Origin of the sequence: Algoriphagus zhangzhouensis, from assembly GCF_900148515.1 — a bacterium.
GTDB lineage: Bacteria > Bacteroidota > Bacteroidia > Cytophagales > Cyclobacteriaceae > Algoriphagus > Algoriphagus zhangzhouensis.
Map to the genome: position 1 here is coordinate 115,343 of NZ_FRXN01000004.1, position 55,842 is coordinate 171,184.

Annotated in this window: 62 protein-coding genes and 2 tRNA genes (2 of these 64 only partly in view); 27 read left to right on the forward strand and 37 right to left on the reverse strand. The window is 40.9% G+C overall.

All coding sequences use genetic code 11. From position 1 onward, the window contains the following. The 5 genes from BUF13_RS14660 to BUF13_RS14680 form a co-directional block, all read right to left on the reverse strand. On the reverse strand, positions 1 to 221 hold the 5' portion of the coding sequence (locus BUF13_RS14660; protein ID WP_073572579.1) for a hypothetical protein. 70 nt of this gene lie to the left of the window's left edge; 221 of the gene's 291 nt are visible here — the first part of the coding sequence; it begins with the start codon at positions 219 to 221; the stop codon falls past the left edge of the window. A gap of 196 nt (positions 222 to 417) precedes the next feature. Next, positions 418 to 783: a 50S ribosomal protein L19 gene (gene rplS, locus BUF13_RS14665; protein ID WP_073572580.1), complete on the reverse strand. Its 366-nt coding sequence runs from the start codon at positions 781 to 783 to the stop codon at positions 418 to 420. A 51-nt stretch (positions 784 to 834) separates the two neighbouring features. After that, on the reverse strand, positions 835 to 1,551 hold the full coding sequence (trmD, locus tag BUF13_RS14670) for a tRNA (guanosine(37)-N1)-methyltransferase TrmD (RefSeq protein ID WP_073572581.1): 717 nt from the start codon (positions 1,549 to 1,551) through the stop codon (positions 835 to 837). A gap of 2 nt (positions 1,552 to 1,553) precedes the next feature. Further along, positions 1,554 to 2,084, reverse strand: a complete 531-nt coding sequence (rimM, locus tag BUF13_RS14675) for a ribosome maturation factor RimM (protein ID WP_073572582.1) — start codon at positions 2,082 to 2,084, stop codon at positions 1,554 to 1,556. A 15-nt stretch (positions 2,085 to 2,099) separates the two neighbouring features. Then, complete coding sequence (locus tag BUF13_RS14680) at positions 2,100 to 2,663, reverse strand: 30S ribosomal protein S16 (RefSeq protein WP_073572583.1); 564 nt, start codon at positions 2,661 to 2,663, stop codon at positions 2,100 to 2,102. Positions 2,664 to 2,854: 191 nt separating this feature from the next. Here BUF13_RS14680 and BUF13_RS14685 point away from each other — a divergent pair. After that, a tRNA-Arg gene (locus BUF13_RS14685) sits at positions 2,855 to 2,926 on the forward strand. Between the two features lie 32 nt (positions 2,927 to 2,958). On the opposite strand, the gene BUF13_RS14690 is transcribed toward BUF13_RS14685, so the two are convergent. From BUF13_RS14690 to BUF13_RS14730, 9 genes are all read right to left on the reverse strand, one after another. After that, the gene (locus BUF13_RS14690) at positions 2,959 to 4,827 is read right to left on the reverse strand and encodes a heparinase II/III domain-containing protein (RefSeq protein ID WP_073572584.1); all 1,869 of its coding nucleotides are present in this window, start codon (positions 4,825 to 4,827) and stop codon (positions 2,959 to 2,961) included. A 45-nt stretch (positions 4,828 to 4,872) separates the two neighbouring features. Further along, positions 4,873 to 6,417 carry a sulfatase family protein gene (locus tag BUF13_RS14695; protein WP_073572585.1) on the reverse strand — a complete coding sequence of 515 codons (1,545 nt, stop codon included), beginning with the start codon at positions 6,415 to 6,417 and terminating at the stop codon, positions 4,873 to 4,875. A gap of 91 nt (positions 6,418 to 6,508) precedes the next feature. After that, on the reverse strand, positions 6,509 to 7,009 hold the full coding sequence (locus tag BUF13_RS14700) for a rhodanese-like domain-containing protein (protein ID WP_073572586.1): 501 nt from the start codon (positions 7,007 to 7,009) through the stop codon (positions 6,509 to 6,511). Positions 7,010 to 7,088: 79 nt separating this feature from the next. Then, positions 7,089 to 7,643: a DUF998 domain-containing protein gene (locus tag BUF13_RS14705; protein ID WP_073572587.1), complete on the reverse strand. Its 555-nt coding sequence runs from the start codon at positions 7,641 to 7,643 to the stop codon at positions 7,089 to 7,091. Positions 7,644 to 7,726: 83 nt separating this feature from the next. Continuing rightward, a complete protein-coding gene (locus BUF13_RS14710; protein ID WP_073572588.1) occupies positions 7,727 to 8,608 on the reverse strand; it encodes an SMP-30/gluconolactonase/LRE family protein in 882 nt (293 codons plus the stop codon). A 104-nt stretch (positions 8,609 to 8,712) separates the two neighbouring features. After that, complete coding sequence (locus BUF13_RS14715; protein WP_073572589.1) at positions 8,713 to 9,600, reverse strand: sugar phosphate isomerase/epimerase family protein; 888 nt, start codon at positions 9,598 to 9,600, stop codon at positions 8,713 to 8,715. A 5-nt stretch (positions 9,601 to 9,605) separates the two neighbouring features. Further along, positions 9,606 to 10,397, reverse strand: a complete 792-nt coding sequence (locus tag BUF13_RS14720; protein WP_073572590.1) for an SDR family oxidoreductase — start codon at positions 10,395 to 10,397, stop codon at positions 9,606 to 9,608. A 2-nt stretch (positions 10,398 to 10,399) separates the two neighbouring features. Then, positions 10,400 to 11,437: a zinc-binding dehydrogenase gene (locus tag BUF13_RS14725; protein WP_073572591.1), complete on the reverse strand. Its 1,038-nt coding sequence runs from the start codon at positions 11,435 to 11,437 to the stop codon at positions 10,400 to 10,402. A gap of 3 nt (positions 11,438 to 11,440) precedes the next feature. After that, positions 11,441 to 12,148: an orotidine 5'-phosphate decarboxylase / HUMPS family protein gene (locus BUF13_RS14730; protein WP_073572592.1), complete on the reverse strand. Its 708-nt coding sequence runs from the start codon at positions 12,146 to 12,148 to the stop codon at positions 11,441 to 11,443. Positions 12,149 to 12,318: 170 nt separating this feature from the next. Between BUF13_RS14730 and BUF13_RS14735 the strand changes: the two genes are divergently transcribed. Beyond that, positions 12,319 to 14,241: a glycoside hydrolase family 127 protein gene (locus BUF13_RS14735; RefSeq protein ID WP_073572593.1), complete on the forward strand. Its 1,923-nt coding sequence runs from the start codon at positions 12,319 to 12,321 to the stop codon at positions 14,239 to 14,241. Positions 14,242 to 14,295: 54 nt separating this feature from the next. Here the strand turns inward: BUF13_RS14735 and BUF13_RS14740 are convergent, their stop codons facing one another. From BUF13_RS14740 to BUF13_RS14770, 7 genes are all read right to left on the reverse strand, one after another. After that, positions 14,296 to 15,627 carry a PEGA domain-containing protein gene (locus BUF13_RS14740; RefSeq protein ID WP_073572594.1) on the reverse strand — a complete coding sequence of 444 codons (1,332 nt, stop codon included), beginning with the start codon at positions 15,625 to 15,627 and terminating at the stop codon, positions 14,296 to 14,298. Positions 15,628 to 15,720: 93 nt separating this feature from the next. Further along, a complete protein-coding gene (locus BUF13_RS14745; RefSeq protein WP_073572595.1) occupies positions 15,721 to 16,791 on the reverse strand; it encodes a dipeptidase in 1,071 nt (356 codons plus the stop codon). A gap of 2 nt (positions 16,792 to 16,793) precedes the next feature. Beyond that, positions 16,794 to 17,504 (reverse strand): SAM-dependent methyltransferase, encoded by a 711-nt coding sequence (locus tag BUF13_RS14750; RefSeq protein WP_073572857.1) that lies wholly within the window; start codon positions 17,502 to 17,504, stop codon positions 16,794 to 16,796. A 22-nt stretch (positions 17,505 to 17,526) separates the two neighbouring features. Then, a complete protein-coding gene (locus tag BUF13_RS14755) occupies positions 17,527 to 17,970 on the reverse strand; it encodes a DinB family protein (protein ID WP_073572596.1) in 444 nt (147 codons plus the stop codon). Positions 17,971 to 17,985: 15 nt separating this feature from the next. Further along, positions 17,986 to 18,744: an alpha/beta fold hydrolase gene (locus BUF13_RS14760; RefSeq protein ID WP_073572597.1), complete on the reverse strand. Its 759-nt coding sequence runs from the start codon at positions 18,742 to 18,744 to the stop codon at positions 17,986 to 17,988. Between the two features lie 62 nt (positions 18,745 to 18,806). Continuing rightward, the gene (locus BUF13_RS14765; RefSeq protein WP_073572598.1) at positions 18,807 to 19,157 is read right to left on the reverse strand and encodes a four helix bundle protein; all 351 of its coding nucleotides are present in this window, start codon (positions 19,155 to 19,157) and stop codon (positions 18,807 to 18,809) included. 63 nt (positions 19,158 to 19,220) lie between these two features. Continuing rightward, the gene (locus BUF13_RS14770; protein ID WP_073572599.1) at positions 19,221 to 19,937 is read right to left on the reverse strand and encodes a pyridoxine 5'-phosphate synthase; all 717 of its coding nucleotides are present in this window, start codon (positions 19,935 to 19,937) and stop codon (positions 19,221 to 19,223) included. A 60-nt stretch (positions 19,938 to 19,997) separates the two neighbouring features. Here BUF13_RS14770 and BUF13_RS14775 point away from each other — a divergent pair, with 60 nt between their 5' ends. Genes BUF13_RS14775 through BUF13_RS14785 form a run of 3 tightly spaced genes read left to right on the forward strand, consistent with a single transcriptional unit; the run spans position 19,998 to position 21,556 of the window. Continuing rightward, positions 19,998 to 20,450 (forward strand): GatB/YqeY domain-containing protein, encoded by a 453-nt coding sequence (locus BUF13_RS14775; RefSeq protein ID WP_073572600.1) that lies wholly within the window; start codon positions 19,998 to 20,000, stop codon positions 20,448 to 20,450. Position 20,451: 1 nt separating this feature from the next. After that, a complete protein-coding gene (locus BUF13_RS14780; RefSeq protein WP_073572601.1) occupies positions 20,452 to 21,009 on the forward strand; it encodes a CvpA family protein in 558 nt (185 codons plus the stop codon). Continuing rightward, entirely contained in the window at positions 20,990 to 21,556 is a 567-nt protein-coding gene (locus BUF13_RS14785; RefSeq protein WP_073572602.1) for an anthranilate synthase component II, read from the forward strand. The genes BUF13_RS14780 and BUF13_RS14785 overlap by 20 nt, the downstream gene beginning before the upstream one ends. Before the next feature lie 57 nt (positions 21,557 to 21,613). Here the strand turns inward: BUF13_RS14785 and lolA1 are convergent, their stop codons facing one another. The 8 genes from lolA1 to ubiE form a co-directional block, all read right to left on the reverse strand. Beyond that, entirely contained in the window at positions 21,614 to 22,267 is a 654-nt protein-coding gene (gene lolA1, locus BUF13_RS14790) for an outer membrane lipoprotein periplasmic chaperone LolA1 (RefSeq protein ID WP_073572603.1), read from the reverse strand. A 33-nt stretch (positions 22,268 to 22,300) separates the two neighbouring features. After that, positions 22,301 to 24,796 (reverse strand): FtsK/SpoIIIE family DNA translocase, encoded by a 2,496-nt coding sequence (locus BUF13_RS14795; RefSeq protein ID WP_073572604.1) that lies wholly within the window; start codon positions 24,794 to 24,796, stop codon positions 22,301 to 22,303. A 53-nt stretch (positions 24,797 to 24,849) separates the two neighbouring features. Further along, complete coding sequence (locus BUF13_RS14800; protein ID WP_073572605.1) at positions 24,850 to 25,890, reverse strand: quinone-dependent dihydroorotate dehydrogenase; 1,041 nt, start codon at positions 25,888 to 25,890, stop codon at positions 24,850 to 24,852. A gap of 91 nt (positions 25,891 to 25,981) precedes the next feature. Further along, on the reverse strand, positions 25,982 to 26,191 hold the full coding sequence (locus BUF13_RS14805; protein ID WP_073572606.1) for a hypothetical protein: 210 nt from the start codon (positions 26,189 to 26,191) through the stop codon (positions 25,982 to 25,984). Next, positions 26,191 to 26,934 carry a M15 family metallopeptidase gene (locus tag BUF13_RS14810; RefSeq protein WP_073572607.1) on the reverse strand — a complete coding sequence of 248 codons (744 nt, stop codon included), beginning with the start codon at positions 26,932 to 26,934 and terminating at the stop codon, positions 26,191 to 26,193. The genes BUF13_RS14805 and BUF13_RS14810 overlap by 1 nt, the downstream gene beginning before the upstream one ends. A 3-nt stretch (positions 26,935 to 26,937) precedes the next feature. Next, positions 26,938 to 27,696 carry an SDR family NAD(P)-dependent oxidoreductase gene (locus BUF13_RS14815; RefSeq protein ID WP_073572608.1) on the reverse strand — a complete coding sequence of 253 codons (759 nt, stop codon included), beginning with the start codon at positions 27,694 to 27,696 and terminating at the stop codon, positions 26,938 to 26,940. A 52-nt stretch (positions 27,697 to 27,748) separates the two neighbouring features. Next, positions 27,749 to 28,555 carry a type IX secretion/gliding motility protein PorT/SprT gene (gene porT / locus BUF13_RS14820; RefSeq protein ID WP_073572609.1) on the reverse strand — a complete coding sequence of 269 codons (807 nt, stop codon included), beginning with the start codon at positions 28,553 to 28,555 and terminating at the stop codon, positions 27,749 to 27,751. After that, entirely contained in the window at positions 28,504 to 29,226 is a 723-nt protein-coding gene (gene ubiE / locus BUF13_RS14825; RefSeq protein ID WP_026955149.1) for a bifunctional demethylmenaquinone methyltransferase/2-methoxy-6-polyprenyl-1,4-benzoquinol methylase UbiE, read from the reverse strand. The genes porT and ubiE overlap by 52 nt, the downstream gene beginning before the upstream one ends. A 123-nt stretch (positions 29,227 to 29,349) precedes the next feature. Here ubiE and yihA point away from each other — a divergent pair, with 123 nt between their 5' ends. From yihA to BUF13_RS14840, 3 genes are read left to right on the forward strand one after another with little or no spacing between them, the layout of a single operon-like run. Then, positions 29,350 to 29,961, forward strand: coding sequence for a ribosome biogenesis GTP-binding protein YihA/YsxC (gene yihA, locus BUF13_RS14830; protein ID WP_073572610.1), 612 nt, complete (start codon positions 29,350 to 29,352; stop codon positions 29,959 to 29,961). 38 nt (positions 29,962 to 29,999) lie between these two features. Next, positions 30,000 to 30,437: a DUF5606 family protein gene (locus BUF13_RS14835; RefSeq protein ID WP_073572611.1), complete on the forward strand. Its 438-nt coding sequence runs from the start codon at positions 30,000 to 30,002 to the stop codon at positions 30,435 to 30,437. Positions 30,438 to 30,475: 38 nt separating this feature from the next. Beyond that, complete coding sequence (locus BUF13_RS14840) at positions 30,476 to 30,790, forward strand: hypothetical protein (protein ID WP_073572612.1); 315 nt, start codon at positions 30,476 to 30,478, stop codon at positions 30,788 to 30,790. 147 nt (positions 30,791 to 30,937) lie between these two features. On the opposite strand, the gene BUF13_RS14845 is transcribed toward BUF13_RS14840, so the two are convergent. The 4 genes from BUF13_RS14845 to BUF13_RS14860 all read right to left on the reverse strand — a co-directional run bounded on the left by BUF13_RS14845 (position 30,938) and on the right by BUF13_RS14860 (position 35,700). Beyond that, complete coding sequence (locus BUF13_RS14845) at positions 30,938 to 32,869, reverse strand: CHU_0125 family OmpA-like outer membrane integrity protein (protein ID WP_073572613.1); 1,932 nt, start codon at positions 32,867 to 32,869, stop codon at positions 30,938 to 30,940. A 36-nt stretch (positions 32,870 to 32,905) separates the two neighbouring features. After that, positions 32,906 to 33,394 (reverse strand): hypothetical protein, encoded by a 489-nt coding sequence (locus tag BUF13_RS14850; RefSeq protein WP_073572614.1) that lies wholly within the window; start codon positions 33,392 to 33,394, stop codon positions 32,906 to 32,908. A 75-nt stretch (positions 33,395 to 33,469) separates the two neighbouring features. Next, the gene (locus tag BUF13_RS14855; protein ID WP_073572615.1) at positions 33,470 to 34,261 is read right to left on the reverse strand and encodes a (Fe-S)-binding protein; all 792 of its coding nucleotides are present in this window, start codon (positions 34,259 to 34,261) and stop codon (positions 33,470 to 33,472) included. Between the two features lie 104 nt (positions 34,262 to 34,365). Further along, positions 34,366 to 35,700, reverse strand: a complete 1,335-nt coding sequence (locus tag BUF13_RS14860; RefSeq protein WP_073572616.1) for a 4Fe-4S dicluster domain-containing protein — start codon at positions 35,698 to 35,700, stop codon at positions 34,366 to 34,368. A gap of 103 nt (positions 35,701 to 35,803) precedes the next feature. Here BUF13_RS14860 and BUF13_RS14865 point away from each other — a divergent pair. The 6 genes from BUF13_RS14865 to BUF13_RS14890 all read left to right on the forward strand — a co-directional run bounded on the left by BUF13_RS14865 (position 35,804) and on the right by BUF13_RS14890 (position 39,129). Then, positions 35,804 to 35,876, forward strand: a tRNA-Phe gene (locus BUF13_RS14865). Positions 35,877 to 36,133: 257 nt separating this feature from the next. Then, positions 36,134 to 36,622 (forward strand): RNA polymerase sigma factor, encoded by a 489-nt coding sequence (locus tag BUF13_RS14870; protein ID WP_073572617.1) that lies wholly within the window; start codon positions 36,134 to 36,136, stop codon positions 36,620 to 36,622. Continuing rightward, a complete protein-coding gene (locus BUF13_RS14875; protein WP_073572618.1) occupies positions 36,619 to 37,041 on the forward strand; it encodes a hypothetical protein in 423 nt (140 codons plus the stop codon). Before BUF13_RS14870 ends, BUF13_RS14875 begins: the two co-directional genes overlap by 4 nt. 5 nt (positions 37,042 to 37,046) lie before the next feature. Further along, positions 37,047 to 37,580 (forward strand): DUF4252 domain-containing protein, encoded by a 534-nt coding sequence (locus tag BUF13_RS14880; RefSeq protein WP_073572619.1) that lies wholly within the window; start codon positions 37,047 to 37,049, stop codon positions 37,578 to 37,580. A 30-nt stretch (positions 37,581 to 37,610) separates the two neighbouring features. After that, positions 37,611 to 38,090: a DUF4252 domain-containing protein gene (locus BUF13_RS14885; protein ID WP_073572620.1), complete on the forward strand. Its 480-nt coding sequence runs from the start codon at positions 37,611 to 37,613 to the stop codon at positions 38,088 to 38,090. Between the two features lie 475 nt (positions 38,091 to 38,565). Further along, positions 38,566 to 39,129, forward strand: a complete 564-nt coding sequence (locus BUF13_RS14890; protein ID WP_073572621.1) for a hypothetical protein — start codon at positions 38,566 to 38,568, stop codon at positions 39,127 to 39,129. Between the two features lie 79 nt (positions 39,130 to 39,208). Here BUF13_RS14890 and BUF13_RS14895 read toward each other — a convergent pair whose 3' ends face one another. From BUF13_RS14895 to BUF13_RS14905, 3 genes are all read right to left on the reverse strand, one after another. Further along, the gene (locus BUF13_RS14895) at positions 39,209 to 39,778 is read right to left on the reverse strand and encodes a flavodoxin family protein (RefSeq protein ID WP_073572622.1); all 570 of its coding nucleotides are present in this window, start codon (positions 39,776 to 39,778) and stop codon (positions 39,209 to 39,211) included. A 102-nt stretch (positions 39,779 to 39,880) separates the two neighbouring features. Beyond that, the gene (locus BUF13_RS14900) at positions 39,881 to 41,623 is read right to left on the reverse strand and encodes a M14 family metallopeptidase (protein ID WP_073572623.1); all 1,743 of its coding nucleotides are present in this window, start codon (positions 41,621 to 41,623) and stop codon (positions 39,881 to 39,883) included. Between the two features lie 3 nt (positions 41,624 to 41,626). After that, positions 41,627 to 43,219: a M14 family metallopeptidase gene (locus BUF13_RS14905; protein WP_073572624.1), complete on the reverse strand. Its 1,593-nt coding sequence runs from the start codon at positions 43,217 to 43,219 to the stop codon at positions 41,627 to 41,629. A 212-nt stretch (positions 43,220 to 43,431) separates the two neighbouring features. Between BUF13_RS14905 and BUF13_RS14910 the strand changes: the two genes are divergently transcribed. From BUF13_RS14910 to BUF13_RS14940, 7 genes are all read left to right on the forward strand, one after another. Next, positions 43,432 to 44,262: a universal stress protein gene (locus BUF13_RS14910; protein ID WP_073572625.1), complete on the forward strand. Its 831-nt coding sequence runs from the start codon at positions 43,432 to 43,434 to the stop codon at positions 44,260 to 44,262. Positions 44,263 to 44,268: 6 nt separating this feature from the next. Continuing rightward, positions 44,269 to 45,504, forward strand: coding sequence for a cation:proton antiporter (locus tag BUF13_RS14915; protein ID WP_073572626.1), 1,236 nt, complete (start codon positions 44,269 to 44,271; stop codon positions 45,502 to 45,504). 101 nt (positions 45,505 to 45,605) lie between these two features. Continuing rightward, a complete protein-coding gene (gene hemH / locus BUF13_RS14920; protein ID WP_073572627.1) occupies positions 45,606 to 46,634 on the forward strand; it encodes a ferrochelatase in 1,029 nt (342 codons plus the stop codon). 132 nt (positions 46,635 to 46,766) lie between these two features. After that, entirely contained in the window at positions 46,767 to 47,885 is a 1,119-nt protein-coding gene (locus tag BUF13_RS14925; protein ID WP_073572858.1) for a CynX/NimT family MFS transporter, read from the forward strand. A gap of 73 nt (positions 47,886 to 47,958) precedes the next feature. Further along, complete coding sequence (locus BUF13_RS14930; protein ID WP_073572628.1) at positions 47,959 to 48,561, forward strand: DUF2179 domain-containing protein; 603 nt, start codon at positions 47,959 to 47,961, stop codon at positions 48,559 to 48,561. Next, positions 48,561 to 49,268, forward strand: coding sequence for a tRNA1(Val) (adenine(37)-N6)-methyltransferase (locus BUF13_RS14935; RefSeq protein WP_073572629.1), 708 nt, complete (start codon positions 48,561 to 48,563; stop codon positions 49,266 to 49,268). The genes BUF13_RS14930 and BUF13_RS14935 overlap by 1 nt, the downstream gene beginning before the upstream one ends. Before the next feature lie 144 nt (positions 49,269 to 49,412). Then, positions 49,413 to 50,465, forward strand: coding sequence for a DUF4249 domain-containing protein (locus tag BUF13_RS14940; protein WP_073572630.1), 1,053 nt, complete (start codon positions 49,413 to 49,415; stop codon positions 50,463 to 50,465). Between the two features lie 5 nt (positions 50,466 to 50,470). Here the strand turns inward: BUF13_RS14940 and BUF13_RS14945 are convergent, their stop codons facing one another. Continuing rightward, on the reverse strand, positions 50,471 to 51,805 hold the full coding sequence (locus BUF13_RS14945) for a saccharopine dehydrogenase C-terminal domain-containing protein (protein ID WP_073572631.1): 1,335 nt from the start codon (positions 51,803 to 51,805) through the stop codon (positions 50,471 to 50,473). Positions 51,806 to 51,921: 116 nt separating this feature from the next. Between BUF13_RS14945 and BUF13_RS14950 the strand changes: the two genes are divergently transcribed. From BUF13_RS14950 to BUF13_RS14975, 6 genes are all read left to right on the forward strand, one after another. Further along, the gene (locus BUF13_RS14950; protein ID WP_073572632.1) at positions 51,922 to 52,401 is read left to right on the forward strand and encodes a cytidine deaminase; all 480 of its coding nucleotides are present in this window, start codon (positions 51,922 to 51,924) and stop codon (positions 52,399 to 52,401) included. A 3-nt stretch (positions 52,402 to 52,404) separates the two neighbouring features. Beyond that, a complete protein-coding gene (locus tag BUF13_RS14955) occupies positions 52,405 to 53,043 on the forward strand; it encodes an alpha/beta hydrolase (protein WP_073572633.1) in 639 nt (212 codons plus the stop codon). 99 nt (positions 53,044 to 53,142) lie between these two features. Further along, entirely contained in the window at positions 53,143 to 53,580 is a 438-nt protein-coding gene (locus BUF13_RS14960; protein WP_073572634.1) for a UPF0158 family protein, read from the forward strand. A gap of 77 nt (positions 53,581 to 53,657) precedes the next feature. Beyond that, positions 53,658 to 54,155, forward strand: coding sequence for a GNAT family N-acetyltransferase (locus BUF13_RS14965; RefSeq protein WP_073572635.1), 498 nt, complete (start codon positions 53,658 to 53,660; stop codon positions 54,153 to 54,155). Between the two features lie 22 nt (positions 54,156 to 54,177). Further along, complete coding sequence (locus BUF13_RS14970; protein WP_073572636.1) at positions 54,178 to 55,755, forward strand: M1 family metallopeptidase; 1,578 nt, start codon at positions 54,178 to 54,180, stop codon at positions 55,753 to 55,755. Between the two features lie 2 nt (positions 55,756 to 55,757). Continuing rightward, positions 55,758 to 55,842, forward strand: partial view of a hypothetical protein gene (locus tag BUF13_RS14975; RefSeq protein WP_073572637.1) — the start only. 221 nt of this gene lie beyond the right edge of the window; the window shows 85 of its 306 coding nt (coding positions 1-85); its start codon is at positions 55,758 to 55,760; its stop codon lies beyond the right edge, outside the window.

Sequence of the window (55,842 nt, forward strand, 5' to 3'; positions counted from 1 at the left end):
AGTGACAAAATGAGCATTTTCAGAAATTTTTCATTTTCCTCAGGTGTGAAATGGAAGAAGGAAAATTCCACGGATATCCTCCAGTCAGTCATCAGGTCCAAGTAGGAGAGGTAGATGAAATAAATAGAAAGACAGATAAGAAGTACTGCCAATACCTGGAAAATACTGATTACAACTGTCGCCAAATTTTTGGCCGGATCAATTAAGCTGGGAGAATTCATTGTGAAAAAAGATTGATTAAATATAAAATTTAACTCTCAGGGAATCAATGAACTGCGTGTTAAAATTGGCTAATGTGTTGGTAATGAAGATAACGAAAAGTGTTAAGGCTTTATTTTAATCAAATGCTCAATGGTCTAAAAATCAAAAAAAGGAACCCATTGCTGAGTTCCTTTTTGATGAGAAGAGTATGCACTCTTAGTGCTTCACTCTGATTTTTTCCTTGATACGAGCAGCTTTACCTTGACGTCCTCTCAAGTAGAACAATCTAGCTCTTCTTACTCTACCTTGTCTCAATACGTCGATTTGCTCGATAGCTGGAGAAAGGATTGGGAAGATACGCTCAACACCGATTCCGTTGGAGATTTTTCTTACTGTGAAAGTCTCACCGTTGGAGTTAGGGTTTTTACGTTGGATCACAGTTCCTTGGAACTGCTGAACTCTTTCCTTGTTGCCTTCTTTAATACGTACGTGTACGTTGATTGTATCACCAGCTTTGAAAGAAGGGAATTTGGCTCTAGCCTCTTGGTATTCCGCTTCTACAATTTTCAATAGTTCGCTCATAGCTTTTATATTTTATGCTTTCGCTGTTTGGCCAACGCGTGGCTTTTTGAATTACTTCTTGTTCGATTTTTTATCGCTTTCTCCCAAACCTGACTTGGCGAATAAATCCGGCCTACGTTCTCGGGTTCGGCGAACCGATGCTTCAAATCTCCATTCATTTATTTTGGCTTCATGACCTGAAAGCAAAACCTCTGGAACTTCCATTCCTTGCCATTCGGCTGGTCTGGTATATACAGGAGGTGCTAGCAGATAATCTTGGAAGCTATCTGTTAAAGCTGAGGTCTCGTCATTGAGTACTCCGGGAATCAGGCGAATGATTGCATCAGCCACTACAGCTGCTGCCAATTCTCCTCCGGAAAGCACAAAGTCTCCGATACTGATCTCTTTGGTGATATACCGCTGTCTGATTCGTTCATCCACTCCTTTATAATGACCACAAAGGATCAGGAGATTTTGATTCATCGAAAGCGCATTGGCCATTGGCTGGTCGAAGGTCTCACCATCAGGAGTCATATAGATGATTTCATCATATGTTCTTTCCTTCTGAAGAGTTTCGATGCAAAGTGAAATCGGCTCGATCATCATGACCATTCCGGCTCCACCTCCATAGGCATAATCATCCACTTGCTTCTGCTTGCCTGTGGCATAATCGCGTAAGTTGTGTACTCTGACTGTGGCAAGACCTTTCTCTTCGGCTCTTTTGAGAATCGAATGGGAAAAGGGACCTTCCAATAATCCGGGTACTACGCTGATAATGTCAATATGCATGCTTAGTCTTCCAAATAAATGTCAAGTAAGCCGTCGGGTAACTGGCAGTAAACTTTTTTAGCTGCCTTATCCACTTTGGTAATGATTCCATCCTGAATAGGGATAAGAATTTCTTTGCCTTGGTGTTTTACTCCGAGGAGATCTTGGGTTTCCATATCATAGATGACTTCTACTGGGCCTAAAAGGCCTTTGGATTCATCTTCTACTTCAAACCCAATTAGTTCGTGGTAGTAATATTGGTCCTCATTGAGTTCGGGAAGTGCAGTCAAGGGAAGATAAACTTCCGATCCTACCAATCCTTCTACTTGCTCGAGAGAATCCAACTCTTCAAATTTTGCCAGTACTTTATTTCCCGGCTGAAGTACGAAGTGTTCCAAAAAGAAAGGAACCATTCGGCCTTTTTGATCTAAGAAGAGATGCTCTAAGTCTTCGTATTCTTCTGGATAATCTACATCCAGGACGATGACTACTTCACCACGAAGTCCATGAACCTTGGCTACATAGCCCAATTGAAAGCACTGCTCCTTGTTCATGGGGAGAATTGATTATTAAGCTTGTGCTTCGTCGCCTTCTGCGGAAGCTTCAGGAGCAGCCTCTTCTGGTGCATTTTCAGCAGCAGCTTCAGCTTCAGCGGCTGCAGCAGCAGCTTTCGCTTCATCTTCTCTTGCTTTGATAGCGTCCAAACGAGCCTGGTTTTTAGCGGTTTCAGCATCCAAAGCTTTCTGACGAGCAGCTTCTTTAGCTTTACCGATAGATTCTACTTTACCAGCAATCTTAGTTTCTTTCTCTTGTAGCCATGCTTCAAACTTAGCATCAGCTTGTTCTTGAGTGATTGCACCTTTAACCACACCAATTTGAAGGTGTTTTTTCAGCATAACACCTCTGTAAGAAAGCATAGCTTTCACAGTGTCAGTAGGCTGAGCTCCGTTCAACAACCACTGTAGAGCACGCTCATTGTTGATGTTGATGGAAGCAGGGTTAGTGTTCGGATTGTAAGTTCCGATTTTCTCGATGAAGCGTCCATCTCGTGGAGCTCGTGCATCTGCGATAACCACGTCATAGATAGCCATTTTCTTTCTACCTCTACGTGCTAATCTGATTTTAACTGCCATAATTTATCTGTGTTTGTTAAGTGGATGGAACCCGTCCATCCTAAATTTGGAGTGCAAAGATAGCTTAATTCCCTGTAATGCCATAAGTTGGCTGGAAATTATTTGCAGGAAAATGAGTATTTCCTTATTCTTGAGACCCTGATTTGATACAAATTTAAAGAAACTTGATTTTCTCGTGATTTTCAGGTTCTGGCCCCGTAGTTCAATGGATAGAATAGAAGTTTCCTAAACTTTAGATCCAAGTTCGATTCTTGGCGGGGCTATTTTTAATTTTGATTCGGAGGAGAATAATATTCTACTCCCCAACCAGCCTCACTTTAATTTTTGTTTGGTCTCCTTCGATGGTCCAAGCTGGGATTCGGATCTCGATTCTCTTAAGCCCTTCGATTTGTCTATCCAAATTAAGTGGGGCCGGATCAAGAGATACTACGGAAACAGTAAGGTTTGGATGAGAGAGATTTTCAAGGTGAAGGGTTTTGCCATCCTTTCTTAAAACTGCTCCTCCATCCGTGATTTCAACTTCGGCCGTTGTCATCATCTGCCATGTGATGAGTTTGGTGCTTTCTGAAAGTGTAATTTCATCCTCAATCGTGATCGAAGCAGGGCTGTCTTTGGTGAATTTTCTGGAGGCGGATTTGACTTGGCCTTCCAATGTTTTACTCAAATCAAAAGTAGCTTCTGGCTTTTCTCCCTCTTTGAAAGAAAGAAGTTCGGATTGTCCTTCGGTTCTATGAAGGGAATCATTGACAGTCAAAGTACTGTGACCATAATTGTTTTTGGTTAATAAAGTCCATCGCTCGCAGGATTGGCATCTTCCCCAGAGGTCAAATCCTGTTTGTTCCAGTTCATTGTAGCTCTGATTGCCCGGGTCAACAGACCAACGGACTCCATCCAATTCAAAAATGAAAGATCCGGCATCCATGTTACCGTGATTGACCATACCACGACCGCCTTTTCCACCGAAATAATAGTCTCTTGGGTCATTTTCTCCACCAGTAAAGAATACAACTGGATTTGAGCCTTCGCCTTTCCATGCTGTTGGTACACCTTCACCTCCTTTTTCTTCATATTGAGAAATCCAGGCCATAGAAGCTCCTGCCAATCGATATAGCTTTCCAGTTTCTTCAGCAGGAATTAAAAATCTTTCTCTTTCGAAAAATTGAGGGTTCCCTGATTTTGATGCAAACCATGCCAATGTAATATCTCCGGCTGCGCTTCTTTTATCGCCACAGTCTGCGAAATTGTAATACCAGCCTGATGGTGCATTGGCCAAGGTTCTAAATACGGCACTTTCCTTAAATGCCGGGAATTCCCAATGTCCAAAATCACTTCCAAATGCACTTTCCAGCATGGCTGCAGTAGTTACCGAAAAGCTAGTTCCGTAGGCCCAATAGGTAGATCCCTCAGGGTAAACCCCATCTGGTCCATATTCTACCAATGAATGTGGAAGGCCTTCCAAAGCACGACTGATAGTTTTGGATGCCAATTCAGGATCATCCTCTGCTATAGCAATGGAGGCAGCGATCATCCCGCCATTACAGACCTGATTCCAATTATTGGTGCCATAGGCCCACCAAGGGGTTTCTCCATTTTCCGGCCAACTAGGAAGTATGGCTTTTTCGATCAGAGATTTTTTGGCTAGTTCTTGAGTGGATTGAGGTAAGTCACCGGCTGTCCAGTCTAAAGCAAAAGACACAGCCAAAGCCATCTCCGCTACATCCAGAAAGTGGCTCGGATTCCAATCCGAAAAATTACATACAGCAATCACCTCTTCATTTATTCTGGCTAGGACCTCAGGATCTTTTTCCATCAGATAAACAAAGCCGAGCATGTTGATCCGATAGAGCATTTCTCGAGAAACACTCAGCAACCGTCTGCCTTCCATGATTCGTTCCAAAAGGGGCTGCTCATTTATAGACTCAGAACTTTGCTTTATGACAGCATACATGTTCTGCAAGACCAGATCGGATTTCATATTCCTTTTCAAATCCTTCAAAATAGGCTTGTCAAAAACCAATCTTGGAGAGGATTTCCGAAGGTTTTTCTGAAGATAAGCCACCGACATCGGGTTGTCGAGATGAGGAATTTCAGTCTCTTGGGCTTGAGTTGAAAAAGTGGTGAATGCAAAAAGTACAATAAAAAATAGGCTTAGCTTCAATTTCATGATGATGGTTTTTTGTTAAAAATCAGGCCTGAAACAACAAGATAACTATTTAGTCCTATTAGCTGTAGACTCACTTTCTCTATAATCTTCCAATAGAGCACTTAATTCGGTTATCTTCTCTGGAAATTTTTCAAACAAATTATCTCTTTGCTCTGGATCTTCTTTCATATTGAAGAGAAGGCCAGGGGTGTGAAAATCAGTATATCCAGTCAATTCTTTAAAAGATTCAGGCATTGGTCTGAGTCCTCCAGTAGAATCATTGATGTAAAGCCAATCACCTTTTCTAATCCCCCAGATTTTTGCATTGGTATTGTGGATGGTAGCTTCCCTAAGGGGTGAATGATAGTCCTTTCCTGTAAATACGGCCGTAAAATCATAGCTATCTGGAGCTGCTTTTTCTGGCATTTCTATCCCGATGATATTGGCAATGGTAGCCATCACATCAATTTGAGAAATCAATTCATTAGAAACGGATTCTTCTTGAATGTGTCCTGGCCATTTGACGATGAATGGTACATGATGTCCTCCTTCCCAAACGTCCCTTTTTAAACCTCGAAAATCACCCATGCTGAAGTGATCAAATTTTTCTGCTCTTTCCCAGGCATAGTGCTCTGGGCCATTATCCGCACTGAAGATCACGATGGTGTTTTCTTCCAGTCCATTTTCTTTGAGTGCAGCCAATACTTCTCCAATCACCCAGTCTGTTTGGACCATAAAGTCTCCATAGGGACCTGCTTGTGACTTTCCGTCAAATTCATCATTCGGAATAATTGGTGCATGCGGCGAAGGTAAAGCGAAGTATAAAAAGAAGGGCTTGTTCTTATCTTGGGCTTTGATCCATTCTTCGGTCTTCTTTGCCAAAGTTGGTAGTACCTCATAGGGATTCCAGTCTTTAACTTTTGGGCCTGGACGGAATTCCCAACTTCCTTCTTTCACTTCAAAACCGATATTATTTATGTCCATAGTTTCAGATGGTGCTTGGATAATCCGGTCGTTTTCTACCCATGCATAGGGAGGGAAATTGATGGTTCCATCTCCGAAATAATAGTCAAAACCTCTGTCCAAAGGTCCTCCAGATACAGGCTGGTTCCAATCAATATCTTCAGGGAGATAATACTTGGTCATTTTTCCCCATTGCTCGACTTCGGCGGTTGGTTGGTTTTGGAATTCCCAGTTCCAGCCTAAATGCCATTTGCCAATGCAAGCAGTCGAATACCCTTCAGCCTGTAATAGCTGGGGTAAAGTGATGTCGGTTTCTGCGAAAAAGGGTTTCCCAAAAGCCCCGACAATTCCGAATTGCCTCCTCCAGTGATAGGTTCCTGTCAATAAGGCATAGCGACTCGGGGAGCATATTCCTGAAGAACTATGGGCATCTGTGAACCGCATTCCCTCTTTGGCCAACTTGTCAAGATTTGGGGTAGGGATTTTTGAGTTTGGATTTTGAATAGCCAAATCTCCATAACCCATGTCATCGGCATAAATGATAACGATATTGGGTGGATTGGACGATTCTTTTGAACAGGCAGAAATTGCAAGAAGTATGGAAAGAAATGCAAAGATGCTTGACTTGGGAAACGAAAGGGCTTGCATGTTTTATGATTTTTGGAATCGAGTCTTGCAATTAGTCCAATTACCCTAAAAATTCAAATCATTAGTTTACAAACGGACTTTATTCATTTGCTTATTGCCGATTTTTATTCCACGGCAATCGGGCAATTCCCATTCTCATGAAGCATCGGTCAATAATGGAGGTGAAGATTAACCCCACACAAAGAATGATCGGAATTACCAATGCATTATTGATTCCGAAGGAATATAGAATCAGGAAAATTGCTAACAAAAGGCCGAGTGTCATCCTAAACTGGCGGTCTATTGACCATCCTTTGATTTGCACAGGCTGCTGGATACTATCCATGTGATTTTCCAAAATCTTTACTTTGGAAAAACCATCTGCAATCAATTGAGATCCTACTCCTGTAGCACGATTTCCACTTTGACAGACTAAGTAAATATTTATATTTTCAAAAGAGGAGAAAAATGACTTTTGATAATTGCTTGAAGGGATATTCAGTGCACCTGGAATGTGATATTCTATAAATTCTCCGGGCTCTCTGACATCAATAATTACTGCCGTTTTATTGATCAATTGAGATTGAGCTTCATGATTACTTATCCGATCCATAATTTAAAATCCAACTATAAAATTTATTCACTATAAAATAAGTAAATATAGTTTCGGATAAAAATTTAGGTCATGATTATCAAGGTTTAAATAGCTTGACAAGCCAGATAAAGCTGGTAAAGTATAAGAGTCTTTGGGCTAACCCTTGATGATTTTTGAATAAGCCGAAGGAGATTGAAAATCCCAGTACCAAGATAAGAAAGATGAGATTGATCCATTTTTCTTTTTGACTGGGAGAAAAATATAGCTGAAACAGGATTCCTATTGTAAATGCAACCCCTGCGACTTGAGCTAAAAATGAATGAATTTTTGATTCGGAAAGTGAATAGTGATCACTTGGGAAAAATGGACGTGTGGAAAAGACTCCAGTAAGTGCAACCCCTATAGCATATATCAAAATTGGAAACTTTGGCCATGTCAAGCCAGAACTTATAATTCCAAAAGCGAGGGTAAATCCAAAGGTTAAAAAACCAATTTGCATGATTAACCTATAGGGATAGCCTTGCGAACCTAAATCACTGATGGTATTTCTGGTCCAATTGTAATTGCATGTGGAAAAAATATCTGCTACTACAATGGCCAAAATGAAAAATTCCACTGCAAAGAGATTGTAGTGATTCTTGAAAAACTCCATAATCCTCGAAATATCAACTCTCTCAAAATTTAAAAAACAGTGAGAATGTAATGTTTCGGTTAAATTAAGGATTAGTTGTGGTTTTAGCCTATTGCAGTGGAATTTGATTCAAAGCCACCCACATCCACTTTGACTAAAAACACATTTCCACTTTGAGGGAATTGTTTTAGTTGATCGGGGCTAAGATTTTCCTGAGCAGTTGTGATTAGAAGTTGATCCAGATTTGGGCCACCAAAAGCACATGAAGTCACATGAGGTACAGGGAGCTCAATTTTATCCAGAAGTTCTCCGGATTTAGGATTCCAACGGTAGACTCCAGAACCTCCATATTGGGCAATCCAAAGCATTCCTTCCTGATCAATACACATGCCGTCAGGACTTCCTAGCTCTTTGGGTACCTGAATGACAATTCTATTGAAAGTGATAGCACCTGTTTCCGAATCGAAATCAAATTCTTGTACTTGCTGGGTCGGAGTATCAATAAAATAGAAAGTCCATTGATCCTCAGTCCAAGCCATTCCGTTGGAAATGGTCAGGTTGCCGAGCTTCTTTTCTACACTTAGGTCTTCAGAAATACAATACAAAGAACCAGCCCCTTCTGTAAACAAAGTGCTTAAGGTTCCAATCCAGATTCTTCCCTTCGGATCTACTTTTCCATCATTGAATCGGTGTAGAGGGAATTCCTGTTCCAATTCCAGCAATTTTTCCTGCTTTCCAGTTTCCAGATCAAATCGAATCAAGCTTCGGTCTAATCCCAAAATCAATTCATTTCCCTTTCCCTCCAATGCAACCGCCAATCTCCCGGGGAATTTGAAAGTTTTCACCTCTTGGGAAGGAAATGTCATTTGAAATAATTTCCCATTTTCAATGTCTACCCAGAAAAAGGATTGATGCTTGGCAATCCAAATGGGGCCTTCCCCAAGGAAGCATTGAGATGGGAAAGTTGTAAGGTTATAAGGTTGCAAAGCGGAATGGTTTATAATTTTTTTTTGTAAGAAATTCGTAGATGAACCTTCGAGGTTTCAAAAACTACTAGTATAGACGTATTTCGTATTTCTCATTTCATAAATCATTGATGCCAATATTGGCCAATCTTTTTCTTTAGAAAAGCAACGCTTCGTTCTAATTGATCCATCCCATCTACCCCGTCTTCAATACTGATCCATGAGTCAAAACCGACTCTTTTGAGCTCCGTGAAAATCGCATCATAATCATTCATCCCTTTTCCGATTTCGCCATGACTAAGTCGCTTTGCATATCCTTGTGCACCTCCTTCTTCTTTGCGAAGGTCTTCGATGGTTCCATATTTCAAAAACCTGTCGCTAGCATGCATGGTGACTACTCTTTCAGACACATCATACAACAAGTCCAAAGGGTCTTCTCCTGCCAAAAAGGTATTGCTGGGATCATAGTTTACCCCAAAATTCGGATGATGGATGCTATTAACTAACTGAGTGAAAATGGCTCTTTTCTGAGCAAATTCAGGGTATTCCCAAAAGTCATCTTTGTAATGATTTTCGATGATCAAAGTGATCCCAAGCGATTGGGCATAGGGAAGGCAAGCCTCAATGCATTCTTTAGCTAATTGAATCCCCTCCTCTACCGAAAGTTCAGGTCTGTACTGACCGGAAAGAACCCGGCAATAGGAGCCTCCCAAAACATCGGTCATTTCGATCCATCGCTTCTGTTTTTCGATTTCTTTTTCCCTGAATTTTTTGTCACGATGCGTGAAATCAGGAGAACAGCACATCATGGGAATGACCATGCCTTCATCTTCTACCATTCGGCGAAAAAGAGGCCAGTTCTTTTCGTCTTCCATTTCTAAAAATCCGGCGTACCACTCCAATCCTTCGATTTCAAGAGGGGCTGCGAGTTTGATCCATTCGGAAATTTTCATACTTCCGTCTTTGCAGAGTGCCTGCATAAATGCTTTGGGAAAAGCTGCGAGTTTCGGCATTGTTTTTAGTTTATGGTACTAGTGTCTTTAGGGGCATTTCTGCCAATCATAGGGTGCTGCTCGAGATCTACGACTTGACCGCTGATAGGGCCACTTTCATCTGAAAGCCAATATACCGCTGCAGCGGCAATCTCTTCTGGCCAAAGAATTCTCCCAGATGGAGCATACATGGCCGGGAGTTTTTCATACCAGGTTTCGGAAAGTCCATGTAGTTTTTTTCTTTCTCTTTCCCGCTCAGTCAAAACCCAGCCTGGATTGATCTGATTGACGCGGACTCCATAGTCTCGCATCAAAGCATCACCCAGATTTCGAGTCATGGTCATCAATCCACCTTTGGAAATGCTATATCCAAGCAAATTAGGTTCTCCGCTATAGGCGTTGACAGAGCCAATATTGAGTACACATCCTCTTGATTTTTGCAATTCTTCCAATCCAGCTTGGATCAAAAGGAAAGGTGCAATTGTGTTGACGTCTATTACCTTTTGGAGTAAGTATTTATCTGTAGTTTGAATGTCCGAAGAAACTACCCAAGCGGCATTGTTGACGATTGCGTCTAATTTTCCAAAGCTTTTTTTGGCAAGAGAAACCAATCTGTCAGCACAACCATCAGCAGAAATATCCTCGGCATGGAAAACAGCATTTGCATCTCCAATTTCTGCCAAAACTTCCTTGCCCAGATTTTCTTCCAATCCGGTTAAAACGACTTTGGCTCCTTCGCGAACGCATCGCTTGGCAATGGCCTTTCCAATCCCTGTTGTGCTCCCGGTGACGATGATGACTTTATCTTCGAGTCTCATCTTTAGACAGGTTTCAAAACTGATTTCACTACATCTCCATGATGCATTTTTTCAAATGCTTCTTTCCATTCCGTAATGGGCCACACGCCACCAATAATAGGTTTGACATTCAAAGCTCCAGAGGTCAGAAGAGCCAATACTCTTTCCCAAATCGGCCAATTGTGGCTAAAGCTCCCCTGAAGTCTTACATTTTTTTGGACGATTGGGTCTATAGAAAAATTCAAAGGTTTTGGTCCCCAGCCTACCTTGGTGATTTGACCATTTGGTCGAACCAGTTTCATGGCCATTTGGAGGGTGGCGCTAACTCCGGCAGCATCAATAATCAGGTCTGCGCCCATACCGTCCCGTTTTCTAGCCCAGGTTTCTGCGGCAGCTTCTCCGACGAGTGGATCACAGCCATAGGCTTGTTGGGCTATTCCCAATCTGCCCTTATCTGCTTCAAGACCAACTATTCCGACTTCGGCTCCACAGATTTTTGCCACTGCTGCACAAAGGATTCCAATTGTTCCAGGGCCTATTACAATTACGCGGTCACCGGGTTTGATGGAGGAATTTCCGACCACTGCATTGTAGGCAACACAGCAAGGTTCTGTCAGGCAAGCTTCCTCAAATGACAAAGTCTCAGGAACACTGTGTAGACATCTTGCTGGAACACGCACAAATCGTGTCATGGCGCCATTTACTCCATAGCCGAATCCTTTTCGGGTTGGATCCAGGTTATAAAGCCCCACTTTGCTCATGGGGTTCATCGGATCAATGATGGCGGCGGTTTCACTCACCACTCTGTCGCCTACTTTCCAAGAGGAAACATTGGAGCCCAAGGAGGCAATTTTACCACCAAATTCATGTCCCAAAACCACTGGATAATTGACAGGCCAGCTATGGTCAGAGGTCCATTGGTGGAGATCCGATCCGCAGACACCTACATTTTCTACTTCCAATAAAATATCATCGGGACCAATTTCCGGAACCGAGATTTCGCGTATTTCTACAGAATATTTTTCCTCTGAAAAATTTACAACTGCTGCTGATTTAGACATGAATTAGGATTTGGATGGGATTACTGTTTCTTGGCTGTGAATCGCTTCACAAATCATGCGGAGGGAACTTTCCAGATCTCCGCTTGCGGTCTTGAAAGAATCTGCATCAATGGTAAGTGGAGCTCCCAAAACCACCAAAGGAGCTCCATATTGTGGGCATTGAATAGCCTGCTCAAGGGATAGTCCGCCTACCGCCTGAACTGGAATGTCAACAGCCGCAACAACATCTCTTAATTGATCAAGAGGGCTTGGCATTCTGTGACCTGCAGCCGCAATTCCTCTTCTTTCATCGTATCCGATGTGGTGGATGACATAGTCACATCCTAGATCTTCTAAAAATTTTGCGCCAGCGACCATGTCTGGACAGACCATATTGTCACCCATTACTTTGGCGCCGAAGTCTTTTCCAGCCTGGACTACACATTTGATGGTCTCAGCATGTGCTCTGGCCATCACCACGACATGAGTCGCTCCGGCTTTTGCCATCATTTCGGCTTCTAGGTAGCCCCCATCCATGGTTTTTAGATCAGCTACGATTGGAACACCTGGAAAGGCCTCCCTTAATTTTCGGACTCCATGGAGGCCTTCTGCAAGAATTAATGGGGTTCCCGCCTCTAGCCAATCCACTCCGGCCCGCATTGCCATTGCGGCAGTTTCGAGTGCCTCGTCAATATTGGTAAGGTCAAGGGATATTTGTACAATAGGTTTCATCTTTGGGTTAAATTTTAAAAGTAATACCTTGAAATACAGGTTTTGGACTAAGCTTTTTAAGATAAGGATTTTCAGATTGTGAACTTTCAGGCACTTTCTGTTTCCCGTAATTTTTTACTTGAATCCGCTTTAAAAAATCACTAATCTGTAGTTTGTTAAACCCCTTCCTCATGCGAAATCTCCTCTATTTGGCAGTAGCTGTTCTCTTTTTTCAATGTCAACAAGAAACTGAATCCCCTGAGGCTTCTACTTTGGAAGCTCAGAGTTTTTCTGATATAAAAATTACAGATTCTTTTTGGCGACCCAAATTGGAAAAGGTGGCTAATTCTGCCCTTCCGGCTTCCGTTTTTCAAACTGAAGAAAACACGGGGCGGATTCGAAATTTTGAAAAGGCAGCTCGAAAAGCAGGAGAGGAGCATGAAGGGATTTATTATGATGACAGTGATGTCTACAAAGCTTTGGAAGCCATCGCTTATTCATTGCAAAACATTCCAAATGCAGAGCTTGAGGCCAAGGCCGATGAATGGATTTCAAAAATCGCCGCCGCCCAGGAGCCGGATGGTTATATCAATACCTACTATTCATTGAAAGGTCTGGATGGACGCTGGAAGGATATGGAAAAGCATGAAGCTTATTGCGCAGGCCATTTGATGGAGGCTGGAGTTGCTTATTATCAAGCAACAGGAAAGGAGACACTTTTGAATGTAGCTACCAAAATGGCAGATCATATTGATCAGGAGTTTCGTCAAGCCAATAAACCTTGGGTTTCTGGTCATGAAGAGATTGAGTTGGCTTTGGTGAAGTTCTACAAGGTGACTGGGGAGCAGAAGTATTTGGATTTGGCGGATTGGTTTTTGGATCAGCGGGGTAGAGGTTATGGAAAAGGTGCGATTTGGGATAAGGAGGAATGGGGGCCTGCTTATGCGCAGGATGCAGTGCCAGTAAAAGAGCAAAAAGAAATTACTGGGCATGCTGTGAGAGCCATGTATCTGTATACCGGAGCGGCTGATGTGGCTGTAGCAAAAAAGGATACAGGATACATGCAGGCCATGAAAACGGTCTGGGAGGATGTGGTCTATAGAAATATGTATGTGACTGGTGGTATAGGCTCTTCAGGGAGTAATGAAGGATTTTCAGTCGATTATGAACTTCCAAACGAACATGCTTACAGTGAAACGTGTGCTTCTGTGGGCATGGTTTTTTGGAACCAGCGAATGAACCTCATCGAGGGACAAGCCCAATACATTGATGTGTTGGAAAGGAGCTTGTACAATGCTGCTTTAGATGGATTGAGTTTGACTGGAGATCATTTTTTCTACGGAAATCCACTGGCTTCGAGTGGTCAGCATAGCCGAAGAGAATGGTTCGGAACAGCTTGTTGTCCTTCCAATATTTCAAGATTGGTAGCCTCAGTGGGAGATTATATTTATGCAAAAAATAATACCGGGATTTGGGTCAATCTATTTATCGGAAATCAAACTTCATTCAATTTGGGAGGAGTAAATATCCCTGTGGAAATGAAAACTAATTTCCCTTGGGAGGGAGAAGTTTCGATTGAGCTTTCTCCCGAAAAAACCAAAGAGTTTGGTGTGCATTTGAGGATTCCGGGTTGGTTGAGAGAAGAACCAGTTCCTGGAGAGCTTTACTCTTTTGTCTCTAATGAAGAAGATCAGTTTTCTATTTTGGTAAATGGTGAAAAAGCGATTTACACCATAGAAAATGGCTACGCTTTGATTCAAAGAGAATGGAAAAAGGGAGATAAAATCACCTATTCCATGCCTTTGGAAGTGCGAGAATTGAAATCCAGGCCTGAGGTCTTGGCCAATACCAACAGGGTAGCCATCCAAAGAGGTCCATTGGTTTATTGCGTGGAAGGTGCGGATAATGATGGTAAAGTATTAGATATGGAAATAGTTACCAACGCTGGATTCGAAGTGAAGGATTATGAGGTGTTGGATGAGAATGTGAAAGCAATCGAGTTTTCAGCTTTTGAAAATGGAAGTGAAAAGAAGGCCTTGGCTATTCCATATTACACTTGGGCAAACCGAGGTCAGAATGAAATGGAAGTTTGGATCAAAAAGGCTGAAAAGTAAAAAACCTCAAAGCAATGCCTTGAGGTTTCGGGGTTGGTTGTTAGGTGGTTGTTTTTACTGCAATCTGGCCTGAATCTCTTGAATCAAACCTTCATATTTCTTTAGGATTCTTGACCAATCCTGGAATTTCTCATCGTCCTTGACAGTAACCTGATTTCTACCGTCCAAATAGGCTTCTTGGCTGATCAATTTTACTGCATAAGCTAATTGATCTGAATTTCCACCGCTACTCACTATCACTCGGGTACGAATAATACTGGAAGCAAAGTTTTCTACTTGCCAAGAAGTAGTTAGATAACCTGTATTGTAATCTACAGTCTCTAATATATCAAAATATCTTGTAACGATCGAAGAAAGGATTCTCCAAGCTTCTTCAGAAGTATGAGCGGAGTTTACTGGAACAGTAATTCTAACATTCGCCAAATCTGAAGATACAGAGGAAGTATAGGCCTCATCAACTGCCATTTCTATGAAGTCAGTTGTCGGCGGTTCCTGCATATTCGCTTGGTTGTAATAGTTCTTGGTATATCGAACAAAACCATCTTTCATCACACGAACTTCAACACTTCCATTGGATGGGACCTTCAAGTCATAGTTTCCGGTTCCTACAGTTTTACCACCGATTTCGATGATGGCATCACTAGGGTTGGTGGTGATTTTGACCAATCTATCAGAAAGGACTGCTTGCTCTCTTACAGGAGGCTCTGGATCGGTATCAGGCTTGTTACAAAATACTTTGGTGTATTCCACATAACCGTCTTTATTTACAGTGACAGTAACGCAATCTCCTAAAGGAACATTGACATCCTGATTTCCTTTTCCTAAAGAAACACCATTGGCCATAACATTTCCGTCTGCAGGAAGAACTTCCAAACGAACTTGTCTATCCTTCAATTCGAAATAGTCTTTCGCAGGAGGAGTTTCTCGATCTGGAGAATTGTAATAGGTTTTTGTTTGGGGTGCAAAACCAGCTTTTTTTACTTCTACAGTGTGGAATCTATCTTTTTCAATGATAAGGTAGATTGCCTTTTTTCCAATACTTCTACCATCAACTAGGATATCGGCATCATAAGGTTCAGCAGAGATTTCTACTCTCCTGGCATCTAAAGAAACTCTTTGGTCCTTGTCCCATTTCAGGTCTTTGTTGTATTCCTTGACAACTGGCTGGAAACCTGGTTTTGTAACTTTGATTCTGTTTCTTGAGTTTTTGTCCAATTTGTACTCAATGGCCCCAGTTCCTAATTCCTGTTTGTCGGAATCATCATAGTCATTGAGAAGGATAAATTTGGCATCAGAGTGGTTTGCGGTGATTGTGAGTTTTTGGGCCTGAGCAGAAAAGACAAAAAGTCCCAGGACCAAAAAGGTCAGTAAAGATTTAAAATACATAGATATAAGGTTGGCGATTGATACTCGCAAATAATTCAATTCGCATTATTTATGCAACCAATTCTATGAATGATTTGTACAAAAGTGCCCCTGTTATCCCCAATTTTTCCTTAAAAAGTTCAACCAATTACCATGCATCACCTTGGAGATATCTGAATCGTTATAACCTCTAGCTTTCAGAAGCTCAGGGATTTTCTGTAAATCACTGATGGTTTCCAAGTCCCAAGGACACTGCTCACGGCCAAATGCCCCATCCAAATCCGAGCCAATTCCAATATGATTTGCATTTCCAGCAATTTGACAGATATGATCCAAATGATCTAAAACAGTGGCAATTTTTACATCTCTTTCCTTTGGAGTGGATTTTCCTCTTTCCCAATTTGAGCTAAGCATCCAGGCGTCAAAAGCACCCCCGATGACGGCGCCTCTATCAATCAATGCTTTGATCATGTCATCAGAAAACTGGCGATTGTGATTGACCAAAGAGCGGCAGTTATTATGACTAGCCCAAACAGGTCCTCTATAAATGTCCAAAGCATCCCAAAAAGCCAAATCACACAAATGAGTGGCGTCCAGTATGATTCCCAACTCATCCATTTTCTTGACCAGTTCCTTTCCCAGGGTATTTAACGGTGCAGAAGTATCCGTCCCATGAGCATATCGACCTGGTCCATAGTGAGCCGGTCCCAAAGCTCGAAGGCCACTTTCGTAGGCTTTTTCTAGATAATCTAGGTTTACGATGGAATCCGCTCCTTCAAGAGATAAAATGAAACCAACAGGTTTTGAGCTATTGTCTTGACCATCGTTCCAAAGTGCCAAATGCTGCTCTAAGTCTGATCCGTTTTTAATTTGAGCCATCTCACCTTTGTCAACCATAGCCTGATACCAAGCAAATTGACCTTGAGTCTGTGCCCAGGCTTGCTCTGGTGAATGCCATCCGGGAAGGGAATTTTCCGGTGCTACATATCGGGCAATTTGAGTTGCGACCACCAAGCCGATATTTCCTTTTCGAAGCTCGGGAAGAGAAACCACTGCCTTGGCTCGATCAGGTTTATCTGTCAAGCCTTCTTCTCTCGCGTTGATTTCCGAGACAGGTTTGGTTAAATCACGGTTCCACTCAAGCGCATTCATGCTCAAGTCCAAATGGGCGTCGATGGTAAACATGGCTAAAAACTTTGGATGATAAAGACGGTTGGGATTTTATGCAAATCGATTTTTGATTTCTTCCATTCTTGAATGGTTTTGGTCTGAATCAATTCATCTTTCGCAGTGATATTTTTTGCGATGCAAAGCTTGGTTTGGGGGGTCAAACTTTGGATCACATCTTGAAGCAATTGGTTGTTTCGGAAAGGAGTTTCCATAAAAATCTGTGCTCTTTTTTCTCGGAGCGATTCAGCTTCCAGTTTTCTCAATTCCTGCGCTCTTTCCTTCTTATCGATGGGAATATATCCATGGAAAGCAAAAGATTGTCCTGAAAAACCGGATCCCATCAATGCCATAAACATCGAGCTAGGTCCTGACAGTGGGACTACTTGAATTCCCCGTGAATGGGCATGCGCCACAGCCAAAGCTCCAGGATCCGCAATTCCCGGGCATCCTGCTTCTGAGATAATGCCGACATCTGCTCCTTTCAAAAGTGGTTGAATCAATCGGTTGATGGCTTCGGGTGGAGTGTTTTTGTCCAAAATCTCCATATGGACTTCTTCCAAATTGACTCCCAGTTTTAGGCTGGAGATATAACGTCTGGTAGTTCTCATGTTTTCTACCAGAAAAATTTTGGTGTTTTTGATGACCTCGCGAACCTGAGGAGTGATCACATCATCCGCAGTATTTTCGGCTAGGACATTGGGTATTAAGAAAAGCTTTCCTTGTGGCATTTTAGAAGGTTTATTGACAGGCTTATTCAATTTCCCTGCCTTTTTTCATAATGGCAGAAATCTGCCCGGAATGATGAAAGTGATGGAAAAGGATATGAGAGAATAAGCGGAACCGGCTCACCTCACCAAAGAATGGAGTGAAAATAATCCCTTTCCAGTACTCCTCTTCAGAGCTTTCGATTAGGTCCTTTAAGTTGGAGAATCCTTTTTTGATTAGAGCTTTGCTGGCTTGGATATCTTTTCCCTGTCCATTGTCCTCAAAGCCCATTGTAGTATTTTGAACCTCGGTTGGGATTTCAAAGAATGTCCCAAATAAATTGACGATTTCGCCCATATGTAAGAGAATAAACCCAATCGAATTAGACTCTGCATTCAATTTCCAATTCCAGTGTTCATCCTGAACTTGTTGAAGATTTGAGCTGGTCAGTTCCGCCTGAACCAGCATCTCAAGCATGGCTTCTTTCATTAATTTGATTTTAGGTTATTTTAGAAATCTACGAATTTCCTGAATAACTGCCGCTGGTTGCTCTGCATGCAACCAATGGCCAGCATTGGAAACAAACTCGATTTCATAAGCGGGGAAATGTTCATGGATATCTTCCAGATCACTTTGTTGGATGTAATTGGAATTGCCTCCTGCCAAGAAAAGGGTTGGGCCTTCAAATTTTTCGCCTTCGTTTAGAGATTTACCAACCTCTTCGATTTTTTCGGTAATTACTGGAAGGTTGATTTTCCACACGAAACCATTGCTATCACGGCTGAGACTTTTCAGCAAAAACTGCCGGATTCCGATCTCAGAAATGTATTGTGCCAATTGATCATCCGCATCTTTTCTGGATTTGATCTGATCCAATTTGATAGAATTCAGTCCAGCTAGGATCGTTTGGTGATGGATTGGATAATATCTTGGAGCAATGTCAGCCACGATCAATTTCTCCACTCGGTCTGGATGTTCAACCGCGAATTTCATAGCAGTTTTTCCACCCATGGAATGTCCCATCAGGTAAAATTTCCTTAATCCTTCGGAATCGACCAATTCCAATAAGTCTTCCACCATTGCATCATAATTCCAAACATCTGAATGTGGGGAGTCACCGTGATTTCTTTGATCCACTAGATAAAGCGTATAATCCTTTTCAAGCTCTTTGGCGATAGAAAACCAGTTGTCTGCAGACCCAAAAAGGCCATGAAGAATAATTAAAGGACTACCGCTTCCGGTTTTTTTAAAGTTTAATTGCATGTTATTGTTGTCTACAGTCCATGGTCCACAGACCGCTGAAGGAATAAGGGAATATTTGTTGTTTATATTGAGTTTTTGAGTGCCTGAAGTTTAATGATTAATTCTTCGTACGAATTATAAAGTTTTTTAAAATCACTATCGGAGATGATTTTTCTTTTTTGGCCCAGATACAGACAGCTTACTACCTCAATGCCTGATCTGATAGAATACCCAAGGAACTTTTTAAATTCTGCATTTGATTGCCCAGTTGAGCCTTCGGCAATATTTAAAGCAACAGAATCTGCTGCACGCTGGATTTGAGTAGCCAGAATAAATTTTTCTTCTGAAGGAAAGGTTTTTATCAGGGTATTTACTTCAGTAGAAAGGTCAATTGATAATTTCCAAACCCTTAAATCCTCAAATTTAAATCCCATAATTCTCCCTTTACTCAAAATTAAATTCTAAACTACTGTTGACTGCCATCTGTTAACTAATTGTTAAACTTCCAGCCTTCTTCTATACATCTGGATGGTGTTTTCCAGTCCATAATATAAAGCATCGCAGATCAAGGCATGGCCGATGGAAACTTCATCCAAGAAAGGAATGCTATGCTTTAAAAAAGCTAGGTTTTCCAAATCCAAATCATGTCCCGCATTCAAACCTAAACCCAATTCTTTGGCCAAATTGGCCACTTCCACGTAGGGTTTCACGGCTTTTTCACGATCTACATGAAATTGGGAAGCATAAGGCTCTGTATACAATTCTACTCGGTCTGTTCCAGTTTCCTTGGCGGGTTCGAAAAACTTGGTTTCAGGATTGATGAAAATAGATACCCGGCATCCAGATTCTTTCAGTTCAGCCACTATGTCCTTCAACATGCTTTGATGAGCGATGGTGTCCCAACCTGTATTGGAAGTAATGGCTTCTGGTGGATCTGGGACCAAGGTTGCCTGAGCAGGCTTGACCAACTTTACCATCTCCATATAGCGTTTGTCAGGATACCCTTCGATGTTGAATTCAGTTGTCACCACCTTCGAAAGATCCATTACATCTTGGTATCGGATATGTCTTTCATCAGGACGCGGGTGAACGGTAATTCCTTGTGCGCCGAATCTTTCAGCATCCAATGCCACCTGTACCAAATTGGGATTGTTTGCTCCCCTGGCATTTCTGATAGTGGCGATTTTGTTAATATTTACGCTTAGCTTAGTCATAAATGAGTCAAAAAGGTATTTTTGTCAAAATAACAATCGTATAACACAAACTTAGGAGTAATGAGTTTAAAGCAGAAGATAGAAAGCGAAATTAAATCAGCAATGATCGCCAAAGATAAGAGCAGACTGACTGCTTTGAGAGCTGTCAAATCTCTGATTTTATTGGAAGAAACCAAAGGAGGAGCCAAAGGAGATTTGTCTGCTGAAGATGAAATGAAGCTTCTTACGAAGGCTGCCAAGCAAAGAAAAGACTCTGCAGATATTTATGAGCAACAAGGAAGATTTGATCTTCACGAAGTGGAAATCGCTGAATTGAAAGTGATTCAGGAGTTTTTGCCAGCTGCTATGTCTGATGAAGAATTGACTCAAGCTGTAAAAGATATTATTGCTCAAACCGGAGCCTCAAGTCCAAAAGAAATGGGCAAAGTAATGGGTGTAGCAAGCAAGCAATTGGCTGGAAAAGCAGATGGCAAGGCTATTGCTGATAAAGTAAAATCACTTTTGAATAGCTAAGTTGGAGATTAAATCATTAGCAGATATTGTCATTGCCGGAGTTCTTTTGATAGGAGCTTTCGAAGGATATAAACGAGGGTTCCTTTTGGGAATCCTCGGTTTAGTTGGCTTTGTAGTGGCAGTAATATTGGGTTTCTATTTTATGGACCCGATGGTCACTTGGCTCGATCAAAATGTAGAGTCCATTAATATGGCTTACCCAACCACAGCTTTCTTCCTTATTTTTTTGATCAGTATACTTTTAATCAACACGGTTGGCTGGTCGTTGAAAAAAGTCATGGATCTGACCATTTTAGGCACATTTGATGCCTTTGCAGGGATCCTGTTTGGAGTGGTTAAAGCGGGATTCTTTTTGAGCTTATTCCTATGGATGACCAAAGAATTTGATCTGGATTGGGCGATTGACTTGGAAAAAGACTCCGAATTGGTAGGGTATATTGAGCCTTGGGCCCCAGCTATTATTGATTGGATTGAACCTTATGTTCCAGAGGTCGAATCAACCAAAAGAAAGTTGGAGGAGTTTGTGGAGAAGATCAAAGATGCTACTACTAATAGATAATTTTGACTCATTCAGTTACATTTTAGCGGACCTGATCCGTCAAACAGGAGAGGAGCTGAAGGTTGTTCGGAATGATATTTCTGTGAAAGAAGTTGAAAAAATCTCTTTTGATGGATTAATACTTTCCCCAGGTCCCGGCATTCCCAAAAATGCAGGAAATCTGATGGATATTTTTGAAAGATATTATCAAAAAGTTCCAGTCTTGGGAGTTTGTCTCGGGCATCAAGCGATAGGAGAATTTTTTGGAGCCAAAATCATCAAAAACGATTTCCCAACACATGGAAAAGTGCGAGAAGTCCGAAAGATTGGGGATCCCATTATTCTGAAAAAATTCCCGGAAAGCTTTAAAGTCACCCGCTATCACTCCCTGCAATTAGAGGGATTGCCTGTGTCCTTGATTCCGATTTTGGAAACAGAATCTCATGAAATCATGGGGATCCAACATGAATCTTTGCCGATTTTGGGAGTTCAGTACCATCCAGAAGCCTTGTTAAGTGAGTATGGCTTGGAGCTGATTCAGGCTTGGCTTGGAGAATTTAGAAAGTAAGAAAACTTTACTTAGGAACCTTCAACTTCCAGCTTCCCTCATCCTATTTCCTGACTTTTACCTCAAATCAATTACCTCTATTCCTGGATATTTTTTAGCATCAAAAGCAAAGTAGGTCGCAGGTAAATTTGCGTTTTGCTTCAAGTTTTTGAAGGTATAGGAAAACATTCCTCCTTGACCATCATACATTTCCCAACCCAAAAGATCTTTGCTGATTTTATCAATCATCAATTTGACACTTTCGAATGGGCTATTGCTAGAAGTTGCAATCAATTCCACTACCTGAACGGACTTTCCTTGGTATTGCTTTTCTCCGACTAGTTTGTAATCAAATCCTGACTCATACATCCGATAGATATTTGAAGGAGTCAATTCACCTTCCATCTGAGAAACGTCGTTGATGGTTACTTCTTTGTATCCGTCAGATTGGATATAGGTCCATACTGTTTTGCCGTCGTTGAAGATTTCCTGCTCAGGAAGTTTCAATCGGTATTGCTCTCCTTTCACAGCGATTTCACCGCTTTGGCGGTCACTGGCTCCAATTTCATCCTGAAAAACAAAGTCAAATTCAGCAGTAAAGCCATTCATGCTTTGAAACTTTTGACTCATGGCATCCAGGACAGTTTTTGCCTTTGGATCCTTTTGTGCAAAAGAATTGGAAACGAAAATTATGGAAAGAAATAAGGTAAAAACCAGGGCTAGTTTATTCATGTGTATGATACCGACAGTGTTCGAATTCGGTACTTACAGGCTATTCAATAACTGTTCCAAACTAACCTCGTCTTGGATCAATACTTCTCTAGCTTTGGATCCTTCGAAAGAGCCTACTACACCAGCTGCTTCCAATTGATCAATGATTCTTCCAGCACGATTATATCCTAATTTCAGTTTTCTCTGAATCAATGAAGTACTTCCTTGTTGATGCATAACAATCAATCTAGCAGCATCATCAAATAAAGGGTCTCGATCTGAAAGGTCTACTTCTCCGATATTGCTTTCCCCATCCTCTCCTTCAAATTCAGGAAGAAGATAGGCGTCTGAATATCCTTTTTGCTCTCCAATCCAATCACAAATCGCGTCTACTTCAGGAGTATCCAAAAATGCGCATTGTAAACGAGTCATATCAGAACCTTGTGAAAGCAACATGTCTCCCATACCAATCAATTGATCTGCTCCACCGGCATCAAGGATTGTTCTGGAGTCTATTTTGGAAGTCACACGGAAGGAAAGTCTAGCAGGGAAGTTTGCCTTGATGATACCCGTGATCACATTTACCGAAGGTCTTTGGGTCGCAACTACCAAGTGGATACCGATCGCTCGAGCTAGCTGAGCCAATCGTGCGATAGGAGCCTCGATCTCTTTTCCAGCAGTCATCATCAAATCCGCCAACTCATCAATCACCAAGACGATATATGGCATGAAGCGATGCCCTTTTTCAGGGTTTAGCTTTCTTGCTATGAACTTCGCATTGTATTCCTTGAGGTTTCTGGCTCCGGCATCTTTCAGCAAGTTGTATCGGTTATCCATCTCGATACAAAGGGAGTTCAAGGTGTAGATTACCTTTTTTGTATCGGTGATAATCGCCTCTTCCGAGCCAGGAAGTTTTGCTAAAAAATGCCTCTCAATCTTGTTGAAAAGCGTCAATTCCACTTTTTTAGGATCAACCAAGACAAATTTCAATTGCGCTGGATGCTTCTTGTAAATCAAAGAAGCCAAAATCATGTTTAAGCCGACGGACTTACCTTGACCAGTAGCACCTGCCATCAAAAGGTGAGGCATTTTAGCCAAGTCACCAACAAACACCTCGTTTGAGATAGTTTTTCCTAAAGCAATCGGAAGGTCCTTGTCGGAGCGCATGAATTTCTCAGTTCCCAAAACAGCTCTGGCCGGAACCAATTCACGGTTTTTGTTAGGAACTTCAATACCAATTGTTCCTTTCCCAGGAATTGGAGCAATGATACGGATTCCCAAAGCTGCCAAACTCAAGGCGATATCATCCTCCAGATTTTTGATTTTGGAGATTTTTACTCCGGGCTCAGGGACAATTTCGTAGAGAGTAACTGTCGGACCAATAGTTGCCTTGATCTCTTGAATTCCGATTTTGAAGTTTTCAAGTGTCTCAACAATCTTGTTTTTATTCTCTTCAAGCTCAGACCTGGTTACAGTGACTTTCTGAAGATCATACTCATTGAGTAGGTCAAGTGTAGGGTATTTGTATCGAGGAAGGTCTAAGGTTGGATCGTAGGGATCTAGATTTTCAACCTCTTCTGCAGTTTTTTCTTCATGTACAGGCTTTGTAACCGAGAATTGTTTTTCTTCAGCTACAGGATCAGGTTTTGACTCTTTGGTTTCCTTTAATAAATCGACTTGAGGGACATCAAACAAATCATCCTCTTTGACTTCTGTCTTTTCTGTTGAAAGTTCGATTGGGGCATCGTTTCCAGAGACTACCCATTCAGAGCCATCATCCTCAATATCCTCTTCTTCCTCCTCGAGATTAAATGGATCATCATTTTTAGCACTTGGCTTGATAGCGATGTCCTCAGAAGAGGCTAATTCTTCCTCGTCATAAGGGATGTCGTCGCCAGTATTTTTGAGGCTGAACCAATCCAGTTTATCGATGTCAAAGAAAAAAATCACGAAAATTAATAAGGCACCAGCAATCAAAATAAAGGTGCCCCAGCCCAAGAAATCGGAGGAAAGTTTCGCCAATTCATATCCAAAACCACCTGAAAGGAAGCTCCAATAAGAGTAGCCTTGGACTAAAATGACAATATATCCGGTAAGCAATCCGAGCCAAAATGTGAAGAATAAGGCGAAGGTGGCATATCTGGTTAATGAGACGATGGAAAACTTAAATGCCCATCTGAATCCTAGGATAAACAAAAGGGGAGGGAATAGGAATGCTGCCAAACCAAACCAGCGGTAGATCATCCAATGCCCAGCCTGTGCACCTAAATACCCCAGCCAGTTTCTGGATTCACGGGCGGTTTCTCTGATTTCCTCGGTAGGATTGTTCATGACCAAGCTTTGGTCAGAAGGTCCGTTGAGGAGATAACTGATAAAGGCGATAAACAAAAATATCCCAGCAGACATCAGGATGATTCCTAATGTCAAAACGAGTTTTGAGCTTTTGAATCCTCCAAATGAAGGCTTCCAACTCGTCTTGCTTGAGCTGGACTTTTTAGCTTTTTCTCCTTTTTTCCTAAAAGTATTGGTCCTGGGTGAATTGGTGGCCATGTATGAAATTCAAATCCGATTAATAGTTAAGGCTTAGAGGGAATTTAGGCTAATTACCTTGAAAAATAAGCCAATAATCCCTTTTTGATGCTCTTGATCAAACCAGGTCCTTCATAAATCATGCCTGAATAAACCTGAACCAAGCTTGCGCCAGCTTCTAATTTCTCAATCGCATCCTCAGCGGAATAAATTCCTCCCACTCCAATGATAGGGAAGGCTTTGCCAGATTTCTCTGATAGATATCGGATTACTTCTGTACTTCTGTTTTTCAAAACTTTTCCACTGACCCCACCTGCACCAATCGCTTCAACTTCACTTTTGTCCGTTTTCAATTGGCTACGGTCAATGGTTGTGTTGGTGGCGATCACTCCGTCAATTCCTGTTTCTTTGACGATTTCGATGATGTCATCCAATTGTCCATCTGTCAAATCTGGAGCGATTTTCAAGAGGATCGGCTTTGGTTTTTCCTTTGCGTCATTTGCGGATTTTACGGCAGTAAGCAGGGCTTTCAAAGGCTCTTTTTCCTGCAAATCTCTCAAGTTTGGAGTATTTGGGGAGCTTACATTGACTACGAAATAATCCACATAAGGATGAAGCGCTTCCAGGCAAATCAAATAATCATCTACCGCGTTTTCGTTGGGGGTGACTTTGTTTTTGCCGATGTTACCACCTACCAAAACATCAGATTTTCGCTTTTTCAGTCTTTCAACAGCTTCAGTAACCCCTCCATTGTTGAAACCCATTCGATTGATCAAGGCCTCATCCTGAGGAAGACGGAATAATCTCGGTTGCGGATTTCCATCTTGTGGTTTTGGAGTTAAAGTTCCGATTTCTATAAACCCAAATCCCAACATGGCCATCTCATCTATCACCTTGGCATCCTTGTCAAATCCTGCTGCCAAGCCCACTGGGTTTTTGAATTTCAAACCAAAGACTTCCCTTTCCAGTCTTGGATCATCCAATTTGAAAGTAGACTTCACAATAGAAGAAACAATCGGGAAATTGAAACTGAATTTGGTCAGGGCGGTAGTAAAGTGGTGAGCATCCTCAGGTTTCTTAAGAAAAAAGAGTGGTTTGAGCAGGGATTTATACACGATTCGCTTGATTTTTTTCCAACTGCAAAGGTAATATTCCCAGTCGGAATTGAGCTTTCCAAAGAGCTAAATCAGCAAAACCTGAAAAGAATTATTTGGGTCCCTCAATTGACCATTTACTTACCAATCCGATCACAGAGATAATTTGGGTGACCATTCCTGCAATCAATAGGATTTCCCCATTTGGATTGCCATTAATTTTGAAAAATGCACCTAAGATTCCAGCCCAAAAGCTGAGAATTAATAATTGGACTAAAAGTCTTTTTCTTTGATTGAGGTTTTTAAAAAATAGCTTGAACATTACTCTACAATTTTAAATTTTTCTCCGGCTTCTTTTCTGGAATAGGCATTGAAATGCCACCATTCGGATCCGATTCCAGAAAATCCATTGGAGTTCATGATTTTTCTCAATTGCGTACGGTTGACTATGTGTTTCGGTTCTAGTTTTTTCTCTTTTAGCATTTGTTCTTCTCGATCAGGATAGGCTGGATACCCAAAAAAGTCATAGCCAGTTCCCATATCTAAGGCTGAATCAGCTTTAGTATCAAAAATTGTCAAGTCCACTGCTACTCCATAATTGTGCAAACTTCCTACTTTTGGACCAGCTACATACAAAGGCTTGAGACTATCCGGTTTGTCCAAATTATCCCATAAAATCTGTTGAACTGATCTTGGTCTCACTCCATCATAAATCAGAAGAGTATAGTCAGGATTTTCCGCCTGAAGCATTTCCTGAGCCTTTTTCAATTGCTCTGCTACAATTGGTTGGAGGTACGCCTCAGTCAAATCACCATAGACATCCTGACCAAAGAAATTGTCAGTAGTGGAGTATTTGAGATCTACTTTGATGCCCGGAATTATACCTTTCACGTTGCTTAAACCTTGATCTATCAAGGCTTGCTCCAATTCAGAAATAGGTTCTGGGTCTGGAGCAGAAAGAGGTTTTGGTTCGGCTTTTTGCTGCTCAGAAAAGGTTTCTTGATCACTTTTTGGAGCGGAGCAGGCTATGGAAATGATCAGAAGAAGGAAAGAAAAGTATTTCAAGGTTTATAGGTTTTTGTTGACAATGGTAGCGGAGGCTTGCGCTGTTGGTAAAACGACGATATCAGCCAAAACGACATGTGCTGGTCGATTGACGCAGAACTCAACGATTTCAGCAATGTCTTGGGCTAGTAATGGATCAAAGCCTTGGTATACTTTATCTGCCTTTTCTTCGTCTCCTTTGAATCGAACTACAGAGAACTCTGTTTCTACCAATCCCGGATGGATGGCAATTACTTTGATGCCAAATGGATTTAGGTCTATTCTCATTCCCTTAGTAATGGCATCTACGGCATGTTTTGATCCGCAATACACGTTTCCATTGGGATAAACCTCCTTGCCAGCAATCGAACCGATATTGATGATTGTTCCAGATTTTCTTTCAGTCATTCCAGGGATCACAGCTTTGGAAACATAAAGCAATCCCTTCACATTAATATCCATCATCGCGTCCCAGTCATCAAGGCTTCCAGTCTGGATCGGATCAAGGCCATGGGCATTTCCTGCATTGTTGAGTAGGACATCAATTTTTTTCCAGTTGTCAGGAAGGTTTTCGATCAATTTGAAAACAGATTCCTTGTCTCTTACGTCAAAAACTAATGGGAGTACTTCGATGCCTTCAGGGACCTCGTTTTTCAAAGCATCCAATCTTTCGGCCCTTCTTCCAGTGGCGATGATATTGAATCCGTTTTTGGCTAAAATGAGTGCGCAAGCTTTGCCGATTCCGGAAGTCGCGCCTGTTACCATTGCTATTTTTCTTTCCATGCCTTGAATTTAAGGGAAAAGAGAAATATCTAAAACCTAGAAAGAGGTTGGGTTACTGGAAGTTTAAATAAACTGTAATGGTTTTTCGCCTGATCGAAGCGATGGCATCCCTAAATGCAGGATTGGAGTTTTCCGCTTGGTAAAGATTGTTTAGACCATGGGAAAAGCGGATTTCAGGTGCGAACTTGAAATATTTGAAATAAATCTCAAAGCCCATTCCCATCTCGATTGTAAAATCCTGTCCGGTTGTCACTAAGTCTTCCAAATTGGCCTCATCCTGCGATTTTGTGCGGAACTGATAGCTTCCGCCTCCCAAAAAATACATTCTGGTATTATTGAATCGAACTGATTTGTATTTCAAAAGCAAGGGAAGCTCAACCAAGGTCGCTTCAGACTTGTACTCTACAATATTTCCTAAATTTTCCGTAGTCCCAGTATCTCCTCCTATGTCTTCCACCAGGGCTGTCTGATCGGCAAAATACTGGACTTCAGTATTGAATTCGTAGAAGCCCACTTTGGGAGTGAATAGGAGCTGGACCTGATCATGAAACCGCAGCATCCCAATAAATCCCAAAGAAAATCCCGGAGAATATTTTGGGAAAATTGCTCTTACATTAGGAGCGGCTGGATCCACCCCGTTTATAAAATCATCGGAATATTCGATACGGTAGGTCGTGTTGTGACCAGCTAAGAAAAATCCATAGGAAATGGTTTTGTCGTCAGAACCAGAAGTACTGGTCAGACCGAAAATCCCCTGTCCAAATGAAAAGCTGGAAGTAAAAAGAATCGCAAAAAATACCAGGGGAATTATTTTTCCCCCACGTAGATTGAGCTGATTCCGAAAGTTAATGGTTTGCATACAGTGCTGTGAAATCCTACCTTTTTCAATACCGCAAGAAAGTCCTGACCATCCGGGAATGCCTGTACGGATTCTGGAAGATAAGTATACGCAGAATTGTCCTTGGATACAATCTTTCCTACTTGAGGCAAAATGGTGTTGGAATAAAAGGAATAAGCTTGTTTCATCGGGAATGCCTTTGGTTTACTGAATTCCAAGATGACAGTTTTGCCGCCTGGTTTCAAAACTCTGTACATATCCGCTAGTCCTTTTTCCAAGTTTTCGAAGTTTCTAACTCCAAAAGAAACGATGACAGCATCAAACTTATTATCCTCAAAAAGTAATCCTTCTGAATCTCCGAGTTGCATCTCGATTTTATCCTGAAGACCTCTTTTTTCCATTTTTTTGCGACCCTCTGAAAGCATTCCTTCAGAAATGTCCACCCCGATGATTTTATCTGGATTCAGTGCCAAAGCTTCGATCGCAAAGTCACCAGTACCTGTAGCAATATCCAGAATTAACTTAGGCTGATGCTTTTGAAGCATTTTGATTGCCTTTTTTCTCCAGATGATATCAATGCCCATGCTCAAGACATGATTTAGCAAATCATACTTAGGGCTGATATTGTTGAACATCTCAGCCACCTGGGCTTTTTTTGGGTCTTCTTTATCTTTGTAAGGGACGACAGACATCGTTTTTCAATCTAATGGGATGCAATATTACTCAAGAAACCCGAGGAATCGAAAAATGTTGCACACCTTAACGATTCGAATGTCAAAGAATAAAGCCTTATTTTTGTGACGAACTCGAAAATCATGATCCATAAAGCAGAATTTGTAGTCTCGAACACCAACCCAGGAAATTGTCCAAAGCCAGATCGGGCAGAGGTAGCCTTCATTGGTAGATCCAATGTGGGAAAAAGCTCCCTGATCAATATGTTGACCAATAGAAAGGAATTGGCAAAAACCTCCCAGAAGCCGGGAAAAACTCAATTGATTAATCATTTCAAAATTGATGATCGTTGGTTCTTGGTGGATTTACCGGGATATGGCTTCGCCAAAGTCAATGTCAAAGTAAAGCTGGGCTGGGAGCAGATGATCAGTACTTACTTGACAAAAAGAGAAAATCTTTGTGGAGTTTTTGTTTTGATCGACAGTCGGCTGGAGCCTCAAAAAATCGATTTGGAATTTTTGCTTTGGTGTGGAACTGAAGGTGTGCCAACAGCGATAGTGTTTACCAAAGCAGATAAACAGTCCAAAAATAAAACCCAGCAGAATATTCAGAAGTTTCTAAAGAAGATGAGAGAGATTTTCGAAGAAACACCTGATTATTTTGTAACCAGTTCAGAAACAGGAGACGGCAAGGATGAATTGCTTGATTTCATTATGGGATTGGTTAATGAATACGAAAATGAAGAGATGATTTAATCTCAAATTCTATATTTGCAAGCTGAAAATTAAAGCAGATGAATTTTAAAGACATAGCCACAGTATCTGGTAAGCCCGGATTGTACAAAGTATTGAAGCCTTCTAGAACAGGAGTGATCTTGGAAAGCCTTGATGCTAAAAAAGGAAAATTGGTAGCAGGGATGTCCCAGCGAGTATCCATTTTGAGCGATATCTCTATTTATACCTTGACTGAAGAAGGTGCAGAGCCTTTAGAGTCAGTGATGAAGAAAATCGAAGCTGAATTCGAAGGTGATTTAGGACTGGATTCTAATCCAGATGATACCGAGTTGAGAGCTTTCATGAAGCACGTGCTTCCAGATGTAGATGAGGACAGAGTTTATACTTCTGATATCAAGAAATTGATCTCTTGGTACAAAATTATCAGGATTCAAGCTCCTGAAGTTCTACAGGAGTCCGAAGAGTCTTCCGAGGAAACAGAAGAAAAAGAATCATAAAATGAAAGCCCCGATTAATTCGGGGCTTTTTTGATCCTATGCAAGATAAAAAGGAATTAACCCCAGTTCCCCAAGCAGCTTTCGAATTGTTTCAGAAGGAAGTTGAATTGCCAGAGACTGTTTCTGATACATCCGAAGAAACCTACATCCAGATGCTTGCCAAAGCTATAGGAGTGATGTTGAATAGGGATTTTGAGCGATTGCTACAAATCTGCTATCGAATAGATTTGGGAGAAGGGAAATTGAAGAAAATCCTGAATGAATCTGATCCTGAATTGGTGGCTGATGACTTGGCCAAAGCTCTTTGGGATCGGCAAAAGCAAAAGATCGAAACGAGAAGGAAGTATTCCTGATATTTTGAGCTGATCGAACATCCTTTGTCGGTTGCTGGGCTATGTCCTCCGTCTCCTGTCTTTAAGCTTCCGGCAAGAAAATAGTACCAAGTACAATGTACAATGTATCAAGCATCGGACATCGCTCACCGGGCATCTAGCAATATTTTATTCCTTTATTTCAATCACCTTAAACTCAGTTCTACGGTTGACTTGATGTTCCTCTTCCGTAGTGGCATTTGGAATGATCAACTGAGATTCTCCGTATCCTTTGGCTACCAATCTATCTTTGTCGATTCCTTGAGAAACGATGTAGTCTACAGCAGATTGAGCCCTTCTCTGAGAAAGGTTTTGGTTGTAGTCATCCGAGGATCTGGAGTCCGTATGAGAGCTTAATTCGATTCTGATGCTTGGATTATCTTTTAGGATTTGAACCAATTTATCCAATTCTACTGCCGCATCCGCTCGGATATCTGCTTTATCCAGATCGTAGTAGATGTTTTCCAAAATGATGGACTTATCCAAAATCAACTGATCCAAAACCAGCATGGTATCCAAAGATACATTGGTGACATCCTGTACCAAGGTTGCAGGGTCAGGAGTCTTACCTCGAGTGGTGTAAGGGATGGATTTGGAGAAGTATCCGTTCTTCGAAGCGATAATTGTATAATCTGATTGAGGCTCCATTGTGAAGCGAACTCTACCCGTAGAATTGGAGAAATCACCGCCAATTTGCTTGTTGGATCCATCGTAAAGGACCACTCTCGCCTGTTCTAAAATTTGATCTGGTTCTCCAGCTACTCGTTCCTTGGTAGTCACTGTTAGGAGGACGTTGATGATTTTTGGTTTTGGAGTTTTGTCTTCGAAATAATAGATGTCGTCATCACCGGCTCCGCCTTCTCGGTTAGAAGAAAGGAATCCCTCCTTAGGATATTCGGTGAAAAAGATTCCGAAATCATCCGACTTGCTATTGATGTTTTCTCCCAGATTTGTGATTTTTTGCTTACCATCTTTTCCCATTTCGGCCACAAAAAGATCCAACTTTCCATAGCCTGGATGGCCATCTGAAGCAAAGAAGAATTTTCCGTCAGGAGCCATTCTTGGGAAAAGTTCATTTCCTGGAGTATTGACGTTTGGACCTAGGTTTACAGCATTTCCAAAGTCTCCATTTGCCAATTTGGTAGCTTTGTATAAGTCAATACCTCCATATCCTCCTGGTCTGTTAGAAGCAAAATACAATTCGCTTCCATCAGGGCTGAAAGCAGGAGTAGAGTTCCACCAAGATTCGTCTTCATTTACCGGTAACCAAATCGGCTGTGTAAATCCCGCTCCTCTGAAATAAGAGGCAAAAAGAGCTGTTTCGGGTAAGTCTTTTGGGGAGGTAGAGTTTCCTCGGGCGTAAATAATAGTGTTTCCATCCGGGCTGATGGCGATGGAGGCCTGATCCAAACCTTCTTCATTTTGGAATTCAGGTAAAGCTCTGATTCCGCTTACATCAACTCTTAATTCCTCAATTCTGGTTCGAAAGAGTTTGGTATATGGCATTCCTGTGGCAGGGTAGATTCCAGATGCTTGTCTGCCACTGGTGAAATATAAAAAGTCCTCTGAAACGACCGGTGCGTAATCTGCTCCAGCGGTGTTTAATTCTTTGTAATTGACCAACTCATGGTATGGCCAATAGTCTTCAATTCCCGCAGCTAGGTTAATTCCTTCTATTTCTCTTTGGATTCTTGCAAGTAATTCTTCGCTTTGGGTATATCCTTTAGCATTTTCAAAAGCAGCTTTTGCCTCTTCATCTTTTTCTTGGGCTTTTAAACTTTGCCCCAAGTAGAAGTAGCGCTCAAAGGAAGGGTCTTCTTCCACCAATTTCTCATAGTAAGGGGATGCTAGCTCCACTCGATTGGATAGGCGATAACTCTCAGCTACCTTTTCATTGGCTTCCAAGTTCTCTGGATCAGCTTCCAGAATTTGAGAAAAGGTACCAATTGCATATTGGTATTGACCGGAAAGAAATTGATCTGTTCCTTTTTCCTGGATGCTTTTACAAGCTCCCAAAAGAAGGAAGACAGAGAGTATAGTCCACAAAAAATTGTTTTTCATCGAGCTGCTTTGATGATCTATCCTGAATATTACTAATTAATTTGGAAAGAATTTGTTTAACCAACTATTTCCGGCTGAAATCCAAATGTTAGGAAGGTCTGCTTTGATTTGAATCATTGGATTGATGATAGGTGTTTCTTCCTGAATATCACCTGCTAACACTTTTGATTTGATTCCCAAAGCTGGGGTGACTACAATAGATCCAGCTGAAGATTTAAAGCTGACTTTTCCACTGTTGGTCAAATCGACTTGAAGTTGACTTTCGATTTCTCTCAAAGTTCTCACTGAGCTGTCAATCGAACAACCGGAAGCGCCAGCTTGAGATTCATCAACTGCCAAGACGATAATTTGTTCGTCCAATACTTCAAAAGAAGTCGGAAGTGGATTTCCATGCACATTCCATCCTTCGCAAAACTTACTTAGTTTTTCAGCTATGAAGCTTTGTTCCTCAGGACGAAATTTTCTTTCTGATTGATACAGCCAAACTCGGCTGGATTCAGGCATGGATTCAAATGGAATGTACATGTGTGTAAATTTTAGGCAAATAAAAACCCTTTCTACCTAACGGCAAAAAGGGTCCAATTGATTCATTTTTGAAAATCAAATTCCCATGTCTTTGGCAATCATTTCAGCCAAATCATAAACTTTGACTTCAGATTCTTTCTCTTTGTTTTTGACCCCGTCAGTCATCATCGTGAGACAGAAAGGGCATCCAACTGCAATCGCTGAAGCTCCGGTTGCCAAAGCGTCTTCAGTTCTTTCCACATTGATGTATTTTTTGCCTGGCTCTGGTTCTTTGAACATCTGAGCTCCTCCAGCACCACAACATAGGCCTTTGGTACGACATCTTTTCATTTCTACCAATTCCACATCCAAAGCTTTGATCACTTCTCGAGGAGCTTCATAGACATTATTGGCACGTCCGAGATAGCAGGAGTCATGGAAGGTGATCTTTTTGCCTTTGAATTCTCCACCGCCTTTTAAAGTGACTTTTCCTTCATTGATCAATTGCTGAAGAAACTGGGAGTGGTGGATTACCTCATAGTTGCCACCCAAAGCTGGGTATTCGTTTTTGATGGTGTTGAAGCAATGAGGACAGGCTGTGACTACTTTCTTTACCTCGTAACCATTCATGACTTGAATATTTGCAACAGCCTGCATTTGGAATAGGAATTCATTTCCAGCGCGTCTGGCGGGATCTCCAGTACAGGTTTCTTCCGGGCCAAGCACAGCAAAAGAAACCCCGACTTTATTGAGGATTTTAACGAAAGCCTGAGTAACGGCCTTGTATCTTTCATCAAATGAACCGGCGCAACCTACCCAAAACAGGACTTCTGGACTTTCTCCTTTTGAGGCCATTTCGGCCATCGTTGGAACTTTATATGTAGACATATTTTATTTTTTTTCTTTAAAAATGAAACCTGAAAATGGATGCCAAGTTTCCTTATCTGAAATCTGAAATCTGAAATCTGAAATCTGAAATCTGAAATCTGAAATTATTTCATTTCTTCGTCTTTTACGGATTCAGCCCAATTGAATCGATCTTGAGGGCTAAATTTCCAAGGAGAGAAGCTGGTTTCCATATTTTGGAACATGGAATTCCACTGTGCCGGTGACCCAGATTCTTCCATTGCTACATATCTGCGCATTTGCAAGATGATAGACAATGGATCGATATTGACAGGACAGGCTTCTACACAGGCGTTGCAAGAGGTACAAGCATTGATTTCTTCTTTAGAAATGTAATCCCCCAAAAGTGATTTGCCATCCTCTAATCCCGGTCCTCCTGAATCTATGCTTTTTCCTACCTCTTCAGCTCTATCTCTCACGTTCATCATGATTTTTCGCGGAGAAAGTTCTTTTCCGGTAATGTTGGCGGGGCATTCTGCTGTACATCTACCGCACTCAGTACAAGAATATGCATTCAATACATTGACCCAAGAAAGATCATTGACGTCTTTTGCACCGAATCTTCCAATTTCAGCAGGTGGGTCAGCAGGTGCTTCTGTCGGAATTCCCAACATCATATTTACCTCATTGGTTACTTCAGGCATATTGGCCATCTCACCTTTTGGTTTCAGATTGGAATACCAAGTGTTTGGAAAGGCCAAAAAGATGTGCAAATGCTTGGAGTAAGTGACATAGATAGCGAAAGCCAAGATCCCAATGATGTGAAACCACCAAGCTAGCCTTTCAATAAAGATCAAGGCGCCATCAGACATCCCCTCGAAAATCGGTTTCAAAGGAGCACTGAAAGTTAATGTTCCCAAAAGGGTGTAATGCTCCACTCCTCGAGCGGCCAAGATCTGATCAGAGGCATTCATGGTAAGGATTGCTAGCATCAAGACTGATTCAATCACTAGGATCAAATTCCCGTCCAAGGCTGGCCATCCTTTCATTTCTGGTTTTTGGAATCGCTCAACTTTGAGGATGTTTCTTCTAATCAAGAAAATGATACATGCTGCTAATACTGCCACGGCTAGAAACTCAAATAAGTTCATAGCTACAGTATATGCGGAACCCAAAATAGGAGCGAAAAGTCTGTGGGTTCCCAGGATTCCATCAAGGATAAACTCCAAGACTTCGAGGTTGATCACGACAAATCCTACATAAATGAAGAGGTGGAGAATTGCCGGGATGAACTTTTTGAACATCTTCTTTTGTCCAAAGGCTACTAGCAGCATAGTTTTCCACCGGTTTTCAGATTGGTCATTTCTGGTTTCGGCTTTCCCCAAAAGAATGTTTCTTTTTAGGAATTTGACCCTTTTGGCCAAGATGTAGCCCGCTGCTCCAAAAATGATCAAAAAAACTATTTGAGGTAAAAAGCTCATAGTGATGAGATTAGCGTATTGATTGATATTTATTGAATAATTTTTTCTGCAAATGATTTGGTTCGAAAGGTCAAATACCTACCTTTGCATCACTTTACGAGACGGTGATGTAGCTCAGTTGGTAGAGCATCGGACTGAAAATCCGTGAGTCGGTGGTTCGAGTCCACTCATCACCACAAGCCCTGAAGAAATTCAGGGCTTTTTTTATGCTCAACATTTTTGCTTCGATTGCCTTCATTTGTTTCAAAATTACTTGATGCAAAGTAAGAAATAGTCTGCATGCATACTATTTTTCAATTGAATTTTATATCCTTTTCAATTTAAATCCTTGATAATAATCTGTCTGACAGGTTGTAAGTGGCATTTTTTAAAAAAATGGAAAAAAAATTCAAGATTGTGTAACAATTCAATTTCCAATGCATCATCTACCCGAATGAAGTCATTTTTCGAAGGACATATCTGGCCTCTAAGGAATAAAATGTTCCGAATGGTACTGCTTTGGGTAAAAGACCGCGATGTAGCGGAGGATGTGCTTCAAAATGTCTTCGAACGTTCTTTTGAAAGAGAAAATGAACTTCAGGGTCATCCGAATTTAGTGGGCTGGCTTGTGAAAAGTCTAAAGAATGAGTCAATGATGTATTTCAGAAAGTCTGGAAGAACATTGACACTGGATGGCTTGGAAGAAATGCCAGTTCAGGAGACTGTTTCGGAAGAAGTGACAGATCGGGTTTCTCAAGTCATGCAATTGATGGAGAATCTCCCTTTGAAGCAGCAGGAGATCTTTCAGCTACGAGAAGTGGAGGGATTGAGCTATGAGGAGATAGCTGACTATTTGGAGATCAGTTTGGAGCAAGTGAAGGTCAATTTGCACCGAGCAAGGAAATCCATTCGCAACCAATTTATCAACCAAACGACATCATGAATTCAAGAATAAAACAACTTCTGGATAAATACTGGGAAGCAGAGACAAGTCTTGAGGAAGAAGCTGAATTAAAATCTTTGCTTCAGAAGGCTGAAGGTTTTGAGTCTGAAAAACAGCTTTTTGGAATCTTGGACTCTTATATATATGAGGAAACTAAAATCAAGATGCCAAAAAAGGCTGCCAAAGTAAGAAAGATTGCTTGGCTCAATTGGGCGGCATCTGTGGCAATCTTGATTGGATCTTTTGTGGGATGGAGGGCTTATGAAAGACATCAGCAAGAACAGGCTTATAAAGAAGTGGTGGCAGCCCTGTCTTTGATTCAGGAGAATTGGTCCAAAGGGCAGCAAGAGATGAATAAGATGAGTGATCTCAAATATTTGAGCGCTCCAACGGATTTATTTGAAATGAAAGAAAAATAAGAAATATGAAAAAGCTAATACTGATACCGATGTTGCTATTCGCCTTTATTATAAAGGCGCAGGCGCAAGATGATGCAATTCAGAAGTTTTTCTCTGGCTACATGGATGATGATAGATTTAGCAGGGTCTATATCTCATCGAAGATGATGCAGATGGCTGGAGGATTTCTCAAAAGCAATGCAGAAGAGCAAGAGTCTGCAGATTTAGGTGCGCTTTTACAAAAAGTCAAAGGAATTAGAATCCTTTCTTCAGAGGAGGTTGATGGAATGAAGTTTTACAATGAAGCCTATGGGACTTTGACTAAGAATAAATATGAGGAGCTGATGGATGTTCAGGATAAGACTACTAAGCTCAAGTTTTTGGTCAGAGAAGAAGGAGGCTTGGTCAAGGAACTATTAATGATCTCTGGAGATGGGAATGACTTTTCGCTCTTGTCAATGCTAGGGAACTTCACCTATGATGATCTAAATATGCTGGCAGAACATACTGATATGCCAGGCATGAAAGAATATAAAAAAGGGTCATCCGGTAATAAATAAAAAACACACTAAACCAAAACTATTAAGAAAATGAAAAAGCTATTGTTAGTAATCGCCATGTTGGGGTTTGTTTTCGCAGCCCAGGCGCAAAGTAAATCCGTTAAGGCGCTTTATGATAAATATAAAGGAGAGGATGATTTCTTTCATCTTGAGTTGGGAGGCAATTTTATGAATTTTGCCGAAGGCTTTAAAATCGATATCGACGAAAACGATATGGCAACTGTAGCGAAGTCGATTGAGAAATTGAATTTTTTCACACTACCTGATAATGCCGATGATAGGAGAATGGAATTCAAGGCGCTTCAAAAAGGATTGGAAAAAGAGAGATATGACCTGTTGATGGAAGTAAGTGACGATGGAGATATTATGGTTTTTTCCAAAGGAGGGAATAAAATTTCTGATCTAGTCGTCATGGTTGGAGGCAAAGAAGGAGATTTGATGGTAGTAGAGCTAAAAGGTTCCTTCGATCAGAAGGTGATTGCTAAGGCAATTGAGAAAGATTTGAATTAATAGGGTTAAAATTTAACCAAAGGCGGCCAAATGGTCGCCTTTTTTTGTTTTAGAGGGTTGTTTTTTGAGAAATCAGAAAAAAAAATAAAAATTTTTAAATTTTTTTTCACCCATACAATCGATTGCGAAAATGGGATTAAAACCTTGCATATTATTTTATGATTCTGAAAAACATGTAAAAACCAAATTTAATTTTGCATGTAGGGCTAAAGGCCTAATAAAACGAGTTTCGCAATCGATAGCGGAAGTGAATTATTATATTTTCAAAAATACTGGCGAATAATTGACGATAATCAAATAAAACTTTATTTCTATTGAAACATTTGCAATTTCACTTCCGTTAGCTACCTTTGTAGAGTAATACAATTACAAACCCATCGGACCCGATGGACCCTGTGACCCAAAATATCCCCAAATATGGAAATGCCATTGCGGGTTACACTTTAAAATCTAGAACCTATTAAAACCAATTATTATGAAAAAATTATTGACTTTGCTTTTTGTTGCTGGGATAGCAGCTGGAGCTTTCGCAAAAGGATCTGATAGATCTGTGGAAATTAGACAGTCAGAACCAACTAAAGTAACTGTGGCAGTAAATGAAGCGCCACAAGGAACTATGATCGTTAAGATCATGGACAAAGACAACAGACTTGTTTTGAGAGACAGAATCGTGAAAGAAGAAGCTTTTGCTAAAAGATACGATTTGACTGCTCTTCCAAAAGGAACTTATTCTGTTGAAGTATTGGATCAGTCAGGTGTTTTGAGAACAGCTTCTTTCGAGAACTTTGTAGCCGAGACTCCATCTGTATACTCTAGAGTATCTAAAGTTGGTGCTAACCAATACAGATTGCTAGTAAGCAACTTGGATGCTAAAGAAATCACTGTTTCTATCTTCGATGGTGATCACATGATCCACACTGAAAAAGTATCTAATCCTCAGGGACTACATAAAATTTACAACATCAAGGAGCCTGGAGCTAACATTAGCTTTAAAGTATCTACTGCTGAAGGTTTCGACAGATTTGTAACTGCCCTTTGAGACTAAACCAATTATAAAAATTAACCCCGCTTTGGTCTGAGGCGGGGTTTTTTTGTGTCTTTTTCCTTGTAAAAGGGTCTTAATTGAAGCTTTTGCACAATTCAGCTACTCTTTTTCCCAATCCATATCCTTTTTTCAGAAAGATTTCATCTAATTCCTTTTTGTCAAAAGGAGCTTCGCCTGTAACTCCAGAAGCTCCAAAAGCGGATTCGGTTTCATCACCTCCTGCGATGATCATTCCTTGGATTAGCATAGCTTGGATCAAATTTTGAAGAACAAGCTCCTCTCCAATTGAAATTCCTCCTCCGGTAGAAAATGCAGCGCCCAGCTTGTTTTTCATGGGTTTTCCTTCAAAAGGCCAAGAATTGATAAATTCCATAACGGCCGGCGCAATATTCGCATTGTACACTGGGGAGCCAATAATGATGGCGTCAGATTCCAATAGCATTTCCTCCTGAACCTTATCAATGGGAAGAATTGTCGCAATCACCCCTTCCACAGCTTTTGCTCCCTCGTAAATAGACTGGGCCATTTGTTGAGTGCTTCCGGATTGAGAATAATAAACGATAAGTACTTTTTTTGAATCTTGGGCTTTTACATTGCCAAAAATTAAAAGTAGTAATGCAGAAGCGAAAAGAGTTTTAAGCATGATTTTGACGGATTAATAATTGAATTTAGCCAAATCTTGTAAAGTGGAATACAAAAAAACCGACCCTAAAAGAGCCGGTTTTCGAAATTGAGTGATGTGAACTTATTTTTTCCAATTTGCTTTTCCTCCTTTGGCGGAGTCTACTGTGATACTGTAATTGTTTCCTCCAGAAACGATCCAGCGAACTTTTACTCCTTCCATTCCAGGGATATTTGAAACGGCTATTTTTTCAGGAGAGTGAACTTGCTCAGAATATTTCTTGAAGTCTTCATCCTCGACAATAAAACCTGCAACGACATTTACACCTGTGATAGATACATAATCCGGCCGCTCGATTTTATATTTTAAATCCTGGGATGAGTGAGTTGGCATAAGGCGCTCATTGAAAATAGTAGCTGTGATAGCCTTCAATCCTCCCCCCAAATCTTCTTCTTTCACATCCAATACAGAAAGTTTTGGTGTATGATAAGCGTGATAAATAGTGAATGAGGCATTTCTATGCGCATCTTGCTCTAGTAAGAATCCAGGATGTGCTCTTCCAAAAGTCTTTTTGAATCCGCCGATTTCTACTTCACCATATTGAGGATGATCATAGGTGTGCCATTCGACAAAGGCATCTCCAAAAGTCAACAATTGATCAACTTTATACATGTCATCTTGGCCTCTTCCACCGCTTTCTTTATTGAAATAAAGGTAAGGTGTCATCAACTCATTTGAGTAGGTGAAAATTCCTCTGTTTCCATAAAACCAATCCAATTCGCCTCCAAATACAGAGTATAGATCCTTGTAAACAGTCAAGTATCGATAACCAGGCATCATTTCTTCACCTTTACTTGCAATAGCATCATAAATCCTGATGTCGTTTCTGTTGTAAGTGTTGACGTCCTCTTCCGCTCCCGGTCCTCTTAAGATCATTCCACCACTGTTATGGTAACTTTGCGCTCCGGCAATATTTGGATGCTTCATCACAAACTCCATGATGGATCTGTTTTCAGGAAGAGTAAATGGGTATCTCATCGCACCCCTTTGGATGTAATCGGGTTGCCAGTTCCAGCCCCAGTCACGGTTTGGATCATAGTATCCAACATCATCATCGTTGACTCTGCCATCTCCGTCCAGATCAGTTCCTTCTTGACCCAACATTTCATATTCCCCGACTTGATCTGGTCCTACAGGCATCAATCTTCGTGGATCCAGTGGATTTTTGATAAATCTACCTGTTGGGGACTTGCGGATCATCATGGTGATATGTCCATCGCCGTCCAAATCATCCATTTCATCTTCGGCGGCCAATCCATCACCGTCGTTATCCAATTTGATCATCCCTGATCTAGGGGAATTGGCTGTATTTGGTTCCAGGAAGAAGTCATTTCTAGCGTCTGGGTTGATGGTAGGGGTGATATAGAAGGCTTTGTCTTTCAATAGCTCTTGGATAAACTTGGTGTCGGCCTGCATTTCGGTCAAATACCAAGCTGTATAAAGGGCAAATTCACCTCCTTGTACCTCATTGGAGTGGATATTTCCATCGATCCACATTCCAGGCTTATCAGTGTCTTTTCCAGTGGAAAAATCAGTAATCGTCAGAGTCATGATGTCTCTTCCTTCATATGATTTTCCAATGGATTCTATTTTGGCCAAATCAGGATGTGCTTTCGCGATTTTTTGCATCACATCCACAATTCCCTCATAGGTATGGTATCTGTTCCAGGAAGTTTCAACCTTTGGAAGGTGAGGAGTGCCGACAGCTTTGAAGAATTTGTCTTGGGCTTGAGTTTCTAAACTGCCAAAGCTCATTGCACTGATCGCCAAGGCAAGAATGCTGTTCTTTTTTGTCAATAGTTTCATGGCTTAGAGTTTGAAAGTTGCATTAATAAAACCTACATGGGATGCTCCAGCTTTCATCGTGACATCACCTTTTCCTTTGACTATCCAGCTCAGGCTTTCTTTGCCAAAAGCTGGGATAACATCAATCAATTGGATTTTTTCTCCAGAAATCAATCGATCTTCTGAAGCACCGAAATCAATTCTTACTTTTCTCAGCCATCTGGATCTTTCTCCCATTTCTGAGTGAGTTGGAAGAGGGGAGTTGTTGAATAGGTCTAGGCTGATTCTTGTCAATCCGTTACCAATGGACTCAATTTTAAGGTTTTGAACTTCAAGAGACGGTTGGATTGCAGCTAATTTTAGGATGAAATCAGTATGTTCTTCAGCAATTTTATCCACTTTATCATAGGATGGATTGCTCATTGCGAATGGTTTGATTCCGCCGACTTCTACTTTTTTACCCGGGAAGTCTGGATGAGAGACTTCCGTCCAAGGAACGAATACTTCTGTATTTCCTAAGGAATCTGCCCATGCTAGATAGTTTACCTCTTCATTGGATTTTCCTTTAAATTCTGGGGTCCAATAACCTGGGGTTCCAAAACTTAATCTACCGAAATGGAAGTATGCCCACTGGAAGAAATCTCCGTCTGTACCTTGATTGTTTTGCATGTAAGGCTTAGCAGAAATGGTTTCGTTATAGATTCCCGAAACCATTGCATTCAAGGCTTGATCCTTTTCCAAAATGGAGGTTACAACTCTCTTTTTAGCATTAGGAGCGCTGTATTTAAGTGGAGAAGAAAGGTTGTTTGCCGGTGAGAAAGTCACAAAAGCAAAGATGTTCCACTGCTCAAAAAGGTAATCCAATAGTGCTCTAGATTCCAGTTGAGAAACCGGGATGTCGCCAGCAAGAGGTTCAAAAACCGGAAATTTGTAAGTCATGGATTTATTGAATGCGATTCCTTCTTTCAAGTCTTCAGCGAATTTTCCGTCTTGATCATCGTCCTTACTTTCTGGATATAGGCTGTATTTACCGGCTTCACCTTTAGAGCGATCTGCTTTGATCATCACTCGCTCGTCATCTTTAGATACTACATATTCGCCCATAGGATCCTCTACACGCATCATGGTGATGTAGCCGTCTCCGTTTAGGTCCGAATATCCATTGTCTCCTGGTGCTCCATCTCTATCATGGTCTACGGAAGTGGCATTTCCTCTTCTTTCATATTTGAGTTCCGCATGATATTGCTCATAAGCATCTGGAGACATGTTTGGGAAAATGTAAAATGTGGTTTTTTCCAAAGCATCTGCATGATCGGAAATAAGACTTTCAGCAAATTTTGTAGCCAATTCTACACTGACTACTTGATAGCCTTCCACTCCGCCAACCACTGCAATGGCTGGTTTTTCATCTATATTTCCAGTACCGATTTTAAGAACCCAAATATCCTTTCCCCCCGCTGTTTTGGTGAGGGATTTGAGTTCAGCTGAGGCATTCGAGCCTATTCGCTGCAATCGCTGATTGAGTTGACTGAGAGTAGGGTAGTCTGATTGCCCAAAGGCTAAACTCGACCATCCCATACTCGCAGCTATCAAGCAGCCGAGTAAAGTTTTTTTCATATGAGTATTGAGTTTAATATTCTGATCCGAACTGATTATTCAGATTTTTCTTCCTGAATTTTATCAAAAAACTCTTAGAAAAATAGTCTCAGTTTTTCTGGAAGTAATAAATCCACTTGAGTGGAAGCCTCATTTGATGAGTGGGCAAAGCAAAGCTTCAGTTGGACTAATCGGGAAATTTCGCTTATTTCAGGAAAATCCATAGACCCAATATGTATACTAAAATTGCTTTGGCAATAGCATTTAGCCCACGGATAGAGGCTTTGATTACTGAAGTCAAACGTCTGGTTTTGCTTTTTGATTCTGAATTGGTTTTGATCCATGTAGGGATAAAAACTCCCGAGTTGGAAAAAAAACTCGATGATCTGTTGCAAAGACATGGCTGTGATCGCCTGCGAATCAAAGTTCTATGGAAAGAAGGCAAGCCGGTAAAAATGATCCTAAAAGCCTGCAAAGAGGAAAATGTGGATCTTTTGGTTGCAGGAGCATTGAAGAGAGAGGGCTTGTTTAAGTATTACATGGGATCAGTGGGTCGAAAAATCATTAGAAAAGCTCCTTGCTCTGTTTTGACTTTGATTGAACCAAAAGTGGAGACTTCGGAGTTTTCCAAAGTAGTCATCAACGGAACTCAACTAGAAATCACTCCTGTAGTAATTGAGCAGGGATTGGAATTTTCTAAAACAGTCAAGGCCGATCAGGTTTCTATTTTGAATGAAATCAAAATGTATGGACTTCAAATGGGTACGGCCAGCGAGGATTCTGAGGATGAAATAGCACAAACAAGAAGACAACTGGTCCAAAATGAGATTGATTATGTGGAGCAGATTCTTCAAAAACTTGACAAAGGAAATTTGAGAATAAACATAAAAGTAACTGGAGGAAAATGGGCGGTTGAATTGGCTCGTTTTTGTGAAAAAACTGATGCCGATCTTTTGGTAGTAGGAGATGAAAGAAAGCTAAATTTCTTTGATAGAATTTTTCCTCATGACTTGGAAGAGCTCCTTAGTACCCTTCCTTGTAATCTATTAATCGTCAAAAAATAAACCTCCATGGAAACGCTCAACCATAAGGAGGTAATCAATCTCCTCCTTCAGATTGCGGCCATGTTGATTATGGCCCGGATATTTGCAGAAATCGCCAGAAAGCTCAAACAACCAGCTGTTGTCGGTGAAATATTAGCCGGAATAGTACTCGGCCCTACGATTTTGGGATATACAATGCCCGAGTTCCAACAGTATTTATTTGGGTCTCATGAGATGGCAAATATAGCTTTAGATGGATTTGTGCAGATTTCCGTAGTCCTTTTGTTATTCATTGCCGGACTGGAAGTAGAGCTTCAAATTGTCTGGAGCCAAGGGAAAAATGCCTTGAAAATAGCCGTAGCATCCATGGTTTTGCCCATTATTGCGGGATTTGTGGTGGCATATGCATTCCCGGAGTTCCTGGGTGTGAATATCAATGATAGGATTGTTGCATCTACATTCTTCGGATTAGCCATCAGTATCACTGCATTGGCTGTGGTGGCCCGGGTATTGATGGATTTGAACTTGTTTAAAACACAGACCGGACTCCTGATTATTGCTGCTGCTATGATCATTGATGTTTTGGGATGGATTGTTTTTTCTGTGATTCTTTCTCTTTCAGAATCGGGAAGTGGAGGCTTGGGAGTATGGCCAACTATCGGTTTGACGTTGGTTTTTACCATGATCATGTTGACCATAGGAAAAGGATTGATCAACCGAATTTTGCCATGGGTGAATAAAAAGATGGCCTGGCCAGGAGGCTTATTATCACTTTCCTTGGCTACTTGTTTCTTAGCTGCTTCCTTCACAGAATTTATTGGGATTCATGCCATTTTCGGAGCCTTTATTTTTGGAGTTGCCTTAGGGGATTCAGAGTATTTGACAGAAAAAGCAAAAGAGATTCTCCATCAGTTTATCAATAATATTTTCGCTCCAATCTTCTTTGTTTCGATCGGATTGAAGGTGAATTTTATTGAAAGTTTTGACTTGGGAGTGACTGGAGTGATTGTCGTTGTGGGGCTTTTGACTAAATACTTTGGGGCTTACTTTGGGGGTCGAATGGCCAATGTTGGAAGAAAAGAATCAATCATTGCAGGCTTTGGATTAAGTACTCGTGGGAGCATGGATATCATTTTGGGATTGATCGCACTTGAGTATGGACTAGTGTCGGATTCATTGTTTATCGGATTGGTAATTTTGGCTTTGATATCCTCTATAGCTTCAGGACCATTGATGGGATGGGCTGGCCGATTGAAAATCTAAAAGCTTTTATCAATCACTCATAAAATAGTTCGATTGGTGGAAGCTAAAATCTCTCTTAATTTTGGGGTGTCAAGGTTTTACACCCAAATCAACAATCAAGCATGGCAAAGACTGGAAAAATTGGAGTTCTATTAGTCAATTTAGGAACTCCAGACAGTACAGAGACAGGAGACGTCAGAAAATATCTTCGTGAGTTTTTAATGGATGGAAGAGTCATTGACATCCCATTCATTTCCAGATGGATGCTGGTCAATTTGATTATTGCGCCTTTTAGGGCTCCAAAATCGGCAAATGAATACAGAAAGCTTTGGACGGACCGAGGTTCTCCGTTGCTTTTCCATACTGAAGACCTAAGAGATAAATTGGTCGAAAGACTGGACTCAAATGAATATGTGGTTTCAATGGCGATGCGCTATCAAAGCCCAAGCATTGAGTCAGGATTGAAAGAATTGACGGATGCGAATGTGAGAAAGATTATCGTGCTGCCTCTTTTTCCTCAATATGCTTCAGCAACCAATGGCTCTGTGATCGATAAGGTGATGGAAATTGCTAGAACCTGGCAAGTCATTCCTGAGATTTCATTCATATCCAATTTCATCGAGCATCCTTTGTTTATCCAAGCTTGGGAAGAGCTTGGAAAAGAGGCAATGAAGAAAGCAGATTATGATTATTATGTTTTTTCATACCATGGTTTGCCAGAGAGACAGATCATCAAAGCCTCGGTTGATGGCTATTGCCAATTGAGTGGCTGCTGCAACAAATACCATTCAAAAAATCAATTCTGCTACAGAGCGCAATGTTTCCATACCACCCGACAAGTGGCTGCGAAATTGGGATTGCCTGAAGAGAAGGTCAAAACTTGCTTCCAATCCCGATTAGGAAATGACCCTTGGGTTCGTCCTTACACTGAAGATGTGATTAAAGAAATGGCAGGTTTGGGAGCGAAAAAGGTATTGGCATTTTCTCCGGCATTCGTAGCCGATTGTCTTGAAACTACCGTAGAGGTGGGTGAAGAATACAAAGAGGTATTCTTGGAGCATGGAGGAGAACAGTGGGATTTGGTTCCAAGCTTGAACTCCAATGATACTTGGGTGTCTTGTGTGGAGGATCTTGTTAAAAGTCATTCTTGAGATTATTGAAAAAGGGAATATGAAAAGGAAGGGATTTAATCTCTTCCTTTTTTGCTTTATTTGAGTTCTACTTTTGATCTTGTTTTGAGAACTCAGACCCATTCCCGTTTTTGGTTGATTTTAGGGATCATAATGATCTCAATAAATCTCCGAACCTCCATTGCTTCGGTAGGACCATTGATTCCATTTATTAGAGAAGATTTAGGGATTTCAAATGGTTTGGCGGGATTTTTAACCACTCTCTCTCTTATCACATTCGCTTTATTTTCTCTTTTTGCTCCCAGAATGGGAAAGCAGATGGGGAATGGAAGAGCGATTTTCATGGGGATAGCAATTTTGATTGTTGGGGTGGTGATCCGAGTCCTTGGAGGAGTAGAGCTGCTTTTTGTTGGGACTGCTTTGACAGGAATCGGGATTGTGATTGCTAATGTCCTGATGATCCCATTTTTCAAAGCGAGAATTCCTGAAAAACTGGGGCTAATGACAGCTATTTTGTCTACTGGTATGTCATTGTTTGCAGCCATTGCATCCGGATTGAGTGTACCTCTGGCAGTTGATTTGGGATGGGGTTGGAGAGGTTCCTTGGTCTCTTGGGTATCATTGATGGTTTTGGCTTTGATCATTTGGTTTCCTCAATTGGGTCCACGCCCTTCTGCCGCTCAAAGAGGTTTGAATGAAGGGAAAAATGTCTGGAAAAGTAAGCTCGCGTGGCAAGTGACTTTGTTTATGGGAGCGCAATCTGTCATGTACTTTACGATGATTACATGGATTCCAGATATGTTGATTTTTAGAGGAATGAGTGCAGTCAATGCAGGCTTGGCGATTTCTTACATGCAGTTGATTTCCCTAATCGGGACTTTCTTTGCGCCTAGACTTTTGGAAAAATTAAAGCAGCAATCAACAGTCATATTAATCGTTGGACTTTCTTATTTCCTGGGTTTTGGACTACTTTTTATCCATTCAGATCTGATAGCGTTTATTGCTTTGACTATCATTGGGATTGGTAGTGGTGCAAGCTTGAGTATTGCATACATGCTGATTTCCTTGCGAACAGCAGACGATCATACTACAGCCAAGCTTTCTGGGATGGTTCAGTCTGCCGGGTATGTGTTGGCAGCTTTGGGACCATTGCTTTTTGGTGTTTCTCTGGATTTAATTGGGAATTGGAATCTGCTTCTTTGGTTTTTACTCATAATGACCTTGCAATTCATAGGCTTTGGACTTCCAGCAGGAAGGGATAATAAAATCTGAATTGGGCTAAGATAAATACAACCCAAATTCCGCCTTTCTCGTAACTTTGCGGAATATTTCATAATCAAGAAAAATGCAAGATTTCCTGCTAGAATTAGGAGTTTCCGAACAGCTCTTTAATTACATAATCATGCCGGCATTGATTTTCTGTGCGAGGGTAGGGGACGTTTCTATCAATACGCTCAGAATCATGTTTATGATGAATGGAAAGCGTAATGTGGCTCCAATTTTAGGTTTCTTTGAAGCATTAATTTGGTTGTTGGCAATTGGTCAAATCTTCCAAAACATCAATAATCCGCTCTCCTATATTGCCTATGCAGCAGGCTTTGGAACAGGTACTTATGTGGGGATGTATTTTGAGGAAAAACTTGCTTTGGGTAGAGTTTTGGTACGAGTGATTACTCCGAAACCTCAACAAGAGCTTTTGGATTTCATGAAAGAAAAAGATTATAGATTCACGAATGTTGGAGCCGAAGGAAGATATGGAAAAGTAAATTTGCTTTTTACTGTGATGAAAAGAGAAAACCTTCAGGAATTTATATCCAAGGTAAAGGAATTCGATGAAAGAGCATTTTACACAATTGAGAGTGTGAAAAGGGTTTCTGAGGATGATCTAAATGTGATGGAAGATAGACCTCGATTTAAGAGCAAATTGTTTAGCAAAGCCAGGACCTAATGGGAAATACTTGGTTTCAATTTCAAAAATTTAGGATAGAGCAGGAGAAGTCTGCCATGAAGATTTCTACCGATGCAATTTTATTAGGTGCTTTGGCTGATTTTGATTCTCCCAAACAGATTTTAGATATCGGATCTGGCACTGGGGTGATAGCTTTGATGCTTGCTCAAAGATTCGAAAAAGCAAGAGTTACAGGGATAGAGTTAGATGAAGATGCAAGTCAGGAGGCGAAATCTAACTTCGAAAAAAGTGATTTCGCAGAAAGGTTAAGTCTTTCCAAAGGAGCGATTCAAGATTTCGAAGCTGAAGTCCAATTTGATATGATTGTTTCCAACCCTCCTTATTTTCCAGATCATCTCAAATCCCGAGACCAAAAAAGAAATCAGGCGCTTCACACTGATAAATTGTCTTTTGATGATTTGATCATTTCAGTAGATCAATTGCTTGGGCATAATGGTGTTTTTTGGTGCATTCTTCCTCCTCGGCAAATGGAGGATTTGAGTGTGAAATTGGAGGAGATAGGGTTTTTTGCCATTTCAGAAATTGCTGTCCGTGACAATCCACAGAAACAAATACATAGAGTTGTAAAATCTTTTTCGAAAGCCTTTTCCCCATTTTCAAGAAAAGAGCATTCTCTCAAAAATACTAATGGGGAATACACTGATTTTTATAAGAGCCTTATCTCAGGATTTTTGCTAGGATATTGAAAATTAGGTAGGTTCCAAAAGGCTGAATTTGCTTTTCATATCAAAATTTTCTGATTTTAAGCTAAATTTATTCTTGGCCTATTTTACCAATGAATTGGCTGCGTATATTGGAGTGAAAATTAAACCTTCAGAATTAAAGAATTTATGGTGAAAAGACTTTTCTACCTCCTATTGTTGCCTCTGATCTCTTGTATCGATCCCTATGAGGTAGAATTGGAGGAGGGGGCCCAATTGCTGACAGTGGATGGCATGATTACTACAGAACCGGGGAAACAATCCGTACGGTTGACTAGGAGTGATACCTATGGATCTGTTTTTGAGGGCTTGATTCGACCAGTTTCCAATGCGACCGTTATTATTAGGGACAATACCGGGAAAGTAGTTTTTTTGGAGGAAGAAGAAGCTGGAATTTATTGGACTTCAGAGAATTTTGCCACAGAAGTTGGTAAAACATACACTTTACAAATTCAAACTTCCAATGGAACTGTCTATACCTCCCTCCCCGAGACTGTTCAACCTGTTCCGGAAATAAATAGCCTTTCTGTTCAAACTATCAGAACTCCAGTAGAAGGGGAGGAAATTGATAAGTCAGGTATTCAGGTTGTAGCTGAAATTACTGATCCAGCAGATCAAAATAATTTTTACTATTGGGAGAGTGCTCCTGCAGTCTATGTGCTAAGAACCAGACCTGATCTTTACACTCCGCGTCCATCAGATACCAATACAAGCCGTGAGCCACAACCAAAAGATTGTTGCATTGTTTGTTTTAGGACAGAAACGGTGAATGAAGGAGTTTTTATAGCTCAGGATGATAATTTCAATGGCTTGACTACAAAGGTACCTGTAGCGTATATCGAGGATGATGGGCTCCGATTTATCACTACTTACCGGGCAGATATTCGCCAAATAAGTATTTCTCAGGAAGCCTATCGCTTTTTGAAATTGGTAAAGCAACAAACGGAGATTTCGGGATCTGTCTTCGATCCCCCTCCTGCTACTATTCGAGGAAATATGATCAACTTGGAAAATCCTGAAGAGACAGTTCTTGGATTCTTTATGGTTGGATCTGAAACCCAAAGACGCATTTATATCGACCAAAGTGATTTGACCTTCGCTCAAAGTGAAGCTATTATTCCAGATGATTGTCGCTTGTCTGATGGAGCAGATATAGATCCTCCAGCTGATTGGAATCCTTGAAGAATTTAATTCAAAGGTGATTCACTTTCTCTGAACTTAATTCCATAGGACTCTAATTTCTCTAAAATCGGTAAATAGATCTCTGGTACTACTGGAACATAAAGCCCTTTCAAAGAAATCTTTCCATCCAAAAACAGGTCCACAGCGATGGCGAGTGGAAGTCCTACGGTCTTAGCCATTGCGGTATAAGTAGAATCCTCTCCGAAGCAAACCAAGCTTGAAGTGAGCAGTTTTTTGCCATATTCTCCTTCGATTTCAAATTGGTGTTGCATCACGATCATGTCCCGGTCTTCGGGTTCCAGCGCCCAATCAATTTCCAAAATTGCTTGTAAAAGTTGAGCAGGACTCCCTTTGGTTCTTGGTAATTTTCGCTCACTGAAAAAGCCAAGCCACTGAATTTTCTCAAAGGTTGGAAAATCTAATTCTGGAATTAATTCCGCCAGTTTTTCTTCTACAGATAAGGATTCATTAAAGGGAAGAAAAGCATTCAAAAACTGTCTGAGAGAACTTCCTTCTGGCATTTCCATGTCAAAACTATCATCAGTCATCCCTAATTGGATGAATACATTCCAAGCCTTGCAATAGCCAGCTCTTCGGAGAGTTCCTCGAAGCATGGTAGGGATTTCTTCCAAGCCATAGACTTTTCTATAGCTCAACGAATCTCGATTTGGATATCCATCAAAATCTCCCAAACCTAGGAATTGGACTGATTCCAGCCTTTTGAAAAGCTGATGATATGGAACAAATTTTAAATCTCCTTTTTCGATATATCTGGAAGTTCCCTGCCCAGCTAAAACCACATTTCTTGGATTCCAGGTGAATTTGTATTTCCAGGGGTTGGTCTCGCTTTCTGGAGCCAAAAGCCCACCACAAAATGATTTGAAAGAGGTGATTTTTTCACCTTTCCCTTTGGCTTCATGGATCACTTTCATTGCTGACATATGATCGATACCAGGGTCAAGTCCGCATTCATTGAGGAAGAAAAGTCCTTTGCTTTCAATTTCTTCCTTCATGGCTTTCATTTCTCCGGACTCGTATGATGCAGAGAAAAAATGTTTCCCCAGTTCCAAGCAGTCTTTAGCAACGATAGGATGCATGAAAGCGGGTAACATAGAAATCACGACGTCAGCTTTTGAAATCATGGATTTTCGGCTGCTTTCATCTTGTATGTCTAAACTAACAGCCTCTGTATTTGGTCTATTTTGAAGCTTTTCGGAAGCAGCTTTTTCGTCCAAATCAGCGAGTGTCAAAAACCTGTTTTTACTGGAGCAGGTAACTGCCAAATAGTCAATTAAAAAAGTGGAAGACTTTCCTCCTCCCAAAATCAATACTTGTTGCATGAAGGCGATAGATTAGTGATTAGGTTTATAAATCTGGCAGGAAAAAGGCAGAAATCCATTTTTTGTGGAACAAATGATTACTTTGTTCGTTCGATTTCACCCTAGACAAATCGATTATGAAGTATTTGGGATCAAGTCAACAAATAGAAGTATTGGAGGTTCATGAGCTTTCCGATGAAGAAAATCAATTGATTTTGAAAGCTCAGGAAATTTCAAAAAACTCATATTCCCCATATTCCAATTTTCATGTTGGAGCGGCGGTGAAACTAGAAAATGGAGAATTCCTCCAAAGCAGTAATCAAGAAAATGTAAGTTTCCCGACTGGGGTTTGCGCTGAGAGATTGGTTTTGGGATATGCAGGGGCAAATTTTCCAGATTTGGCTCCTAAAATGATGGCAGTTGTGGCCCAAAGAAATGGAGAAGATACTTGGGCTGGAGTTTCACCTTGCGGTATTTGTAGGCAGACGATCAATGAAGTTGAAAATCGATTCGGGAAAGAAATCACTATGTTGTTTTTGCAACCTGATTCCAAAGTTTATCGAGTAAAAGGAATAAGTGCCTTGTTGCCATTGAAGTTTGATGATTTGAAAGGATAGCTTGTGAAAAAAAGTTTTCAGTTTCCCTTTGAAGCCCATTATGTGATTTCTCATGAACCCAATTTTCAGGAATCTGAAATTTGGATTGTCTTCCATGGATATGGGCATCTGGCAGAATTCTTTATCCGAAAATTCAATCCTTTTTTTAGTTCGGAACGCTTATTCATTGCGCCGGAAGGAACCAATTATGCTTACCTCCAGAATTTTCAGGGAAGAGTAGGAGCCAATTGGATGACCAAGCATGAAAGAGAAACCGCCATCTCCAACAATCATAGGTTTTTGGATGGTTTGATGGAATCAATTCTTCAGAGCTATTCAATTTTACCCAAAATAAATATCCTGGGCTTTTCCCAAGGTGCTGCAACAGCTACCCGATGGGCAAGCAGATGGACTGAAAAAGTCGAACATTTGGTGCTTTGGGCCGGAGGATTTGCCCATGATTTGGAATTAATGGAGGCAAAAGAAAAATTTTCTTTAACAAAATTCACAATAGTTTTAGGAAATCAAGATTCCATGATAACTCAAGAAAGTCTTGAAAAACAGGGTGAGTTGGTCAAAAATCTTGAAAAAACAGTGGAAATCATCCATTTTGAAGGTGGACATGAACTAAATCAGGAGGTTTTGAAAAAACTTTTCGAATAGTTGGTGAAATATCGATTTTTTGGAATTTCGTTTGCATTAAAAAACAATTGGTACACAAACTGACATTCACTATTTTTCTAAAAATTTCTAATACCACCAATGCTTTCGCTTACTGAAAAAGAGGCAGATTATATTGCTGCCCAATTACTTAAAGGGATGGTCTGCTTCTACCAGATCGACAAAAAGAAGGTTCACTTCATGCCCGATGATGAGGATTATTTTAATTATGATCTGACTCCTGATGAAGAGGATATTCTGGATGAAATAGATGCCGATCCTGATAATTATGCAGAATTTACCAAAATGGAGATTCCTCAGGAGCATCAAATGATGCAAGACTTCATTGATCGTAAGGTAAAAGAAAGAAGTCTAGCAGAAGATCTCGTTACTTCTTTGACCAAAACAAAATCCTTAACAGCTTTTAAATTTTTGATTGATGAGTCTAAGTACAAAAATGATTGGATTGAATATCGAAAGTCTAAATATTTGGACTGGGTAAAGGAGCAATTGGATAGCTTCAATTACGCAGAAGATTAAATTTAACCGCCCGGTATTCTGGGCGGTTTTCTTTTTCCTTGATTTTAAGTAGTTTCAAAGACTTTTAAAGAATTTTTATGTCTACAGAATCAACCATAACCATTCGCTATAATCTGAACCCCGGAGATTTAGGGCAGGTGGCTGCTCTGCACGGAAAAATCTATGCTGAAGAGCATGGGTTTGGGATGGGTTTCGAAGCTTATGTCATGGAAAGTCTTTTGGAGTTTTACCGACAGTATAACACCAATCGAGACCGCGTCTGGGTAGTAGAATCTGATGGGAAAATGGTGGGTTTTTTGCTTTTGATGCATCGACTTGACGAGCAGGCCCAATTACGATATTTCATTTTGGAAAAAGCCTATCGGGGTATGGGCTTAGGCAAGAAGCTTATGAAAGAGTGGATGAATTTTTACAATGAAAAAGGCTACAAAGGCGCCTATTTGTACACCACTTCTGGTTTGGATCCAGCTGTCAGTTTGTACGAGCGATTTGGTTTTAAAAAGATTTCTCAGGTAAAGTCGAGGAACTTTGGAGTTCCATTGCTAGAGATGTTGTATCGACTTTATCCTTCCTAAAGGAAATCCGTATCTTTCCGAAATGAAGCGCTATTCATTTCTCATCATCCTTTTCATGTTGTTGTCGCATCTTTCATTTTCCCAAAATTGGGATTGGGGAGGTCCAGTTGATCCACTTCAACAAAAATTCAAAATTCTTCATTATACCTTGAATCTGGAATTGCTTCCAGAGACTCAGTCAATAGCTGGATCTAATACAATTATTTTCGAAGCCAAAGAGAAATTGGATACCATTCGACTTCAGTTGATCGATGAGTATACGGTTTCCAATGTTACAATGAATGGTGAGAAAGTCACCTTTTCCCACCATGATGATATTCTAGATATCATTCCGGTTGATTGTACTTGCAACTCTGTGAAAGTGGAGTATTCAGGGAAAACACCTATCGCTCAAAATCCACCTTGGACTGGAGGATTTACCTGGACCAAAGATGAATTAGGAAATGATTGGATGGGTTTATCCTCCCAAGGAGAAGGCGCTAAGATTTTTATGCCTGCTTTGGATCATCCAAGCAGCGAACCGGAAGAAGGAGCTGATCTCTTTTTTACTGTTAAGAAGCCTTATTTCGTAGCTGCCAATGGACGCTTACTTGAAAGTGAAGAGAAAGGAGATAAAATAACTTATCATTGGGCTACTAGCTATCCAATTAATAATTATGGGATTAATTTCACACTGGGGGTTTTTCATGAAGAGTCGAAAATTTTTAATTCCACTTCAGGAGCTCAGATACCGATGACTGTATATGTTTTAGAGGAAAATAAATCCAAAGCAGCTTCACTTTTGGCGATTTTGGAGGAAAGCACCCAAACACACGAGAAGTATTTCGGTCCTTTTCCTTGGTCGGAAGATAAGGTGGCGGTCGTAGAAACACCCTATTTGGGAATGGAGCATCAGACAATCAATGCCTATGGGAATAATTTCCAATATGTTCCTTTGGGAGATACCCAATATGACTGGTTGCTTCACCATGAGTTGGGGCATGAGTGGTTTGGAAACAAGGTTTCAGTGGGAGATTGGGCAGATATGTGGATCCATGAGGGCTTGACAGCCTACGGCGATATTTTATTCTACCTAGAGCATGGAGGAGAAGAAGAATATCTGAAAAAAGCCAAGTCTGTATTGCGCGGAATTCCACATGAGAAACCGGTTCAAAGTCCTCCAAATAGTACGGAAGAGGAAGCCTATCACGGTGAAATCTATAGCAAAGGCTCTTTTATCATCCATTCTCTTCGTGGGATTTTGGGAGATGAAGTTTTCTTCCCAATGCTGAAAGCATTTGCGACAGATGAGCGGTTTACATACCAAAATCAAGTAACTACAAAAGATTTCACAGACTTCGTTCAAGACTATTCAGGAAAAGATTTGTCAGGCTTTTTTGAGCTTTACCTAAAGACGACAGACATTCCAAAAGTGGAGGTGAAGAAAAAAGGAAAGAAAGGCTGGCAGGTGAAATTGTCTGGAATCGACTTCGAAATGCCAGTTGAAGTGGAAACTTCCAATGGGATTCAAAAGGTGATTTTAGGGAAAGAATCAGTACTAGTTCAGAGTGCCACAGAACCGATTGTAGATCCTAATTATTGGTTAATGCTAGAGAGATAAAAATGTCAGAAACTGAAAAGAAGCCTAAAGGTTATTACATCATGATGGGGATGCTAATTGGTTTGCCAATTGGAGTTGCCATGAGTA

Bases quoted from the DNA above. Each gene is read 5' to 3' on its own strand.
- hemH (WP_073572627.1), top strand. From the start codon at position 45,606: ATGGCAAAGACTGGAAAAATTGGAGTTCTATTAGTCAATTTAGGAACT.
- BUF13_RS14970 (WP_073572636.1), top strand. From the start codon at position 54,178: ATGAAGCGCTATTCATTTCTCATCATCCTTTTCATGTTGTTGTCGCAT.
- BUF13_RS14945 (WP_073572631.1), bottom strand. From the start codon at position 51,805: ATGCAACAAGTATTGATTTTGGGAGGAGGAAAGTCTTCCACTTTTTTA.
- BUF13_RS14730 (WP_073572592.1), bottom strand. From the start codon at position 12,148: ATGAAACCTATTGTACAAATATCCCTTGACCTTACCAATATTGACGAG.
- BUF13_RS14940 (WP_073572630.1), top strand. From the start codon at position 49,413: ATGGTGAAAAGACTTTTCTACCTCCTATTGTTGCCTCTGATCTCTTGT.
- BUF13_RS14760 (WP_073572597.1), bottom strand. From the start codon at position 18,744: ATGCAATTAAACTTTAAAAAAACCGGAAGCGGTAGTCCTTTAATTATT.
- BUF13_RS14870 (WP_073572617.1), top strand. From the start codon at position 36,134: ATGAAGTCATTTTTCGAAGGACATATCTGGCCTCTAAGGAATAAAATG.
- BUF13_RS14775 (WP_073572600.1), top strand. From the start codon at position 19,998: ATGAGTTTAAAGCAGAAGATAGAAAGCGAAATTAAATCAGCAATGATC.
- yihA (WP_073572610.1), top strand. From the start codon at position 29,350: ATGATCCATAAAGCAGAATTTGTAGTCTCGAACACCAACCCAGGAAAT.
- BUF13_RS14905 (WP_073572624.1), bottom strand. From the start codon at position 43,219: ATGAAAAAAACTTTACTCGGCTGCTTGATAGCTGCGAGTATGGGATGG.
- BUF13_RS14860 (WP_073572616.1), bottom strand. From the start codon at position 35,700: ATGAGCTTTTTACCTCAAATAGTTTTTTTGATCATTTTTGGAGCAGCG.
- BUF13_RS14725 (WP_073572591.1), bottom strand. From the start codon at position 11,437: ATGTCTAAATCAGCAGCAGTTGTAAATTTTTCAGAGGAAAAATATTCT.
- BUF13_RS14695 (WP_073572585.1), bottom strand. From the start codon at position 6,417: ATGCAAGCCCTTTCGTTTCCCAAGTCAAGCATCTTTGCATTTCTTTCC.
- rimM (WP_073572582.1), bottom strand. From the start codon at position 2,084: ATGAACAAGGAGCAGTGCTTTCAATTGGGCTATGTAGCCAAGGTTCAT.
- BUF13_RS14785 (WP_073572602.1), top strand. From the start codon at position 20,990: ATGCTACTACTAATAGATAATTTTGACTCATTCAGTTACATTTTAGCG.
- BUF13_RS14750 (WP_073572857.1), bottom strand. From the start codon at position 17,504: ATGCCACAAGGAAAGCTTTTCTTAATACCCAATGTCCTAGCCGAAAAT.
- BUF13_RS14690 (WP_073572584.1), bottom strand. From the start codon at position 4,827: ATGAAATTGAAGCTAAGCCTATTTTTTATTGTACTTTTTGCATTCACC.
- BUF13_RS14680 (WP_073572583.1), bottom strand. From the start codon at position 2,663: ATGGCAGTTAAAATCAGATTAGCACGTAGAGGTAGAAAGAAAATGGCT.
- BUF13_RS14910 (WP_073572625.1), top strand. From the start codon at position 43,432: ATGTATACTAAAATTGCTTTGGCAATAGCATTTAGCCCACGGATAGAG.
- BUF13_RS14950 (WP_073572632.1), top strand. From the start codon at position 51,922: ATGAAGTATTTGGGATCAAGTCAACAAATAGAAGTATTGGAGGTTCAT.
- BUF13_RS14935 (WP_073572629.1), top strand. From the start codon at position 48,561: ATGGGAAATACTTGGTTTCAATTTCAAAAATTTAGGATAGAGCAGGAG.
- BUF13_RS14890 (WP_073572621.1), top strand. From the start codon at position 38,566: ATGAAAAAATTATTGACTTTGCTTTTTGTTGCTGGGATAGCAGCTGGA.
- BUF13_RS14795 (WP_073572604.1), bottom strand. From the start codon at position 24,796: ATGGCCACCAATTCACCCAGGACCAATACTTTTAGGAAAAAAGGAGAA.
- BUF13_RS14815 (WP_073572608.1), bottom strand. From the start codon at position 27,696: ATGGAAAGAAAAATAGCAATGGTAACAGGCGCGACTTCCGGAATCGGC.
- BUF13_RS14735 (WP_073572593.1), top strand. From the start codon at position 12,319: ATGCGAAATCTCCTCTATTTGGCAGTAGCTGTTCTCTTTTTTCAATGT.
- BUF13_RS14840 (WP_073572612.1), top strand. From the start codon at position 30,476: ATGCAAGATAAAAAGGAATTAACCCCAGTTCCCCAAGCAGCTTTCGAA.
- BUF13_RS14755 (WP_073572596.1), bottom strand. From the start codon at position 17,970: ATGAAAGAAGCCATGCTTGAGATGCTGGTTCAGGCGGAACTGACCAGC.
- BUF13_RS14850 (WP_073572614.1), bottom strand. From the start codon at position 33,394: ATGTACATTCCATTTGAATCCATGCCTGAATCCAGCCGAGTTTGGCTG.
- BUF13_RS14835 (WP_073572611.1), top strand. From the start codon at position 30,000: ATGAATTTTAAAGACATAGCCACAGTATCTGGTAAGCCCGGATTGTAC.
- BUF13_RS14880 (WP_073572619.1), top strand. From the start codon at position 37,047: ATGAAAAAGCTAATACTGATACCGATGTTGCTATTCGCCTTTATTATA.
- BUF13_RS14960 (WP_073572634.1), top strand. From the start codon at position 53,143: ATGCTTTCGCTTACTGAAAAAGAGGCAGATTATATTGCTGCCCAATTA.
- BUF13_RS14965 (WP_073572635.1), top strand. From the start codon at position 53,658: ATGTCTACAGAATCAACCATAACCATTCGCTATAATCTGAACCCCGGA.
- BUF13_RS14895 (WP_073572622.1), bottom strand. From the start codon at position 39,778: ATGCTTAAAACTCTTTTCGCTTCTGCATTACTACTTTTAATTTTTGGC.
- BUF13_RS14915 (WP_073572626.1), top strand. From the start codon at position 44,269: ATGGAAACGCTCAACCATAAGGAGGTAATCAATCTCCTCCTTCAGATT.
- BUF13_RS14805 (WP_073572606.1), bottom strand. From the start codon at position 26,191: ATGTTCAAGCTATTTTTTAAAAACCTCAATCAAAGAAAAAGACTTTTA.
- BUF13_RS14925 (WP_073572858.1), top strand. From the start codon at position 46,767: ATGATCTCAATAAATCTCCGAACCTCCATTGCTTCGGTAGGACCATTG.
- lolA1 (WP_073572603.1), bottom strand. From the start codon at position 22,267: ATGAATAAACTAGCCCTGGTTTTTACCTTATTTCTTTCCATAATTTTC.
- BUF13_RS14765 (WP_073572598.1), bottom strand. From the start codon at position 19,157: ATGGGATTTAAATTTGAGGATTTAAGGGTTTGGAAATTATCAATTGAC.
- ubiE (WP_026955149.1), bottom strand. From the start codon at position 29,226: ATGTCTGTCGTCCCTTACAAAGATAAAGAAGACCCAAAAAAAGCCCAG.
- BUF13_RS14715 (WP_073572589.1), bottom strand. From the start codon at position 9,600: ATGCCGAAACTCGCAGCTTTTCCCAAAGCATTTATGCAGGCACTCTGC.
- BUF13_RS14855 (WP_073572615.1), bottom strand. From the start codon at position 34,261: ATGTCTACATATAAAGTTCCAACGATGGCCGAAATGGCCTCAAAAGGA.
- rplS (WP_073572580.1), bottom strand. From the start codon at position 783: ATGAGCGAACTATTGAAAATTGTAGAAGCGGAATACCAAGAGGCTAGA.
- BUF13_RS14875 (WP_073572618.1), top strand. From the start codon at position 36,619: ATGAATTCAAGAATAAAACAACTTCTGGATAAATACTGGGAAGCAGAG.
- BUF13_RS14845 (WP_073572613.1), bottom strand. From the start codon at position 32,869: ATGAAAAACAATTTTTTGTGGACTATACTCTCTGTCTTCCTTCTTTTG.
- trmD (WP_073572581.1), bottom strand. From the start codon at position 1,551: ATGCATATTGACATTATCAGCGTAGTACCCGGATTATTGGAAGGTCCC.
- BUF13_RS14885 (WP_073572620.1), top strand. From the start codon at position 37,611: ATGAAAAAGCTATTGTTAGTAATCGCCATGTTGGGGTTTGTTTTCGCA.
- BUF13_RS14740 (WP_073572594.1), bottom strand. From the start codon at position 15,627: ATGTATTTTAAATCTTTACTGACCTTTTTGGTCCTGGGACTTTTTGTC.
- porT (WP_073572609.1), bottom strand. From the start codon at position 28,555: ATGCAAACCATTAACTTTCGGAATCAGCTCAATCTACGTGGGGGAAAA.
- BUF13_RS14745 (WP_073572595.1), bottom strand. From the start codon at position 16,791: ATGTTTACCATCGACGCCCATTTGGACTTGAGCATGAATGCGCTTGAG.
- BUF13_RS14770 (WP_073572599.1), bottom strand. From the start codon at position 19,937: ATGACTAAGCTAAGCGTAAATATTAACAAAATCGCCACTATCAGAAAT.
- BUF13_RS14720 (WP_073572590.1), bottom strand. From the start codon at position 10,397: ATGAGACTCGAAGATAAAGTCATCATCGTCACCGGGAGCACAACAGGG.
- BUF13_RS14700 (WP_073572586.1), bottom strand. From the start codon at position 7,009: ATGGATCGGATAAGTAATCATGAAGCTCAATCTCAATTGATCAATAAA.
- BUF13_RS14930 (WP_073572628.1), top strand. From the start codon at position 47,959: ATGCAAGATTTCCTGCTAGAATTAGGAGTTTCCGAACAGCTCTTTAAT.
- BUF13_RS14900 (WP_073572623.1), bottom strand. From the start codon at position 41,623: ATGAAACTATTGACAAAAAAGAACAGCATTCTTGCCTTGGCGATCAGT.
- BUF13_RS14705 (WP_073572587.1), bottom strand. From the start codon at position 7,643: ATGGAGTTTTTCAAGAATCACTACAATCTCTTTGCAGTGGAATTTTTC.